Source organism: Psychrobacter sp. CCUG 69069 (assembly GCF_021023115.1).
GTDB lineage: Bacteria > Pseudomonadota > Gammaproteobacteria > Pseudomonadales > Moraxellaceae > Psychrobacter > Psychrobacter namhaensis.
In genome coordinates, this window is sequence record NZ_QQAI01000008.1 from 57672 (window position 1) to 115342 (window position 57671).

Below are 57671 nucleotides of genomic sequence, written 5' to 3' on the forward strand. Positions count from 1 at the left end.
CTACAGGTTATCAACTTTGAGCTAGATAAAGCCTTTATTCCTGAGGTCAATAAGCCGTTGTTAGACCGTGCGGTACAAATTATGGAAGAAGTACCAGATATGGAGCTGATGATTATTGGCCATACTGATAAACTGGCTTCTGACTCTTATAACATGGAGCTATCACGTGAACGTGCCGAATCGGTAAAAGAGTACATGGTGTCACAAGGTGCTGATCCTAGCAAACTGAGCACAAAAGGTCTGGGTGAGACAGATCCAATTGCCGATAACTCTACTCCACAAGGACGTTTCCGTAACCGCCGTATTGAGTTTACCGTTTATGATGACTCTACCGTAACGGGTAACGAAGGTATCTCTGTGACTGCAGGTGATAGTGGTGATATAACCATGACTGATGATGAATTAGATCCAGATTTAAATCCAACTGATGGTAACAATGATGATCTATTACCAGATGGTGATGACGCGACTCAAGGTACTGAGTTAGATCCTACCAACTAATAGTCGATTATTTGTATAAAATAACGAACGAATATCTAATGTTAAAAAACCGCTTCTGATAAAGAGGCGGTTTTTATTTTGGCAACATAAAACATCATGCGCTGGGATTGATAAAAATTGAACACGACTTAAATATTACTATGGCTACTTATAGTGGGTAGGGTCTGACGATTGATCGGGGGCAGCACTAGTATCAGCTGAAGACTGCGTCTCAAAGAAAGTCTGCATGATGTTGTCTTTGGCCTGTTGCCAATAAGCAAACTGCTGACAAGTAGACTCAAGATCACCTTGCCATGTGGGGATGTTACCGCACATCGTTTTAATCCGATCCTGATTAGGGTAAGGCAACTCTTGTGCTGCTTCTGCTGCTTCATGGGCTGCGACGCGATCATTACAGACCAGTGCAATATCACAACCGGCCCCAATAGCCGCTTTTACACGGGCGCTGACATTGCCTGCCGCTTTGGCTCCTGCCATCGATAAGTCATCAGAAAAGAGTACGCCATCAAACTCAAGCTTGTCACGAATGATGTCTTTTAGCCAAATTTTAGAAAACCCTGCAGGCTTATTATCTACTTGCGAAAATATCACGTGCGCTGGCATGAGTGCATCTAGCCATGGCAGCGTCTGGGCAAAAGGCTGCATATCAGTGTTGATAATTTCATCTAAGCTGCGTGTATCAATGGCTTCTGACACATGTGAATCAGGCGCAATCGCACCATGACCGGGGAAGTGCTTACCGGTGGTTGCCATGCCTGCAGCCTTCATACCACGCATAAACTGGGTTGCCAAAGCAGTAATGGCCTGAGGCTCATGATGAAAGCTGCGATCGCCGATGACTTGGCTAATGCCGCCTCTATCGAGCACAGGGGCAAAGCTTAGGTCAATGCCCACAGCCAGTACCTCTGCCGCCATTAGATAGCCGCAGTCATAAGCACAGCTAAGTGCCCGGTTTGGGTCTTGATTAAATAGATCACCAAGCCTGCCCATCGCGGGTAAGGAAGTAAAGCCCTCACGCAGCCGAGCGACGCGGCCGCCTTCTTGGTCGACTCCAATTAATATATCAGGATTGTGATAGCGTATATCATCGCACAGCGTTCGTACTTGCGCGGCATTAGTGACGTTACGCGCAAACAGTATGACACCGCCGACTTGGGCTTGTTTGATCAAGCTCACATCTTCAGGCGTTAAGGCGGTGCTATCGATATCTATCATTAAGACGCCATACATAGCGTACTCCTCACGTATTGGCTGTATTGTGTTATAAGTTAGGTTTGCTTGATAAGAGTGCCGGCAGGATATCTCTCTAGCCTCATATCAAGAGTGCCTTATTATGACAGCTATTATGAATGGCGCATAATCTGACGACGTCGTGGGCTAAAATATGACTGTTACTGTGAGTAAGATAGCGACCTAGGTAGACATAATAAATATGACAGAATGTTTGGTATGTGCCAGCGTAGCGTGTAATATTGCTTATACAGTTTGAGACAGTTCAGTGTTTATACCCATGATATTATTGACTGATTTTTAACAAAATATTGCCACTTATGACTAAAATTTAAAGAATACAATTGAATAAATATTTGATAGATAATGGCAAATAAGAAAACACTCAAAGTATATAAAAAATAGTGTTAATAAGTCGCCATAGATTCGGTCATTTAGCATTTAGCAAAAACACATAATATTATTAACTTCAAATAACTAGGTACATATGATGAAAAAACAACCAGCCCAGTGGTTACTCAGTGCAGCGTCAGTGGGCATCGCCGGTATTATTCTTACCCAAAGCTATGGCACCGCCGTAGCAGAAACCAATACGGAAGGGTTCGTACAGACACCCGAACAAAAAGTCACCACCCGTCAAGTAGCTGCCTTATTAGATCGCAGTCATTACCTCAATCAGCCGTTAGACAGCAAAACTGGTAGTGAGATCTTGTCTATGTATATTGATAGTCTTGATCCAAACCATACCTTGTTTTTGCAGTCAGATGTCGATGAGTTTAAGAAAAAATATGCCGATGATTTTGGCGCTCGGCTCAAACGTGGCGATTTATCTGCAGGCGTAGAAGTCTATGAGCGCTACCGTAAACGCTCAAATGAGTATTTTACAATGGCAAGCAAGATGCTAAAAACGGATCTTGATTTGACTGGCAACGAGACAATCATACTCGACCGTGAAAAACTTAATCATTTTAAGACCAAAAAAGAGCAGCGTGACTATTGGACACGTCAGTTAAAATTTCAATTGATGAGTATTACGCTGGGTCAAGAGGACGAAAAAGCCAAAGAAAAAGTGTTTTTAAGCAATCCAGATATCACGCGTGGGCAGGATTTGGTACGCAACGATCAACGTACGCCAAGTGAGATTTTACAAAACCGTCTATCGCGGCAGCAAGCGCAGTTCGAACGTCTCAAAGATGATGAAATCATGGAGACTATCTTAAATACCGCGATGCTAACGTACGATCCACACAGTAATTATTATGCGCCGATTCAGGCAAATGAATTGCAGATCCAATCTAGTCTACAGTTAGAAGGGATTGGGGTTTCTATTCGTCCTGACCGTAAAAATCCAGATTACACTCGTATCGTCACGCTAGTAGATGGTGGTCCAGCCGCTAAATCTGGTCAGATTAAGCCCAATGATTTGATTATCGGTATCGCAAAAGACGGCGAGACCATGACCGATGTAGTTGGTTGGTCAACGCGTGAGATCGTTAGTATGATTCGCGGTAAACGCGGGACATCAGTGACCATCAAAGTGCGTCAGCCTAATACACCAGACGCCAGTGCCCGTAACGTGACGGTGGTTCGTGATATTATTGAACAAGAAGAATCTGGGGTTTCTCAGCGCGTCATAGAGGTACAGCGTCCTAACATTGATAAAACACCAAAACGCATCGGTGTTCTTGAGATACCAAGTTTTTATTTGAACTATCGCGCCCGCCGAAATGGCGAAGAGTATCGTAGCGTCAGTATCGATACCGAAAACGCGTTGAAGGCGTTGAATAAGGAAAATATTGATGGTTTGGTGGTCGATCTACGTAATAATCCAGGTGGCTCGCTAGATGAGGTTGCCAAAATGCTGGGCTTCTTTATTAAGAGTGGACCGATGGTGCAGATCCGTGACAATCGCGGTAATGTCCAAGTCTACCGTGACAATGACGGCGGCGAGCAACTTTATGATGGCAAGATGGTCGTCATCACTAACTTAGCCTCAGCCTCAGCTAGTGAGATATTTGCCGCTGCTATTCAAGACTACGGTCGTGGATTGGTGGTTGGGAGTACCACCACTGGTAAAGGCTCTGCCCAAATCCAGCTGGATAATTTGGCGCTCGGTTCTGCTACGTTGACGCAACGTAAATTCTACCGTGTCACGGGTGGTAGTACGCAGAATAAGGGCGTGGTGCCAGATGTTGAGTTGGTCAATATCTATGATGACGCAACCTTTGGGGAGCGGGCGCAGAAAAAAGCGCTGCCGTGGGATACTATTAAAACCGCACCTTATAAGCCTGAAGGCAAGTTCACGGCTGATACGCTAGCGACGCTCAATCAACAGTCCAAAATTCGCCAAGAGCAAAACCCCCAGTTTGTTTATTTGTCGACGCTAAATGATATCCGTGATATGGAAGATGAGAAAAAGCCCATCAAACTCGATATCAATAGCCGCCGAGCCAAGATGCAGCTGATTGAAAAGCGTTCATTGGAAGCTGAAAACAAGCGTCTGATCGCCACTGGTGAACGCCCGTATTCGAATTGGAATGTTTATCAAGCAGCGATGGATGCAAAATTTGAAGAGCGCAGTCGTATGAAAGCCGCTGAGCGCCCAGAATTGCCGGAGGACGAAGTCTTCATCAATGAAGCGGCTTATCTCATGCTTAGCGCTGAACCCAAAGCGCTGCTTAGTCCTGAAGAAAAGCTATAGAAAAATGAATGCTATGTGTCCTAGAATCTATATTTAAGGTCCATGTAAGCATATGCTTACATGGATTGACGTTTAGACCTCTTACTAACCCTAGGTCAATCTGCGATTATAACTGTACGGCACGATTGAACGAAACGGTTCATTGATACTAGGGATTGGTATCTTAAAGGTCGCATCTGGGATAGGTGGTTTGCTGATTAGGGATGATAAGGCTGGAAGCCTGTCAGTTATGAGATACCCCGGGATTAGGTATCACGTAACATTAACATGGATGGTTAGTAATAAAAGCCGTATAACGCTTGTCGTTATACGGCTTTGTTATGTCTGTAGAATAGTTATTTATCGCGGCAGGGTGGTTCATAAAGAGGCGTTACTTATGACACGCTCCGTTAACTGGCATTAAAGCGACAAATCACCAGCCCAAAAAAAAGGTCAGCAGGCACAGCCGCTGACCTTTTAGAGTAGGCTATAAGCTCAATAACCGCTTACAGCCTAACGCTTTTTCACTCTCTCTAGAAGAGATTAGTGCTCAACGCCACCAGCGCCATGTACATGGCCGTGGTTTAGTTCGTCTTCAGTTGCCGCACGTACTTCTTGGATTTCAACATCGAACGTTAAACGCTTACCAGCCAATGGATGGTTGGCATCAACAGTAACTTCTTTGTCATTTACATCAGTTACGGTAACAAGCATGACTTGGCCACCGGCTTCTGATTGAAACTGCATGCCAGGCTGGATATCATCAACGCCTTGGAAGTTTTCGCGTGGTACATGCTGTACCGCTTGCTCTTGATACTCGCCGTAGCCATCAGCAGGCTCAACAACGGCATTTACTTTTTCGCCAGCAGATTTACCTTCTAGTTGTTGCTCAAGACCAGGAATGATGTTGCTATGGCCATGCAAGTAAGCCAGTGGTTGACCTTCTGGAGATTGGTCAAGGATGTTGCCTTCGTCGTCTTTTAGAGTGTAATTGAATTTGACGGCGGTGTCTTTTGCGATAGTAGTCATAAGTTATCCTAAATATATCTGTGTAAAAAATTAAATACGGTTGCAATAAACCTAAAAAATCCAATCGGCAAGCCAAATAGCCACGTCATTAGTCAATTATCATCAGTTTATTAAAGTAACTTTAGCAGTTAGCATCTTTAATTGAGATGGCCCATATAAGTTTCAAGGTAAAAACCATAAAAAATGCCATTTAATCTTAATAAATAGTATTTTTATAAAAATAAACGCTGTTTTTGTTGATTTGGTAGTGGTTTATAGCGGCGTCATGCGTGTTTGTGGTTTGCCAGTTGCGTTTTGGGGCTAGGACTTCTACCATAATGATAAAAATAAGGATGAACCATACAATGACTTCACTTGCCAATACGTCAAATAAGCAGCCAATAAGCACCAGTGACATCAATACCAGTGATATCAATAAAAGTGCCAGTATAAGGGCTGATATCCATTATCGATTCGATTTCGAGCGGTTTTTTGAGCACTTGGTTGATGTAACGCTCACCTTTACGGCCACAACGGATGCTCCTCAGCTGTGGTTGCCAGCGTGGATACCGGGCAGTTATTTGATGCGTGAGTTCGCGAGAAACATTACGGCTGTGCATTACCAGATAACAAATGATGATAAACAGCCTGAGACTTATCGCGCGCAGAAAACAGATAAAAACACATGGCAGCTATCACAAGCTCAGGCAGGGCAGACGGTAACGGTGACGTATGAAGTCTACTGCTATGATTTATCCGTGCGTACCGCTTATATCGATCAGCAGCGCCTCTACGGTAACTTTACCTCCTTGGCGTTGGCAGTGAACGATCAAGAGCGCTCGCCGATAAAGGTAAGCTTAATCGTTCCAGATGCATTTTTGGCAGACAAAGATGAGCATCGGGTGCTATTGGCATGTGGTCTAAACTCTACCCAGCTACCTCCAGGTGGGCAACTTTGTGATGTTCAACACAAAGATCTTTTACCCGATGACACTCAAACCAGTTATGGGCTAGAGGCAGACAGTTATCACGAGCTGATTGATTATCCGTTTGAGATTGCCGAACAAGACAGGTTTGATTTTATCGTTCATGATGATAAGCATCAGACGCTACCCCATAGCTTTTACCTCTCAGGTAAGCACAATGCCAATATGGGGAGGCTACAGCAAGATGTGACTCAGATTTGCCAAACTTATTTGAACTGGTTGGGCGATGCGCCATTTGCTGATTATACGTTTATGACGTTTGCCAGTGGTCAGGACTATGGCGGTCTGGAGCACATCAATTCGACCAGTCTGATTACGCCGCGCCGCGACTTACCAACCCATGATGAGCCACAAGTACCAAGCGCCGATTATCAGCGATTTTTGGGGTTATGTAGCCATGAGTACTTTCATTCATGGTGGGTCAAAACCGTCCGTCCCGACGTTATGCTAGCGGTCGATTTGCGCCGCGAGGCTTTCACGCCACTATTATGGGTGTTTGAAGGTTTTACCTCTTATATCGATGACTTTATGTTGCAAGCGTCGGGCGTGATTGATGAGGCAAGTTATCTCAAGCTACTCGCTGAACAAATCAATCGCTACTATCAAACCTCAGGCCGCGTGCACCAAAGTGTCGCCGAGTCGAGCTTTGATGCGTGGATAAAGCTGTATCGCAGTGATGAAAATACAGGCAATGCGGGGATCAGCTACTATAATAAAGGGGCGCTGGTCGCGTTATGTTTGGATTTGACACTGCTACAAAAGAGCGCTGGTCGCTATCGTCTGTTTGATGTGGTCAAAGCTTTTTATGCTCAAGCCAAACAAAATGACAATAAGCGCATCGGGATCAGTAGTGCAGATATGGGGGTGGTGATTGGGCAGTTTATGCCGTTAGCGGATTGGGAGGACTTTGAGAGTCGTTATGTCAATGGCGTCGAAGAGCTACCTATTGAAGCATTGCTCGCGGCAAACGGTATTAAAATGCGGACCAATACCAAAGAGACGGCTGATAAGCATGTGCCTTGGGGGTTACGCTGTACCGAAACACCTGCTGGACTTAAGATCAATCGCGTGCAACGTGATAGCGTGGCTGCCAAAGCTGGACTTTCAGCGCATGATGTCATTATTGCCATTGACGGTATCAAAGCGGACAATAAGCAATTGGCATCATTTAGTAACGCAGAGCGCGACGTTGACTGTTATTTCTTCCGCCGTGACGAACTGATGTGTGTCAGTGTGCGGCCGAAAGCTGCTATTGACCCCCAAGACCACAATATTGCTGAGACAGTATTCCCTCATAAAGTAAGTCTGCATTTATCAAAAAGTGTGGCAAGCTCAGAAGGCGATGATGACCAAGTACAAGCAAGCTGGCAGTCTTGGCTTAATGGCATAGAGCGATATCAGGTTTAAATCCACGAATGTAGACGTAGTGGTTTCAGCCAACGTTTATAACAACCCGTAAAAACAAAAACCCCTACTAAAAACGAAATTTAGTAGGGGAATGAGTGAACAAGACCGAGACTTTTTAGACGTTTCGTATTGTCTAAATGGCATTATAGCGTCTAAGAAGCAGGCTGCTGATTGTCCTCTTCGTTTTTGACTTTGTCATCTGCTGTATCTTTATCCGCCTCAAGCGCTGCAATCCAATGCTGCATCAACTCAATCTCAGCCTGCTGCGTATCGATGATATTTTGTGCCAATTGACGCATCTCCTCATCAGCCCCATATTTGAGCTGTATTTTCGCCATTTCTACGGCGCCAATATGATGTGGTAGCATACCACGTGCAAACGCCATGTCGGGTACAGGGTCAGCGACTCCCAAGACCATATCACCATGTAACGTCTCCATGCTTTGCGCATAAGCTTGCTGCATCGCTTCAGTATTGGGCTTAGGTTTGACAGAATCAGGGTGGCTTGCGAGCCATTTATTTAAAGTATCGATTTCAACTTGCTGTGCATCAACAATATCCTGAGCAAGCTTTAGCATGACCGCATCCGTACCGTATTTCAGCTGAATTTCTGCCATATCTACCGCACCGCGATGGTGTCCGAGCATGCCTTTCGCAAAAGCGGTATCAGGGTCGTTATAACCCATACCGATCATCATCTCCTCATGCATTCTGGTCATTGACCTTGTATAGTCTTTGAGCATATCGGTCATATGAGTATCGTCTGCGTCACTGTCGTTTTCTGTCACGCCCTTATCAGCCATGTTTTCGTGATGAGCATGGGAGGTATCAGTCACTGGCGGCGTTACTTCCTCTATCGGAGCAGGTTGATTGTCCTCTGTTGCTGGCTGACAGGCACTCAATAGTAGCGCCGTAGAAATACTGGTGGCCAACAAAGCAAAACGGTGAGAAGCAATCATGACATATCCCTATTATAAAAAGACCAAATGTTAAGTGAGTGAGGCGTATTATACATAACCAATTAAGTGCTGAATGTTAACAGATAAACCTTACCCATTCGAGACGCTATATTTAACAGGTCGTAATATATTTATATTATGTTAAAAATACTCTATCAATCGCTAAAGTGAGCGGTGAGTTGGTGTGGAATTAATCGAGAATGCCTAATTGCCGACAACGCTCATGGTTTAAATGAAGACGCACAAACTCACCAACTGCTAACTCACCGAGCTCAAAACCTGCCACCGACCAGCGTATTAGACGCAGACAAGGCAATCCCACATGAGCCGTCATGCGTCTGACTTGACGGTTCTTACCTTCATAAATCGTGAGCATCAGCCATGATGTGGGTACGTTTTTACGCTCACGAATAGGCGGCTCGCGTTGCCATAAATCGATAGGTAAGTCTGCCTCCTCTACTACCGTGGCAGTCGCCGGTAGCGTCTTGCCGTCTTTTAAGGTGACGCCAGAGGCCAGCTCATTAAGCTGTGCTGTCGTTGCCACGCCTTCGACTTGTACCAAGTAAGTTTTACCTTGTTTATGCTTGTTTTTGGCAAAATTGGCAGCAGTGGGCGGCTGGGTAATGGCTTTATTTACCCGCCCATCACTTGTCAAAATCAGTAACCCTTCGGATGTGGCATCGAGCCTACCAGCCACTCGCAACGACTTGTCCGTAAAATACTGAGAGAGGGTGGTGTGGTCATTATTGCTGTCATCACGAAACTGACTTTGCACCCCATACGGTTTGTTAAATAAAATAAGGGTAGAGGTCGACATAAAATGGTGGTTCCTACATATAAATTATTGATGAATTAGGGGCGCTTTTATTTGATTGACACAAATTTTTTGCTAAAAATAGGCTTGAAAATGAGAAATTTGAATTACTATATTTTACACATGTGTCCATATAAATGGGGCATCATAAGTAGGATTCTTTAGCTTATTAAATCCATGTTATAATAGTGGTTTTATAGGAATTGATAGTCAAAAACATACTATATACACGTGCTATATATAAAGGAAACTGTCGAACAGACCTTTATTTATTACAATGTTTCATGCTTAGCATCTTTAAGATCGTTCATGTTTACCTAGACTAATATCAGTTGGCAATATTGTTTTGATTTTACCGCTTCTCAAATGAAGCTACTTTTTAAGACAAATCAATACTATACCGCAAGTGCTTTGCTCATCAAAACTGTGCTCAGTTAATAAGCATCTAGAGCCGTATAATCATAAGAGAGTCTTTAGCATAAAAGAGTCTCTAGCATAAAAGAGTACTAAGTGCGCTTGTGATACCTAACATACAACCAAGGAGTGTTATCCATGTCCTATGATAAGGTTATCGTACCAAGAGATGGCGAAAAAGTTACCGTAAACGCTGATTTATCGTTAAATGTGCCCAATCATCCCATCATCCCATTTGTGGAAGGGGATGGGATCGGTGTGGATATTACGCCTGTCATGATAAAGGTAGTCGATGCGGCAGTGGATAAAGCCTATCACGGTAAAAAATCAATCGTTTGGATGGAAACATACCTAGGTGAAAAAGCGGCTAAAATTTATGAGGGTGACTACCTACCAAGCGAGACGCTAGAGATTTTAAAAGACTACGTGATCAGTATCAAAGGGCCGCTAACCACGCCAGTCGGCGGTGGTTTTCGTTCATTAAACGTTGCGGTACGTCAAGAGCTGGACTTATACGTGTGTCAGCGTCCCGTACGCTGGTTTGAAGGCGTGCCAAGCCCCGTTCAGCATCCTGAGCTGACAGACATGGTGATTTTCCGCGAAAATTCAGAAGACATCTACGCTGGTATTGAGTGGCAAGCGGGCAGTGAAGAAGCCAAAAAAGTCATCAACTTCTTAAAAAATGAGATGGGTGTGACCAAAATTCGCTTCGATGATGACTGCGGTATCGGCATCAAGCCAGTATCAAAAGAAGGCTCACAACGTCTAGTGCGTAAAGCCATCCAGCACGCTATCGATAATGATTTGCCAAGTGTGACTTTAGTGCATAAGGGCAATATCATGAAGTTTACCGAAGGCGCGTTTAAGGAGTGGGGCTATGAGATAGCCGCTGAGCGTTTCGGAGCGGAGCTGTTAGATGGCGGCCCTTGGATGACGATGAAAAATCCAAAAACAGGTAGTGATATTGTCATTAAAGACGTGATCGCTGATGCCTTCTTACAGCAAATTTTGATGCGTCCTGCGGATTACTCAGTGGTAGCAACCTTAAACCTAAACGGTGATTATATCTCTGATGCGCTAGCGGCTGAAGTGGGCGGTATTGGTATCGCACCAGGCGCTAACAAAGGGGGTGCCATCGCAGTCTATGAAGCGACACACGGTACTGCCCCTAAGTACGCAGGTCAGAATAAAGTAAATCCAGGCTCGTTAATTTTGTCTGCTGAGATGATGTTACGTGATATGGGTTGGACGGAAGCTGCTGATCTCATTATTAGCGGTATCCAAGGCGCCATCGCTAATAAGACAGTCACTTACGATTTTGAGCGTCTCATGCCAGATGCGATCTTGCTTAGTACCTCTGAATTTGGTAAAGCGATCGTCAAGCACATGAATGCCTAAATAGCTGAGTACTTATGTAGCCTAGTTCTAATGATGAGACTGTAAAGTCAGTTGAAAAGGAGCCGTCTGCCATAAAGTAGACGGTTTTTTTATGGGTGTTTTATCATGATTTAGGGTGTTGTTTATTTTTTGAGATGCAAAAAAACACCCCAAAGATCTTAGATCTAAGGGGCGTTTTCTATGCTTTATTAAGCGGACTCAAAAGCCTTTGGTAAATAGCGTCTTAAGCCCAGCTCCTAAGCTCATTACAACGAGGCTAATGCTTCATTGAATAAGGTGCTTGGACGCATAACTTGCTCAGCCAACTTTTCATCAGCGTAGTAGTAGCCTTTGATATCTACCGATTTGCCTTGAGCCTCATTCAACTCTTTGACGATTGCCGCTTCATTGTCTTCAAGCGTTTGCGCAAGCGGTGTGAATTTTGCTTTTAGATCAGCGTCTTGATCTTGCGCCGCCAGCTCTTTTGCCCAGTACATAGACAGATAGAAATGACTGCCACGGTTATCTAACTCACCAGTTTTGCGTGAGGGCGATTTGTCATTCAGCAACAGTTTTTCTGTCGCCTTATCAAGGGTATCAGCCAGTACTTTAGCTTTAGCATTGTTGTCGTTCTTGGCCAAATGCTCCAAAGACACGGTCAAGGCTAAAAACTCACCCAATGAATCCCAACGTAAGTGGTTTTCTTCTACCAGCTGCTCCACATGCTTTGGTGCAGAACCACCAGCGCCTGTCTCAAACAAACCGCCGCCTTTCATTAGAGGGACCACTGATAGCATTTTAGCGCTGGTGCCTAACTCTAGAATTGGGAACAAGTCAGTTAGGTAGTCGCGTAAGATGTTACCCGTTGCAGAGATGGTATCTAGGCCACGAGCGACACGCTCCAACGTATAACGCATGGCGCGCACCTGAGACATGATTTCAATGTGTAGGCCAGTTGTGTCGTGATCTTTTAAGTAAGTTTTAACTTTTTTGATCAACTCATTCTCATGTGGACGGTACGGATCTAACCAAAAGATGACCGGCGTATCTGATTCGCGAGCGCGGCTAACGGCCAGTTTTACCCAATCTTGGATCGGCAAGTCTTTGGTCTGACACATGCGCCAGATGTCACCCTCTTCAACACGCTGCTCAAGCAATACTTCACCCGTCTCAACGTCGACAATACGAGCGATACCTGCATCGCTAGATTCAAAGGTTTTATCGTGCGAGCCATACTCTTCTGCTTTTTGTGCCATTAAGCCCACGTTAGGCACGGTGCCCATGGTGGTTGGATCAAAGTTACCATGCCATTTGCAGAAGTTAATCATTTCTTGGTAGATACGGGCAAAGGTAGACTCTGGCATGACCGCTTTACAGTCATACATTTTGCCATCCGCGCCCCACATTTTACCGCCTGAGCGGATCATGGCTGGCATAGAGGCATCGACAATCACGTCACTTGGTGAATGGAAGTTGGTGATACCTTTTGAAGAGTCAACCATCGCAAGACGTGGACGATGCTCTTGGCAAGCATGCAAATCTTGTTCAATCTCTTCACGCTTTGATGCTGGAAGAGTAGAGATTTTGTCGTACAGATCCGCCATACCGTTGTTGACGTTGATGCCTAGTTCATCAAAGAAAGCGCCATGTTTTTCAAACGCATCTTTGTAGTAGATTCTGACGGCGTGGCCAAATACGATAGGGTGCGAGACCTTCATCATGGTGGCTTTTACGTGTAGTGAAAACAAGATACCGGCTTCGCGGCAGTCTTCCATTTCTTGCTCATAAAATTCAAGCAGCGATTTTTTGCTCATGAACATAAGATCGATGACTTCTTTGTCTAACAAAGCGATCTCTGGCTTTAAGACTTTGGTAGCCCCATCATCAGTTAACAGCTCCATACGTACGGTACGAGCTTTGTCTAAGGTGATCGACTGCTCGCCATCGTAAAAATCGCCACTGTGCATGTGCGATACGTGGGTGCTTGACCACTGCTTCCACTCGCCCATAGAGTGCGGGTGTTTGCGCGCAAAGTTCTTAACCGCCTTTGGCGCACGGCGGTCTGAGTTACCTTCGCGCAAAACAGGGTTAACCGAACTGCCTAAACTCTTACCATAACGCTGACGAATGGCTTTTTCTTCATCAGTTTTTGGGTCTTCTGGAAAGTTAGGGATGGCGTAGCCTTTGCTTTGTAACTCTTTAATGGCCGCTTTTAGCTGCTGTACTGAGGCACTGATATTAGGCAGTTTAATGATATTGGTGTTTGGATCTTGCGTTAGACGACCCAGCTCAGCTAAGTTGTCAGGTACACGCTGCTCTTCCGTTAAGTACTCAGGGAATTCGGCCAACACGCGCGCGGCGACAGAGATATCACTGGTCTCCACAGAGACGCCTGCTGTTTGTGTAAACGCTTTAACAATAGGCAAAAAGGATAGCGTCGCTAGCGCTGGGGCTTCGTCAGTTTTTGTATAAATAATTTTTGACATGTTAGTAGGGTATTCCTATAGGCTGTGGTGAATAATAAAGCTCAAATATAATGCTAAGTATCGTTAGATCATACTGTGCTATAGCGAACTATATGGTTAGATCAAGTTCATCACATGTAGTCTCTTAAACGTTTGAGGCTACTAAAAGTCTTTCTTTTGCTAACGTGGGTTAACAGTTATTAAAATGGCACTTCAAGACGGCACTTTGACTGTCTGCGTAAAACTGCCTGAAAGTAAGGTGCTGACGGTATATTATAGTCAATCCACTATAATTCCGCTACGATGTCAATCTTGTATCATGAACTAAGTATACTGTTTTCGCTCATATCCTATGTATCTGAATTATATTAAGCTAATAACAACCTTATTCTACCAGTCATCCGCTTCGATATCATCTTTTCCACACAACTACTGTCTTTTCCTTGGCATTTACATCAAGAAAAACAGTAGGACAGTCGCACCATTATAAAAAATAGCCACCTATATTACTGTAGGTGGTTTTTTATGGGAGATAGAAAATTTTTGCAAATTGTGACAGCAAGTTAGCAAAAATTTGCTAGGCTAAGTCACTAGTAGACAGATTAACGATAAATATACAGCGGTTATAGTGACGATGAGTATGAATTTAAAGTACGCGCTGATGAATGACACCAGTTGGCAGGGCCAAACAGACTGGCAAACACCAGACACGCCGTTTATGTCGTTTGCATTTTGGCAAGCATTGATCGACACGGGTGCGATTGGCGAGCAGGCAGGCTGGTTACCGATATTTATTTTGGTATATCGTGCCGAAGACGGCTCGATAGATCACGGTGAAAACAGTGAAAAAAATACGGCGGCAAGTCAAGCTGCGCTAACCATAAGTAAAGCTGCGCCAACCATAACGCATCCTATTGCGGTGCTGCCTGTGTTTATCAAAGGTCACCATCGCGGTGAGTTTGTGTTTGATCATGCGTGGGCAGAAGCCTATGCGCGATATGGTGTCGACTATTATCCTCGGCTGGTCACGAGCGTGCCTTACACACCCATTACTGGTCAGCGTTTTTGGTTGGCAAAAGGCGAGACCTTAACTGAGAATATTGTAAAAACAGCGATCGCGGGCATCGATGATGTTGCCCAGCAAGTGGGGGCGTCGAGCTGGCATGGGCTGTTTGTCACGCCTAAGCTGGCTGCTATTGCGACCACTTCCATGCCAACTGATATTGACATAGAGCAGGTGATAGCCGCCCAAGATAACGAGCTAGAGTCAGCACCTATCGATATGCCGATACTTGAGCGACAGGGCTGTCAGTTTTTATGGCAGAATAAAGCCCTACTCAATGACAGTCAGCCTTTTGCAAACTTCGAGGCGTTTTTGCTGACCCTAAAAGCCAAAAAGCGCAAAACCATTCGTGCTGAGCGTCGCAAGGTCGCTGAGCAAGGTATCACCTGCCAGCGCAAATGCGGTGATGCCATCACCGATGAGGACTGGAACGCTTTTTATCACTGTTATGTGATGACGTATGCCGTGCGTGGGCAGCAGCCTTATCTAACAATAGAGTTTTTTAAGGCCTTGGCAGCGACACTGCCTACGTACCTTATGTTGGCACAAGCGCTCGATGCGAGTGGTGAAATTATTGCCAGTAGTTTGTTCTTGTATGATAACCCTAATAGCGACAGTGGTAGTGATACGGCCACTTTATACGGTCGCTACTGGGGTGCGCTTGGTGAGTACGACAGTTTGCACTTTGAGCTGTGCTATTATCAAGGGCTTGAGTTTGCCATCGAGCAAGGCTTGACGTCTTTTGATCCGGGGACACAAGGGGAGCATAAGCTGGTTCGCGGTTTTATTCCCACCACCACCCACTCTATCCACCGTATTTATGATCCGCGTTTTGTACCAGCGATTCGTGACTTTTGTACCAAAGATCGGTTGTATATGGCGCAATATCGTCAGCAAGCGTTTGCGGCTTTGCCGTTTAATGCGGACAATATGCCAGATTTTAATCACAACTATTAATCCTATTTGTTCTCAATAACTGCCTTCTAGCCATACACTATGACCCACCATCATTTTTCTTGTTCTACCCATCTGTTACCTCCCAATGAGCTAGTGTCATGGCTCAATGCTGAAGGCTCGCTGACTGCCATGCTAGAGGTTAAAGCAGGGCAGCCGCTGCGCGTAAAACGCAGCTTTGAAGGGTATCGCCCCTTGTCGATAACGCAAAAAAAGCAACTGGGGGTACAAGGCGCCATGCTGAATCGTCCTATGTTGGCTTGGGTGCGTGAGGTACAACTATATGGCAATGATGAGCGGCCGTGGGTGCAGGCGCAGAGTATCTTTCCGCTACCGAGTCTGACAGGACGTGCGCGTCGCCTGCAACAGCTCAAGGGCGTACCCATCGGCTATGTGTTGTTTAAGCGCAGTCGTACATTGCCCAATCAACGTTTTATTCAGCTCACTGCTGATGGCTGGCAACGGCAAACGCGTTATGACTGGTACGGCCGCAAGCTGCTGATCAGTGAAGTGTTTTTACCGGCATTTCTATCTGAGCGTGCTTGATCAATGTATGTTTGACAAAAAATTATGGTGAAATTTTGGTCATAAAGCAGATAAAGTTGCTCAGAAAAAATGGGTAAATCACTTATTTTATTGGCTATTTATCTGTGTGATACGGTCATTTAATCTACTCAGCTTAGGGTGAGGTTTTTTTGCGCTCGCTGCACAAATTTTCATGTTACACTTAATCTTTAGCGATGATTTCGATGCAAGCGCGTGTCGTCTTTATTGCCGAAAGGGACAAGTTACTGACAGGCTTACTGCTACTTATTTTTGCTAATAGACACCATTCACAATAATTTAATCACCATAAGACCGAGTATAAAAGTGCCAACCGTACTTTAAGCGACGTTGCACTGTATTCGTTTTATTGTGGACAGGCTATCAGCTTCTTTTCAATGACACTTTTTCAATAACAGTTTTTTATAACAATCACTACCTAGGATATTACTATGTTTAAAGATATTTCTATCAAAGATTTTGATCCGGTACTTGCTGAAGCGATGGCTGCTGAAAGCGTTCGTCAAGAAAACCATATTGAACTGATTGCATCAGAAAACTACTGCTCACAAGCGGTAATGGAAGCGCAAGGCACTGACCTGACCAACAAATATGCAGAAGGCTATCCTGGTAAGCGTTATTACGGTGGTTGTGAGCATGTTGATGTCGTTGAGCAGTTGGCCATTGACCGTGCAAAAGAATTGTTTGGTGCTGAGTATGTTAACGTTCAGCCGCATTCAGGTAGCCAAGCAAACTCTGCGGTATTCTTAGCATTACTAGAAGCAAATGACACGGTACTTGGCATGAGCCTAGATGCTGGCGGTCACTTGACCCATGGTGCGCATATTAATTTCTCAGGCCTGAACTACAATGCCGTACAGTACGGCTTGGTAGAGGGCACTGGTCTTATTGACTATGACGAAGTTGAGCGTTTGGCAAAAGAGCACAAGCCTAAAATGATTATTGCGGGTTTCTCAGCGTATTCACAAGTGGTTGATTGGCAGCGTTTCCGTGAGATCGCTGACGAAGTGGGTGCATACTTGCTGGTCGATATGGCGCATGTGGCGGGTCTTATCGCTGGCGGCGTTTACCCAAGCCCCGTACCGTTCGCTGATGTTGTGACCACGACGACGCACAAAACCCTACGTGGACCACGCTCAGGTATGATCTTATCGCGTGATGAAAAGCTGGCCAAAAAGCTCAATTCAGCCGTATTCCCGGGCAATCAAGGTGGCCCGCTCATGCATGTCATCGCGGCAAAAGCGGTTTGCTTCAAAGAAGCGCTAGAAGACAACTTCAAAACGTACCAGCAGCAAGTGGTGAAAAACGCGCAAGCCATGGCAAAAGTCATCCAAGATCGCGGTTATGAAATCATCTCTGGTGGCACTGAAAACCATCTCATGCTGATCAGTTTGGTGAAGCAAGAAATGACTGGTAAAGAAGCAGATAAATGGCTTGGCGATGCCCACATCACGGTCAACAAAAACGCGGTACCAAATGATCCAAAGTCTCCGTTTGTGACCTCTGGTATTCGTATCGGTACGCCAGCGATTACCACACGCGGCTTCAATGAAGCGCAAGCAGGTGATTTGGCCGGTTGGATCTGTGACGTGCTAGACAGCCGCGGCGATGAAAAAGTGGCTGACGAGGTACGCAGTAAAGTAGAAGCGATTTGTAAAGAGCTGCCCGTTTACGAAAAAAATCAGTAATCTTAAATCTGTACTGATTTAGCATTAAAAAAACCGCTTAGCTTTTGCTAGGCGGTTTTTTACGTTGTGGCTTTAAAAGCTGTGTGGTAAAACCCAAAAAGCCAGTTCACTAAAAGTCAGCGTATTAAACCAGTATTAGCCACCAAGCTGGCTTAAGCCCAACGCTAAGATCAGACCAATGGTAGCACTGATACCCGCCCAATGGTTGCCACGTTTAAAAGCAGTAGGAAACACTTCAGTCGCAAGCGAAGCATGACAGCGCCAGCGGCGAAGCAATCGATAGCGCTAATAACTGACTCACTCACACCCTTGAGCAGTATTTTACCTAAGATGGCGGCCAGCGATAATAAAACAGCCGCACCGATCCAAAGCATGAGCACTTTTTTATTGCTGTTACCGTTTTTGCGCATTTCTTTGGCACCGCCTGCCGCCTCTGGCAGGTTGGACAACAAAATAGAACCAGCTAAAGCTGCCACTTGCATCACATTTCCGCTCAGTAAGGACACGCCTAGTGCTAGGTTTTCAGGCACACCATCAAGAGTAATGGCCGCCAATAACCCGGCGCCACTATCCGAATTGAGCTTTTCATCGATCAGATAGTCAATCCCTGCAAACACCAAAGCGCCCAGTAAAGTGAACGCCCCTGTTATCCAAATACCACTGCCACTCACGGCTGGTTGTACCAACTCAATCACCACTGATATCATCAGCGCGCCACCCGCGATAGCCAGTAAATTACCCTCTAACCAGCTAGGTAAACGGCCATATAGTCCCCAAAGCGCGCCTATGATAAGTGCGCCTGAGACCAAGATAATAACTGCGAAAATTAACATAGTACGTCCCAATATCTTTGACTATAATATTGATAACGCTTACCGGCTTTTATGTCATTATAAATTGCGTAACTAGGACGCAGCGGTTTGTACCCAAATTTTTAACTAAAAAGCCGCGCCAAATAAAAACCCCAATTATTTACAATATAATTGGGGCTTATGTTATTTAACTGAGCTGAGGTAAGGTTGACTATTCTTACATAAAGGGCAGCTTGGTAAATATCTGCAATACTGTGGCGTTGACGATATCAACGAAGAAGGCACCAACCATGGGCACAATTAAAAACGCCTTAGGCGAGGGCAGATAGCGATCTGTGACTGCCTGCATATTGGCAATCGCCGTTGGCGTGGCGCCCATCCCAAAACCGCAATGACCTCCTGATAACACAGCTGCATCATAGTCTTTGCCCATGACTTTAAAGGTGATAAAGTAGACGTAAATGATCATGATGACGGTCTGTACCAATAAGATAACTAGTACAGGACCTGCCAAATCAGTCAGCTGCCATAGCTTTAAGGACAGTAGTGCCATTGCTAAGAACAGGCTCAAAGAGGCGTTACCAAACACATCAATCGAACGATCAAACATATCAAAATTGAACACAATGGTTAAGACGTTACGAATAATGACGCCACCTGCCAGTGCCCACACGAAAGTAGGTAGCTCAAACCATGTGTCTTGGGCGACAATCGTCATCACATCGGCAAAAGCCAATGCTGCTGCAAACAGGGCCAACGTCTCAATGGTAGAGGAGGCGGTGATAAAGCGCATACTATCTGGTCTTTCAAAAATTTCTTTATTGCTGTGCGCTGAGTCTTCGTCATGCTTGGTGCTATAGAGCGATTGGGCTCCCGCCACTTTTTCGATGTCACTGGGATTGGGGTTGGCAAGGGTAGGTTTTAACCCCAGTCTTTGAATCAAACGACGTGCTACAGGACCGCCCACGATACCACCAGCGACCAAACCATAAGTGGCCACTGCGATACCAAGCGTTGTTGCACCGACCACTCCATATTCTTGTTCTAGGGTGATGCCCCATGCACCAGCCGTGCCGTGACCACCGGTCAGAGCGATAGAGCCTGTCACAAGACCAAGTAGGGGGTCAAGTCCCAATGCGCTCGCCATCGCCACACCAACGATGTCTTGCAAAATAATGAACACGGATACGACGATGGTAAAAATCAATAACGGCGTTCCACCCGCTTTTAATCGACTAAAATCAGCGCTTAAACCAATAGAGGCAAAGAACATCAGCATGGTGGCTGTCTGCAATCCTTGGTGAAAGTTAAAGCTATATCCCCAAACGATATTGAGAATATAAACCACAATCGCGGCAACCAAGCCTCCGGCCACAGGTTCTGGGATATTAAAGTCTTCTAAGAACTTAATTCTTTTTACCAAAACGCGCCCAAGCAGCAGCACTAAAGTGGCCAGTATCAGCGTGTAATAGCCGTTTAAGGTAATTTCCATATATTAATCCTTTCTATACAAATAAATGAACCCAAATTCGGGATAAATATGGTTTTATCTCGAATTCAGGTTGGTGTCATGATTAGCGATTAAGCCTCGCCTATTTAACCGCTATCTGTAGGGTTAATCATTGATCGCAGGCGGCATAATAACCCACAGCTGCGGCTTACCAAAATCTCTGTAAGCATCTTCAATAAGGCTTACAAAGACCTTAAAGTCTTCGTGATTGATATTTTTCACCATCGATAAGTTGAGCGTTAGGTGCGTCACTGCGCTGTCCGTTAAGCAGTCCCATGCGCTATCCCAGTTAGGTGAGCAATAATTGGGAAAATCACAGGCGTCAGCTAAGGTCGTTAAGAGTGTGTTTTTAGTCAGTGTCTCGCCCACGGGTATGTTAACAGCCTGTGCCGGAATGCCCGCATCTTGTGCTGTACCGTTTTGGTTAATGTAGTGGATGGCGTGGCTCATATTATTTGACCTCGAGTCGGCGAAAGCTATCGTAGTGATCAACAGTCAGGTAATAGACAGTGGGGGGATGGCCACCTGTGACGATACGTCGCGGCCCGCGGTGCGACATTTCAGGTGTGGGAACGGTGTATTCGCGGTAGTAGCCTTGCGATTGGACTGGCAGCCTGCCTTCGCGATTATAAAACGTCGTGCCATCTTTATGAGGATAAGGAAACGGCCCACCTTGCTGTATCAGGGTGATGGTATGGTCTATCTGGGCATCACCGGTTAAGCCAGCCGTCGCGGTTTGGCTTGTACTATCAGCAGCGTTTTGCGACAAGGCCGTCGATTCAACCCTATCCGCAAACAACGTCGAGTTAAAATCTCCCAAAAAATATACAGCGACGGCGATAATGGCGATGAAACTAAACAGGGTAGAGCCTAAGCTTCTCTTATCGTTGCTACGATGATTTGCATTATCACTGCCGCGATGATTTTTATGATGATTGCCGAGACTGGCGTTTTTGGATGTTTGCAGGGATATATCTGACTCAATGTTGTGATGGATACTCAGTGGAGAGGACGTCACTTTGGTAGCTCGCAATTGGTTTTTAGCGTTACGTTCACTCGTGAAGTAGACACTTTGGCCAACAGTGATAGGCTGTGACAGTCGCACTTTACTGACGTGAAAAAACACGTCTTCACTCTGACTGTCCACCTCGATAAAGCCGTAACCTTTGTTTTGATACCAGTGTTTAATGACACCACTCTGCATGAGCTCATTTTCCTATAGAATGTTGTTGTTATGAGGCAAAAAATGTTTACGCCGCGTATTTGTTAATAATAAAAAAACGCCAGCAATTGAGCTGGCGTTTTTTTGGGGGATTATACTGTAAGTGGGACGGTAGATGACAGGGGGCGCGCTAATAAGTTAGGCGCGTGTCTCACCATGACCATAAACGATCCATTTTTGTGACGTAAGACCTTCGAGACCAACTGGGCCACGGGCATGGATTTTGTCAGTTGAAATACCAATCTCAGCACCAAGTCCATACTCAAAACCATCGGCAAAGCGGCTAGAGGCGTTAATCATGACGCTTGCTGAGTCTACTTCGCGAATGAAGCGCTGTGACTTGGTATAGTTGTCAGTAATGATGACATCAGTATGATGACTGCCGTGGGTATTGATATGTTCAATCGCCTCGTCAATGCCTGACACTACTTTTACCGCTAAGATAGGCGCTAAATATTCTGTGTCCCAGTCCTCAGCAGTGGCGGCAGAGAGATGACCTTTTAGGGCCGCATTGTCGTTTAAGATGGCTTGTGACTGCTCATCAAGGCGCAGTTGCATCGCATCATCAGCGGCTACGATCGCTTCAGCAATCTTTGGCAGGAGCTCATTGGCCACTGATTGATCGACCAATAGCGTCTCCATGGTATTACAAGTACCGTAACGATGAGTTTTGGCGTTGACGCTGACTTTGATGGCAATGTCAGCATCCGCATCACTATCGATAAAGGTATGACAGTTGCCATCTAAATGCTTGATCACGGGTACACGGGCATCACGGCTGATACGCTCAATGAGACCTTTACCACCACGTGGCACGATAACATCGACATAGTCAGTCATGGTGATGAGCTCACCGACAGCGGCTCGATCAGTCGTTTGGAGTACTTGTACACTGTGCTCAGACAGACCGACTTTTTGTAGTCCTTCTAAGATACACTTGGCAATCGCTTGGTTAGATTCAAACGCCTCAGAGCCACCGCGTAGGATAATGGCGTTGCCTGACTTTAGCGCAAGAGAAGCGGCTTCTAGTGTCACGTTAGGGCGCGACTCATAAATCATACCGACCACACCGAGCGGCACCCGCATTTTGCCCAAATGAATCCCTGAAGGCTGAAAAGTCATATCAGTGACTTCACCGATAGGATCGGGTAGGGCGGCGACGTCTTTTAGACCTTGTAGCATACCATCAAAGCGTGCGTCGTTTAATTCAAGACGGTCAAGTAAGGCTGCGTCTAAATCGTTGCTCTGTCCATTATCCATATCGATCTTGTTGGCGGCTAAAATATCTTGCTTCGCACCTTTTAACACATCATGAATCGCCATCAACGCTGAGTTTTTATCGCCAGTATTTGCCGCCGCTAGTGCTCGTGAGGCTGCTCGGGCTTGCTTGCCGACAGATTGCATATATGTGATAACGTCTGTAGTGTTCGATTGACTCATAAATCGTTTTCCTTATGTTAATAAGTGTTTTAAACAGAAAAAAGTGCCCAAAAAGGCGAAAATTTAGCAAAAAAGGCAGTTTGAATGCCCAATATGGCATTATGCTATTTAACATAGAGGAGATTGAGGCGATAGTAAAGACGATTTTGTGAACAGAACCCGCTTTACAGGGCGTTTATGAGTGTTTATGAAGCCCTATTTTACGACTCTTGCCTCATATTCTTTACGAGTTAAGTGTGCTCAACACAGCACTTTATCGTTACGTACCTTTAACAGAACTGCGTTGTAAATACTAAGGTAGCCATCACTGATCGTCAGTATAGTAAGCACTAATACGACAACAGTATGACAAAGCCAACACTAGATGGCTATCAATGATCATACGATTGGTAATAACGGAGAGTTAACATGGCTACGAGAAACAATACACAAAAAAAATGGCTGACAGCTGGGTTGGTCGCAGCGGCATTAACGCTAAGTGCTTGCGACACAAATGATGACGTCCCAATGGAAACGGACACCACCGTTGATGCCCAAACGCCAGTAGAGGGAGAGGCCACTAATACTGCTATTGCAAGTGGCACCGACGATGTCGATGTGGGCATAGGCAGCACCAATGATGGCATAGCAGTAGAGGATAATGGTGATGCCGTAGCGGTGACCGCCAATGATGAAGACGTATTAGATGGTACCGAGGACTCAGAACATATCTCAACCTACTAAATTATTTTTACTGCGGTTTCCGAGAAAACCGTGTGTAGATAAAACCACGCCTAAGACTTTTAAGTGATAAAATATAGCTCAGCGCTGTTGCCACAGTCTGGGCTTTTTTGTGTCAGTTATTACTTTATGTCAGTTACTACACCAACGATTATTCAGTGATCCCTCACTAGCGCACAACAGATTTGCCTTTTTACCGCTGAATAAGAGACAATGTGACATTTTTCTCTTTGTCTTATCAAACATAGCGGACTTACCGCCACGCTATGATTAATGCCTATATTATACTAGGGCTGTTTTTACTTACGTTTTCACTCATATTTATTGGAAGTCTGCTAAACCATGCTTGATACTGAAAAAAATCCGACTCGGCCTATCGCCTTAGATTTACAAGACATCCATAAAAGCTACGGCTCATTGGCAGTGCTCAAGGGGGTGTCACTCACCGCATATGATGGTGATGTGATCTCTATCTTGGGTTCCTCTGGCTCTGGTAAATCGACTTTATTACGTTGTATTAATTTGCTCGAAAAGCCAAATCAAGGTCGTATCATTATTGGTGATGATGAGCTTATCCTAAAGCCTGCCAAGTCAGGCGAACTGCAAGCGGCGGATGTCAAGCAATTAGAAAGTTTGCGCGCGCGCGTGGGTTTTGTTTTTCAAAACTTTAACTTGTGGCCGCATAAAACGATTTTGCAAAACATCATAGAAGGGCCAACGCAAGTTCTAAAAATCAAAAAAGCCCAAGCCATTAGTGATGCTGAAAAGCTGCTTGATAAAGTGGGTCTACTCGATAAAAAAGATGCGTATCCAGCGAATTTGTCAGGCGGTCAGCGTCAGCGCGTGGCCATCGCGCGTGCGCTTGCTATGCAGCCGCAGGTATTGTTGTTTGATGAGCCAACGTCCGCCCTAGATCCTGAACTGGTGAATGAAGTGCTTGCCGTCATGCGTGAGCTGGCAGAAGAGGGGCGTACCATGCTGATCGTCACTCATGAGATGCGCTTTGCCCGTGAGGTATCAAGTAAAGTGGTGTTCTTACATCAAGGTGTGATTGAAGAGATTGGCACCCCCGAGCAGGTCTTTGACAACCCTACTTCTGAGCGTGTGAAAGATTTTATGGCATCGCACCGTTAACACCAGTCCTTGATAAAATCTAGGGTGGTCCCTCTCTTACCACCCTAAAATCACCGCTCTCACGGTATCTAGAATATAAAAATGACGGTTCATTCCTTAGTGTTAACTGTTTCTTACGGTTTAATGACAGTTGGTATGCAAAATGTTTGTTTTTGATATTTTACTCAGGTATTATCAAAAGGTTTATAGGCAGCCCATCATGGCGGCTGCTGGTATCTCTTACTAACTATATTGCTTATCTGGCAGGGACGTCAGAGAACTAAATATCAGAACCCTATATCAAACCCCATCAGAATTTAAGGAACGTATGATGTCGAATTCTCGCCTATTGTGGTCATCGATGACCGTTACCGCAGCGTTGATGCTGAGTGCTTGTAGCCAACCTGCTAATGAAACCACCGATACCAACGCTGATGCTTCTGCAGCAGATACGTCTAGCCAGACCATTCGTATCGCTACGGAGGGCGCTTATCCTCCTTTTAATTACACCAATGCTGATGGTAGCTTGGCAGGTTACGATATTGATGTTGCCAATGCCCTATGTGATCAGATGCAGGCCAAATGTGAAATTGTGGCGCAAGACTGGGACGGCATTATTCCAGGCCTGTTGGCACAAAAGTATGATGCAGTGGTAGCGGGCATGTCGATTACGCCTGAACGTCAAGAAAAGGTCGATTTTACCGAACCTTACTTTGCCAACACCATGGTGTGGCTGACCGACACCAATGGTGATTTTGATCCTATGGCGATTGAAAACGCCACACTGGGTGGTCAACGTTCAACCACTCCTGGCGCTTATCTTCAAGATAATTATGAAGGCAAAAACGGTAACACCGTGCAGTTGTATGACAACTATGACAACGCTTATTTAGATCTAAAATCTGGTCGTAGCGATGCGGTATTGGCAGAAAAAGTCTCTGCCAAATCATGGTTGGCAGACAACCCTGAAGGCTTTGGTATCGTCGGTGATGAAATCGATAACAACGATAATATTGCCATTGCTGTTCGTAAAGGTGACGCACTCAGAGACGACTTTAATAAGGCGCTTAGCGAAATCCGTAGTAATGGTGAGCTGGCACGTCTTGAGCAAGCGAACTTTGGTCAATAATCTTCTGATTGAAAAATGAAGGAATAGCAGACATGACAATATCCATGACATCGTCACTAAAAAGTAAGGCATTAAGAAACAAAGCTCTAAATAACCGATCTCTAAACAGCAAAGCGCTGAAAAATAAGGCACTTTGGCTTGCGCCATTAAGCGCTGCCATGCTTATGTTGGCTGGTTGTAACAATAGCGCAACGCCAGAAGAAGGGGAGGCAGCTGATACTGCAACCGATACTCCAATGAACATAAAAATCGCCACCGAGTCAAGCTACAAGCCGTTCAGCTATACAGATGCTGATGGTAAGTTAATCGGCTATGAAATTGAGCTGGTCGATGCGCTATGTGAGCAAATGCAGGCAGAATGTGAAGTCATCTCCCAAGATTGGGATGGGCTGATTCCAGGACTAAACGCCCAAAAATTCGATGCGATTATTGCGGGTATGTCGATCACACCTGAACGTAAAGAAGTGGTTGAGTTTACCGACCCGTACTTTCATAGCGGTATCGTTCTAATCGGTAAGAAAGGTGATGATATTAGTGTTGCCGATTTGGTAGGGCAGCCTGTAGCGTCACAGCGCTCAACGGTCGCCGCACAGTACTTGCAAGATGAACATGCAAACGCTGATATCAAGCTTTATGACACCCAAGATAACGCGTATTTGGATCTGACCTCAGGTCGTGTGCGGGCGATGATGTCCGATAAAGTGACGGGTATCGACTGGCTAAAAACCGAGGCTGGTCAAGACTATGAAGTAAAAGGTCAAGAAATCAGTACTGACGAAGATGCGATGGGTATTGCGTTTCGTAAAGGCGACCCACTGGTCGCTAAGTTCAATAAAGCCTTGGCTGAGCTCAAAGAAAACGGTACTTATGATCAAATCACGGGCAGCTATTTTGGCACCAGCTCAACGGCCGCTGCTCAAAAAGCCGTGGCAACCACAGACGTAAAAGAAGTATTGGTGGTTGAAGATGCTGACGCCAATGTTGATGCCGATGCGGTCATCGCGGACGAAGAACAAGCGGCCACTAACTAATATCGCTGCTCATCGCTATGATTCACTAAGAGGGGTTCCAGTAAGTTGAGTAATAGCGATGAGTGTTATTTTCACAAGAAACATCAAGGAAGATCATGAACCACTATTCTGACCAATACAAAGCAATCGCGTACACACCCGTTAGCCATGGCGCAAAGGCGCGACGCTGTTCAGTACCCTTGATTGCGATGGCGGCGCTTTTGACTTTGGCAGGTTGTAGTAATGGTCAGAACGAAGCCAATGATACCGTCAGCCAAGAGGCGACGACGGGTGATGTTCTGCGTATTGGTACTGAAGGGGCGTATGCGCCTTTTAACTATACCAATGCTGATGGCACCCTTGGCGGTTTCGATGTGGAGATTGCCAACGCCATTTGTGCCGACATGGAGGTGACTTGTGACATTACCGCGCAAGATTGGGACGGTATTATTCCGGGTCTAAAAGCTGGTAAATACGATGCCATTGTGGCTGCCATGTCAGTGACCCCTGAACGCGAGCAACAAGTCAGCTTTACAGAGCCTTACTTTAGCAATACTTTGGTGTTTTTAGCCAAAAAAGACAGCCCCTTTGATCCGAATGACAGCAGCGATATTAATGCACACTCTATTGCGGCCCAGCGCTCGACCATCTCTTCACAGTGGTTAGAGAACACCTATCCAAAAGCCAATATGAAGCTTTATGACACGCTGAGTAATGCGTTTTTGGACTTGGGTTCGAATCGCGTTGATGCCATGGTATCTGACAAACTGCCGGCTTTGGAATGGCTTGGCACCAGCGCAGGTAGTGACTATGCGCTGAAAGGTGAAGAGATTGATATTAATGACAACTTTGCCATTGCCGTACGTCCAGGTGATGCCCTGCAAGAGAAGATTAATCAATCCTTGGCCAATATAAAAGCGGATGGCACTTATGATGAAATCCATCAAAAGTATTTTGCGGTTCCAAAGCTCGATTCAACAGTGAACACGCAAACGACAGAAAAAACGGCGGAGTAGTTGTGACACATCTCAAATAGTCACTGTTAGAGCGATTGGACTTGCGTTGTTTTAATAAGAAGGATACTGCCTTAATGGTGGTGTCCTTTTTTGTTTTCGATAAAAAACAGTAGGATTTATCGCTATTGACTGCTCCGTTTTCGTCAATCTGACTGATTTACTAGGCTTTTAAGAGAATTACGGTTGATTTAAGCACTGCTTTTACGTGTGAGTATTAACATAGCGGCGAGCGATTATGATAAAATCAGCGCTCATTTCTACTGTGTCAATTTCCGCCGCAACAATCGTGTTGATTTGACGTCACTCTATGACGCAAAGCACCAATATATATTTGGTATAAAATGCGATTGTCAGCAGCGCTCAGCGATTGATGCTGATTCTTTTAACTCATATTTTGCAAATTGCTAATATAAAGAGACTGAGTGGATAATTGTGTTTGATTTACAAGGATTTGGCGCGCTCCTACTGAGCGGCGCTACCGTCACCATCAAGCTTGCGTTGACCAGCTTAGTCATCGGCATGGCTTTGGGGCTACTCGGTGCCACAGCAAAGCTGTCTAATATTTGGCTGCTGCGTAAGATTGCGACTGTGTATACGGCGACCATGCGCGGTATTCCAGAGCTGTTATTGGTGCTGTTTATCTATTATGGCGGCTCTATACTGCTCATGACGATTCTCAAAAAATTCGGCTATAACGAATATGTAGAGATTAGTGCCTTTTGGGGCGGCGTGATGGCGCTGTCTATTGCGTTTGGCGCTTATGCGACTGAAATTTTTCGCATGTCGATCCAAGAGATTCCAATAGGGCAGCATGAGGCGGCACAAGCCATTGGCATGCGTCCTTTGCAGACGTTTTATCGCATCACCTTGCCGCAAGTTTGGCAGATTGCGTTGCCAGGCTTGGGCAATTTGTTTTTGGTGTTGCTAAAAGATACGGCACTGGTATCAGTGGTGGGCCTAAAAGACATCATGTATCAGTCGTCGCGGGCGGCCCAATCAACGCAGCAGCCGTTTACTTTTTATATGGCAGCGGCAATTATTTATTTGGGTTTGACCATGCTGATTACCGGTTTTATGATGTGGCTTGAGTGGCGTGCCAATCCAGCGGCGCGCTATGCTAAAAAGCTGAGCCGTCAGTCAACCCATCGTCAATCGACCATAGGATAGAGGAGAGATACTATGGATTGGAATTGGCAGGTTATTTTTGATAGTCTTCCTGAGTTACTAAACGGCGCTGTTTTGACCGTACAGCTGGTCGTTGTCTCAGGTATCATCGGGCTGTTTTTTGGTTTGATTTTAGCGCAGTTGCGCTTGTCAAAGAACTGGCTGGTACAGGTGTTACCGTTTTCTTATATCTTCTTTTTTCGTGGCACGCCGCTACTGGTACAGATATTTTTGATTTATTATGGTCTGGGGCAGTTTGAAGCCATACGTAATTCCTTCTTATGGGAGCCCGTACTAAGCCAAGCGTACTGGTGTGCCATTATTGCCTTTACGATGAATACCAGTGCTTATTTGGCAGAAATCATTCGTGGCGCTATTCAAACGATTCCCGTTGGGGAGCTGGAAGCGGCTGACGCCATTGGTATGTCAAAGTGGCAGAAGCTCACACGTGTTACCTTACCGCGCGCCTTTGGTATTGTGATTCCAGCGTATAGTAACGAAGTGATCTTTATGCTAAAAGGCAGTGCGCTGGCGTCAACCATCGCATTGATGGATATCACGGGTGTCGCTCGTACGATTAGTGCGCGCACTTATACCTTAATGGAGCTGTTCTTCGCGGCAGGTATTATTTATCTGTTATTGTCATGGGTGATTTTATTTAGCTTTAGATTGTTTGAAAAAAGAATGAATCGCCATGCAAGCTATGTGCCGCCAGATGTGATGACCAACACCGTTCCCTGAGTGTTTGTGACGAAAATAGCGTGAGAAAATAAGGGTAGATAGCACAAGACGTCTGCCTTATCAAAATATCCATAATTTGCTGTGAGCGCCTAGTATGAGCCAATCACCACACATGTCTTTAGCCAATGCGATTGCTGCCAGTGTCAATGAGGATACGAGCGTCACCAATTTTAATGATAGCATGCGAGCCCCCATCGGTAAGGTGGTCTGCGTCGGTCGCAACTATGCTGAACACGCTCGCGAGCTTGGCAATGAAATCCCAAAATCGCCTATCTTGTTTATGAAACCAGCATCGTCCGTGGTCAGTGTGCGCAATGATATTGTCCGTCCTGACCCCGCGAAATATGGCGACACTCACTACGAAGCGGAACTGTGTATTCAGCTGTCAGCGGACCTGTCAGCGGCAACTGTTGAACAAGCGCAGCAAGCGATTGGCGCTGTGACATTAGGACTGGATTTAACCCTACGAGACCTTCAAAGTAAGCTGAAAGAAAAAGGCCATCCATGGGAGCGTGCTAAGTGCTTTGATGGCGCGTGTGTACTGGCTGATTGGCTTGAACCACAAGCGTTTGCTGATTTTAGTCAGGTAAATTATCAGCTCACCATCAATGATGAGCTACGACAGGATGGCGATAGCGCCTTCATGTTGTTTTCGGTTTATGAGTTGCTTGCAGAGATTAGCCACGCTTTTAGCTTGCAAGCAGGTGATGTAATCATGACGGGTACGCCAAGTGGCGTGGGTGTCTTGCAAGCAAATGACCAGTTAAAACTAACACTTGGTGCCCATGAGTGGCAGGTAAAAGTTCGCTAAGTCTTTTATAGCAGCAATAGTATATTTTTTCGACTCAGTGTGCATTCTCAACAACCCTCAAGTGATTGCTTGGGGGTTGTTGCTTTTAGGGGTATCTTAATGGCTATCACCCTCATCAAATCTTGTCATTAGATTGTCATCGAGTTTTCAACATACTGTCATAAACCATCAGTAGACTTAGGCGTAATTCTTACTTTGGCGGACGGAACGTTAAGTCGCGCTCATCGTTTTACGCCAATCCAGCCAACTGCAAGGTGATTGATAATGACACTGTTAAATAAAGGAAAAGAGTTAAATAAAGAACCAGAACTCGCGCACGAAATCGTTGAAGACTCAAACCCGACCAATAACACTGATTTTCAGACCGTTATCAATCGTCGTCTAAACCGTCGTAGCATTCTAAAAGGCGGCACAGGATTGACGGCTGCGGCGTTTTTTGGGGCGCTACCTTTGGTTGGTTGTAGTGACGATGATGACAACGGTAGCAGGCCTATCATAGAAAACGGCAATGATGCGGCTATTCCTGCCCAAGGTGATTTAAAACGCCCTGAAACCTTGAAGTTTACAGCCGTGGCGCACTCAACGGCCGAAACCATGACGGTAGCAGAAGGTTATAAAGCGGAAATGATATTGCCCCTTGGCACACCGCTGATGTCTGGGATTGAAGACTGGAAAGACAATCGTGAGCAGTCGGCTGAGTCCTTTGAATGGCGCATGGGCGACAACCATGATGGTATGTGGTTTTTTGGCAAAGAGGGCAATGCCTATGATGCCAAAGCGGCAGAAAATGGTCTGCTGGTGATGAATCATGAATACGTGAACAGTAGCGATTTAAGTCCGTTTGGTTACTATGTCATTCGAGACAATGATGCCGCGCCTTTGTTTCAAAATCGTCGTCTTGCCAGTGATGTGCGCCGTGAAGTCAACTGTCATGGAGTGGCAGTGGTGGAGATGACCCGCCGAGCGGATGGCATGGGCTATGAGATGGTAGCAAATTCAAAATACAATCGGCGTATCACCAGCAGTACGACAGCGCAACTAGCCGGCCCTGTCGCTGGCTCTGATTTGGTGAAGACTAAGTTTGACCCAACGGGTTTTCAGACTCGCGGCATTAATAATAACTGCGGTGCAGGATTGTCGCCTTGGGGCACGTACCTGACCACAGAAGAAAACTTTTTAGGCGTGTTTGCGCGTGGGCAAGATGCCAGTCAACTAAGTGCTGGGCATAACTATGGTCGCGAGCGTTACGGCGCACCAGAAAATTCTCCCGGCTCAAAATATCTATGGCACACGCCTAATGCTAAAGATGCCACCCTAACAGATGAGTTTTCACGCTGGGATATGACAGCGGTTGGTGTAAACGCTACTGAAGATTATCGGAATGGCTTTAACACCTTTGGGTTTATCACAGAAATTGACCCTTTTGATCAAAACTCTGTGCCACAAAAGCGTACCGCAATGGGACGTTTCGCGCATGAGAACTGTGCGTATGCGCCAGTTGAACAAGGCAAACCCGTGGTCTTTTATATGGGTGATGATGCGCGAGGCGAGTATATCTATAAGTTTGTCTCCAAAGCCATGTGGTCAAATGCGGATATCGGCGGCGGCCTAAAAGCAGGCGACAAATATCTAAATGACGGCACACTATATGTTGCTATTTTTAATGAAGATGGCAGTGGTGCATGGAAGGCCTTGATCCATGGTCAAAATGGCTTGGATACGTCTAACAGCGCGTTGCCTTTTAATGGACAAGATGAGGTGCTGGTCTTTGCTCGTGCCGCAGCGGATGTGGTTGGTGCCACCAAAATGGATCGACCCGAATGGGTATCCGTCAGTCCGATGACAGGCGAGGTGTATGTGACCTTGACCAACAATAAAAATCGCGGCGTCGATGACGACCAACCGCTTTCCGCAGCCAATCCGCGCAGCTATCAAGTGGGTGGCAAAGAGCGTGGCAATGATAATGGTCATATTATCCGCTGGGCAGAAGCGGGCGGCGATCATACGGCGCTGAGTTTTGAGTGGGATATTTATCTGTTTGCCACGCCTTATGATCTGGCCGCAGAAAACTTGTCGCAATTAAATGCCAGTAATGATCTATCGTCTCCTGATGGTCTGTACTTTGATCTACGCGGGGTGTTGTGGATTCAGACGGATGATGGGGCTTATACCGATACCAGCAGCTGTATGTTACTGGCAGCGCTGCCTGGTAACGTCAGCGATGGCACAACCATAACCACGTCGGCGGGGCAACAAACGCGAGTTGGCATGCCAGCCAGTAATGATAATATCAAACGGTTTTTTGTTGGGCCTGAAGGCTGTGAGGTGACTGGGATTACCATGACCCCAGATTTCAAAACGCTCTTTATTAATATCCAACATCCCGGTAACACATGGGGAGCGGTCGTAGGCGGCAGTACGCCGCGCTCAGCAACGGTGATGATTACTAAGGAAGATGGCGATGTGATACTGGCAGAGTCATTTGATACAGCAGATAGTGCGACATAAAAAGTTTATCGGTATCTAAAAGGTATTAAATGGTTAGACAGTAAGAACCTCAAGTGACGGCTTGGGGTTTTTATTTTTCTGAGAACAAACTTATATACAAATCACTCTCTTCTATTTATCAGGTTTAAGAGCTAGTATAGAAAGCTACCCTTTTTCGCTAAATGTGCCAATGTCATGAATGCTATGAGTAGTCCCAACTTGTTTTATAACGACAGTATTCGCTGTGGTAGCACCAATAGCGATGCTCGGACGCGACATGAGCTTGAGGCGCATTTTTCCTCAGATAGCAGTGTCCCATCACACAGTGATGTGTATGAGCAGATCGACCAACTCGAAGCAATCGATGTGGAAGAGTTGGGCAAACTGCTGGCGGATGATGGCAATGAGACAACAACGAAGCCCGTCACATTGGCTGACTTCTTTGAAGGATTGGCGCAGCTTGCGACCATGGGGGTGGTTGAGGTGACTGATATTGTAGAGGCTATCCACCGAGAAGTAATATTGCGTCCTTTAGGACGATTTAATGACAGGCATCTGAATAATTGGCAGCGCGGTATCACTGGGCGTATCTATGGCACGATACGCCACATTATGCTGAAGGTAGGTAACAATCTAGCAGCAGTGCTGCGACTGTATAAAACCGTCATGAGCCAAAAAAACGCTCAGCCATTGCCGGACTCATTAAAAAAACTGGTCAATGTGATCAATGGCGTCATGGGCGACCATCTGGTGAATCATAAAAACGCCCTTGCGATACCGATGGTGCTATATGCCAAAGACGGCAATCCGCAATGCGAGGCTCTATCAGGGCGCGTCATCATTTTATGTCATGGTCTGTGCATGAGTCATTTGAGCTGGCAATCAACAGACGGTCATGGCCTAGGCGATGCCATCGATCGCAGTCAGCCTGCGGCGACAGTTTTATATCTTGATTATAATACGGGTCGACGTATCTCACGTAGTGGTCGTAAGCTCTCGCAAGTGCTGCAAGAATTGGTCGATAATAGCCCCAATATCAGTCAGATAGATTTGGTTGGCCATAGTATGGGCGGCTTGGTCGCGCGTAGTGCGCTGTTTTACGGGGAGCAAGATCACTTGGACTGGGTAAAACGAGTGGGCAATCTCATCACGCTCGGCTCGCCGCATCATGGTGCGATGCTGGAGCGTATTGGCAATCATGTACAGGACATCATCGCCAAGCTGCCGTTTGCAGGCTCACTTGCCAAGCTTGGCGACATGCGTAGTGCGGGTATTATTGATCTGCGGCATGGCAGTACCCGTGATGCTGATTGGAAGGCGCTAGAGGGACGCAGCGTATTGCCACAAGACTTTCGTCATCCTGCACGTTTGCCAAGTGGTATCAAAACCTATTTTGTCGCTAGCGCTTTGGTCGAGACGCATTACGACTCTAAGATGACCAGTCTCTTAGGTGATGGTCTGGTGTCGGTCGCATCTGCACTGGGCGAGGACGATGCTGAGCACGCGTTATTTGTGCCTGAGGGGCATAAAGCGGTGTTTTATGGCGTGAGTCATGTGAACTTAATCCATAGTAGAAGGGTTCGTGAGCAAGTGGTTGCATGGCTACTAGACAATGGACGCAGCGACTACGTGGACAAACCTCGGATATACTCTTACCCTAAAAGTTTGGCGTTAGCGCTATAGATATTTTTTTAACTATATAGAAAATAGTAAAAAAATAAAAATGGTTCAAATAGAGTAGTGAGACATCCTTTAAAACTTCTAAAAACAAAAAACCCCAAGCATCACGCTTAGGGGTTTTAAAGAGAGCTTTCAACTATTTTAAAAAATGAAACGGCTTTAAAGAGCTACTCAGCAAATATCGCTGCCACATCGTCTTTATCAAATTTATACATTTCACCGCAAAAACCGCAATCCATCTCAAACGTGCCGCCTTGCTCTTCGACGATATCCAAAGCTTCCGCTTCGCCAATTTGCTCGATTGCCATCTCACATTTTTCGCGTGAGCAGGTGCAGCCAAATGATAGCTCGACCGGCTCGGGTGCCACCACGTTTTCTTCATGATACAAGCGATACAAAATCTCGTTAGCATCCAGTGTGGTCAGCTCTTCTGACTTGAGGGTGCGTGTCAACACAGACAAACGTGTCCACAAATCATCATCGATACCCGCATCTTGGTTTTGCTCAACTTCATAGTTTTCTTCAGCGGTACGAGGCAGCATTTGTACCAACATGCCACCTGCTTGTAAGCCGTCAGACGCCAAGTTAATCAGCGTTGGAATCTGTGCCGATTGTTTTTGATAATGCGCTAAGCAGTCAGCCAAATTGTCATGGCTACGCTCAACGATACCTTGATACGACTCGCCACCTTCCGGCTGAATATTGATAAACAACACACCTTGTCCCATCGCGCCCAGTTCAGCAAATGCTTCTTTGGCATGCGTCATGTTTTCCCACGCTTGCACTTGCTCATCAGTCTCGCCTTTCCAGCTGGCAAGGGCACGAATGATGCCGTCTTGATCGCACTCAGCCATCGCCCAATTGAGCAAACTGTCGCTGTCTGATGACTGTAATTGAATAGACAGATGACCATTAATTTTCACGGTGCTGATAAGCAAACTTGCGGCTGTTAGCATTTCACCCAACAGGCGTTTGATGGCTTCAGGGTAGGGCTTTTGGGCAATGGTACTTGCATAACTGCGTGATAGGCGCACCACGTCACCGCGCACGGGTGAATCTTCAATAAAGAAGCGTTGGCGTACGTCGTTGTCGCTATGGTTGCCAGCGGTTTGGCGTTCTGTATTTGGGGCTTGAGTATCTTGTGTCATAGGTCATTTGTAGTATTAAGAAGTTGTTAGCTTTATGGGGATTCCTTGTGATTTATCAATTGCCTATAGCAGTTTTCCGAGAGGTATGGCCCCTCATTGCCAGAATGCATGGGATAAGTAGAGGTAAGGGTCGTCCATAAGTGATGTCTTCTTATTACGCCGTCATTAACGCAAATACCCAATAATTTTTAAAATGTCACTCTCCTTAAAAAAAGTTTACCTACACCCCTTAATTTGTTGTACAGTAACATTAAGTTGCATTGTGATAAACAACAGCAACAACCACACGGATGCGTGGCAATAAGGTCGAATAGTCAGGCCTGTGTGTCAAAACACTCGTTCAATATTGTGATAAAAGGATGTATTTCATGAGCTATTTACTCTCCAAGCCGTTGACGCTGGCCGCCTTCATGGCGCTAGGCCTAGTAGGCTGTAATAACAGCAATCAAACTTCGACTGATGCGGCGTCAACAGACGATGCAACGACGACAGAAGCCGCCGCAGACACCAACGGCACCCTGCAAAAAATCAAAGACTCTGGCACCATCGTGGTCGGTCACCGTGACTCCTCTATTCCATTTTCTTATATCGCTGATGATCCCAATCAGCCTATTGGCTATGCGCATGATTTAGAAATGAAAGTGGTCGAGGCGGTGAAGCAAAAGCTAAACATGCCAGATCTCAACGTTCGTTATAACTTGATTACCTCACAAACTCGCATCCCACTGGTACAAAACGGCACAGTAGATTTTGAATGTGGCTCAACCACCAATAACGAAGAGCGACAAAAGCAAGTGGCGTTCTCCAACGGTTTCTTTGAAATTGGGACACGTTTGTTGACCAAAAAAGACTCTGGTATTCAAGACTTCGCTGATCTAAAAGGCAAAACCTTAGTGACGACAGCGGGAACGACCTCAGAGCGTTACATTCGTCAATACAATGACGAAAACAACATGGATATCAATATTATCTCAGCAAAAGACCATGGCGAAAGCTTTCTTATGCTAGAAAATGGCCGCGCCGATGCCTTTATGATGGATGATGTCTTGCTGGCTGGTGAAAAAGCCAAAGCAAAAAATCCTGATGAGTGGGTGATTGTGGGTGAGCCGCAGTCGTTTGAGATTTATGGTTGTATGATGCGTAAAGATGACCCAGAGTTCAAAGCGGTGGTCGATGAAGCACTGACCGATGTCTTTAGTTCAGGCGAGATTAATAGCATTTATGACAAGTGGTTCTTGAACCCGATCCCACCGAAAAACGTCAATCTAAACTTTGAGATGTCTGACAACTTAAAAACCTTGATTGCCAATCCCCATGATAGCGCGCAGCCAAAAGCGGCGCCTGCACAGTAATTACTGTCCTTCAACATAGCTTGCTTGCGCGCTCGGATTGACACACACAGTTAATCTGGCGCGTTGGCTTTTTGGTCGCTGCTCGGAGAGACAAGCATGAATTATAGCTGGAACTGGGGTGTGCTCTTTGAGCATACGGGTATCGGTAACGAGCTTTATATCCATTGGATGATTACGGGTCTTGGCTGGCTGTTACTGATTGGCAGTATTGCCTGGGTTATCGCCATGGTGGTGGGTACTGTCTTTGGTATCATGCGCACCTTGCCCAATAAGACCGCTCGTACAATTGGTACGGCTTATGTGACATTTTTTCGCAATATTCCACTGCTTGTTCAGCTGTTTTTTTGGTTTTACATTGCCCCTGGGTGGCTCACGCCCACGATTCAAGAGTGGTGGTATAAGGATTTATCGCCAAATACCTCAGCCATGCTATCAGCGAGTATTGGTTTGGGTCTATTTACCGCCGCGCGTATCGTCGAACAGGTACGTACCGGTATTGAGTCGTTGCCTGATGGGCAGGTTAATGCCGCTTATGCGCTGGGCTTTAGTATTCCGCAGGTGTATAAAGAAGTGCTGTTACCGCAGGCGTTTCGTATCATTTTGCCCCCACTCAGCTCTGAGCTGACCAACTGTTTTAAAAATGCCTCTGTGGCCTCTTTAGTGGGGGTGATGGAGCTGATTAGCCAAACCAAAACCATCAGTGAATATACCCAAAACAGCATCGAAATTTATACCTATGCGACCATTATCTATTTGGTGTTTAATCTATCCTTGATCGCTATTATGGGTTTGATTGAGCGTAAATTGCGTGTGCCTGGACTGATTGCAGGAGGTCAGAAATGAATATGATGACCGAGTTGGCAACGGCCTATCCGGGTTTGATGGGCGGCATGCTCACCACTTTAAAAGTACTGTTTTTAGCGATTCTTGGTGGTATCAGCTTAGGCACGGTATTGGCATTGATGCGCTTGTCTGGTATTAAAGCGCTTGAAGTTCCAGCGAAGCTATACGTCAATTATTTCCGTTCTGTACCGCTACTATTGGTACTACTGTGGTTTTATTTTGCCGTACCGATGATTTATTTTTGGATAGCAGGTAAGTACCTACAACTTGACGCGGCTTTTGCCTCGTGTGTGGTGGCCTTTATGATGTTTGAGGCCGCTTACTTCTCAGAGGTGGTTCGTGCCGGTATTCAATCGATTGGTAGTGGGCAGGTTAATGCCGCTAAAGCGCTCGGTATGACTTATGGGCAGACCATGCGCTTGGTTATTTTGCCGCAAGCTTTTCGCAAGATGCTGCCACTGATTTTGCAGCAGTGTATTATTTTATTCCAAGATACGACGCTGGTGTTTGCCATTGGTCTGACGGATTTTTTTCGCGCCGCCTATGTCCGCGGTGAGCTAATGGGCTTACTGACGCCTTATATTTTAGGGGCGGGTGCCGTTTATTTTGTCATCAGTTTGAGCGCCTCCATTGGCGTGCAACAGCTACAAAAGCGTTTAAGGTTTTAAGATTAACTTAGTCCGTACTTTAATTTTAAAAATTTTGTTGAACAACGATTATTAATGACGACTATCAAAAATAATGTGGTTAGGAGCCAGTGATGAGCGAAGCTGATACGTATATGAATGCTTTTGGTGGACTGGTCACCAACAGTGGACATGCTAGTGATGAGATGGTCATTGAGATGGACAGTGTCAGCAAATGGTATGGCGACTTTCAAGTGCTAACGGACTGTACCGCCCATGTGCATAAAGGCGATGTGGTCGTCGTTTGTGGGCCATCGGGTAGTGGCAAGTCTACTTTGATTAAGACGGTAAATGGGCTGGAACCTTTTCAAAAAGGTGAGATCATGGTCAATGGGATCTCAGTTGGGGCACCGAAGACCAATTTACCTAAATTGCGCAGCCGCGTGGGTATGGTGTTTCAGCATTTTGAGTTGTTTCCGCATTTGACCATCATTGACAACCTCACGGTTGCACAGATTAAAGTGCTGGGACGCAAAGAGTCTGAGGCCAAGCAAAAAGCCATGGCGTATCTAGATCGCGTCGGTCTGACGGTACAAGCAGCGAAATACCCAGCGGAGTTGTCTGGTGGTCAACAGCAGCGGGTAGCGATTGCTCGCGCGCTTGCGATGGATCCTGTGGCGATGCTGTTTGATGAGCCAACCTCGGCGCTTGATCCTGAGATGATTCAAGAAGTGCTTGATGTGATGGTCGAGCTGACACGTGATGGCATGACCATGATGTGTGTGACGCACGAAATGGGTTTTGCCAGTCAGGTGGCCAATCGTATCATCTTTATGGATGAAGGGCACATCGTCGAAAACTGTAGCAAGGAGGAGTTTTTTGAGGGAGCAAAAAGTGAGCGCGCACAACTGTTTTTGTCTAAGATTTTGAATCATTAGCGTGTAAATTGAACGGTTTTTTATGTGAAAAGTAGCGTCTAGCATTAGGCGCTTTTTTTGCGAATACGTTTATAGATAGTCAGTACACCTGAATGCGTAGGTGAGTGACTATCTGTTTACTGATACAATAGCGGTCAATATTTTGATAATTAAAATAATTCCTCAGTTATATTGGAGCTAATATGAGCGCAGAAAATCTATCGGCAACATCGGCCACATCAACAGAAAATGGTGTCGTCATTATTGGAGCAGGCTTGGCAGGTTGGCATGTCATCGATGCGATCCGTGCGAAAGACGCAGACATTCCGATCACCTTGATCACAGCGGATAGTGGTGATCGTTATCACAAGCCAATGCTGACGATGGCAATTAGCCAAAACAAACGGGCGTCAGATTTGGTGCGAGCGACAGGAAGTGATGCGGCAAAGACCGCCCAAGTGACGTTACTTGCCAATACCCACGTACTCGATATTGATCCTGTGAGTCAAACCGTACAGTGTGCTACTACTGAACAAACAGAGTCTCCTACTGTGGTGAGCTATGAAAAAATGGTGCTGGCGATGGGCGCACATCCTATCTTTCCAAAAAGCCTACCGGAGGATCTGGTCTGGCACGTCAACCATATCGAACGCTTTGGACAGCTCCAAGAAAAGCTAGCGACAGGCAGTCAGCATGTTGCTATTGTCGGTGCTGGCATGGTTGGGACTGAGATTGCAGAAGACTTGCTAAAAGCAGGGCATCGAGTGACGTTGATTGATTTAAATGACGCACCACTATCGCAAATGCTACCCGCCAAAGCGACCGCTCGTATTGCCCAAGCCGTGAAATCACAAGGCATTCAGTTTTTGGGTGGTTATCAGGTGTCTGAAGTCACGCGTAGCAGTGACAGCGGAAATGAGGGCAAGTTGCAAGTCAGCTATGAGCCAATAGGGTCAACTGACAGTTGCACCGATTTGCAATCTGGAACCTTGCTCGTTGATCATGTCATTGCCAGTACGGGTCTGACCGTTGATGATAAGTTGCCGACTGCCGCTGGTGTTGAGTTTGATCGCCGCACTGGGATTGTGGTTGATGCGCCCACATTGCGTACCAATACTGACAATATTTATGCCATTGGCGACTGTATGTCGATCAATGGGGTCGCCTGTCGCTATGTTGCGCCGTTACGGGCACAGGCCGCGACCATCGCTGATGACATCTTGGGGCATGAGCATGGCGGTTATGACCACAAACCGCCGATGATTCGCCTAAAAAACAAAGCCATCTCTGTGATGGCAACGGGCGTACCGCGTTCTGAGGGTAACTGGCAAGTGACGAGCGAAAGCGCCGATGAGCTGGTGATGGAGTTGCTCGACGATAACCATAAAGTTAGCGCCACAGTGACCATCAAAGCGCCACCAACACCTAAAGCATAGAAAGCGGCTTAAAACTGGCAGTCTTATCAGATAAATCTGTAGTAAAGTGATTAATAGTCGCTTGTCACGTCTAAACCAGTCATACCCAAAATGGTGTGGCTGGTTTTTTTATGGCCAATGACGGTCAAGCCTTTGTGCTATCTGCTTTTAAGCTAGGATTTTAAATGACTCATTAAGTGATACACATTGTATTGATATTATTGACAGATTTTCATTTATGGCGGTATAGTAGCTAACGCTGTGTAAGTTCTGTTCAAGGAAGAACGATCTACTGACCAGTATCAATAGCACCTCTACAAGCAAAACGAAAGGACTCGTTATGACGCAAACTCCTGATTTCAACGCTATTCTAAGTAATACTCCCACGATCAATGTAGGTGCACGCTCGGAAAACGCGCCACTGACCCAAAGCTACGATAAAGGTCCTGATGTGCCGCTGATTGAAGCGACCATTGGGGATTTTTTTGACGCCATTGTCTCCAAATATCCTGAGCGCGACGCACTGGTTTCTCGCCATCAAAATATCCGCTGGACATATCAACAGCTACAACAACAGGTCAATCAGTTGGCAAGTGCCATGATTGAGATGGGGCTGGAGATTGGCGATCGCATCGGCATTTGGTCGCATAACAATGCTGAATGGCTATTGATGCAATTAGCGACCGCAAAGGCTGGTGTCATCCTCGTCAATATCAATCCTGCCTATCGTACCTTTGAGCTACAGTATGCGCTAAACAAATTGGGCTGTACGGCATTGGTGCTTATGCGTCACTTTAAAAGCAGTGATTACGCCAGTTTGATTCGTGAGCTATGCCCTGAGATTTATCATAAAGACTATACCCAGCTTGACTTGATTGAGATTCCGACGATTGAGCGTATCATTTGGATCGATGAACCAGACAGCGATGAGGACTTTAGCTTTATGCAAAAATTCTCTGCATGGATGGCTGAGGGTGATGTCAATGATCCGCGCGTCGCTGAGCGTCAGGCCCAGCTAAAAAACACCGATGCTATTAGTGTGCAGTTTACCAGTGGTACGACAGGCGCGCCAAAGGGTGCCACGCTCAGCCATCGCAATATCTTAAACAATGGGTATTTTATAGGCGAAGGAATGCGCCTGACAGAAGAGGATAGATTGTGTATTCCCTTACCGCTCTATCACTGTTTTGGTATGGTGGGAGGTAACCTAGCCATTTTAACCCACGGTGGTTGCGCGGTTTATCCTAATGATGGTTTCGATCCGCTGACAGTGCTGCAAACGGTAGAAGCAGAGAGATGCACCGCTTTACTTGGCGTACCAACGATGTTTATCGCGGAGCTTGATCACCCTGAGTTTGACAATTTTGATTTATCCAGTTTACAAACTGGCGTCATGGGCGGCACGACGTGTCCTATTGAAGTCATGCGCCGTGTTATAGACAAGATGCACATGAGCGGGGTGACTATTGCTTATGGGATGACGGAGACCAGTCCCGCTTCCTGTCAGACCAGCACGCAAACACCTCTGGAAAAAAGAGTGTCTACCGTGGGAATGGTGCTGCCAGCACTTGAGGTTAAAATTGTCGATACTGAAACGGGTGATATCGTCCCGATTGGCGAGACAGGTGAGCTACTCACGCGCGGCTACGCAGTCATGAAAGGCTATTGGGGCAGTCGTTTTAAAACGCGCGCGTCCATTCAGGATGGTTGGATGCATACGGGAGACCTCGCCACGATGGATGAAGATGGCTACATCACCGTGGTTGGACGTAGTAAAGACATGGTCATTCGTGGCGGCGAAAACATCTATCCAGTAGAAGTCGAAAACTATCTGTATCGTCATCCCAAGATTCGGGATGTACAAATTGTGGGCATACCAGATCAGCACTATGGCGAAGTATTGGTCGCGTGGATTATTACAAAAGAGCCTAATAGCTTAAGCGAAGACGAAGTAAGGCAATTTTGTTGTGAGCACATCGCTCATTATAAAGTACCGACCCACTTTCGCTTTGTTGATGAGTATCCCATGACCGTCACTGGTAAGATTCAGAAATATAAAATCGCCGAGCACATGATCAAGGAATTGGCGTTAGAGTGATCTGGCGTGAGAGATTCCATTCAACATGAATGAGGGATTCGCTTGTCTTAACTTAATACCAGTATCGGCACTACCTTATTAAATGATACATATTGTATTGATATTATTGACAGCGTTTCATTTATGACGGTATAGTAGCTAACGCTAGGTAAGACCTGTTCAAGGAAGAGGGTGTGACCACAGGCGACCAATCAGCAACATAAAAAGTAAAACGAAAGGACTCGTTATGACGCAAACTCCTGATTTCGACGCTATTTTAAATAGTATTCCCAAAGTCAACATGGGCGTACGCTCAGCAAATGCCCCGCTGACCCAAAGCTACGATAAAGGTCCTGATGTGCCGCTGATTGAAGCGACCATTGGTGATTTTTTTGATGCGATTGTCTCCAAATATCCTGAGCGCGACGCACTGGTGGTACGCCATCAAAACATCCGCTGGACATATCAACAGCTGCAGGAAAAAGTCAATCAGTTGGCAAGTGCGATGATTGAGATGGGACTTGAGATTGGCGATCGTATCGGCATTTGGTCACACAACAATGCAGAATGGCTATTGATGCAATTAGCAAAGGCTGGTGTCATCCTCGTCAATATCAATCCTGCCTATCGTACCTTTGAGCTACAGTACGCGCTCAACAAATTGGGCTGCTCCGCATTGGTGCTGATGCGTCACTTTAAAAGCAGTGATTACGCCAGTTTGATTCGTGAGCTATGCCCTGAGATTTATCATAAAGACTATACCCAACTTGACTTGATTGAGATTCCGACGATTGAGCGCATCATTTGGATCGATGAACCAGACAGTGATGAAGAGTTTGGTTTTATGCAGAAGTTCTCTGCATGGATGGCTGAGGGTGATGCCAATGATCCGCGCGTCGCTGAGCGTCAGGCCCAGCTAAAAAACACCGATGCCATTAATGTGCAGTTCACCAGTGGTACGACGGGTACGCCAAAAGGGGCCACGCTCAGCCATCGCAATATCTTAAATAACGGCTACTTTATCGGTGAGGCCATGAACCTCACTGAAAAAGACAGACTGTGTATTCCAGTACCGCTCTATCATTGTTTTGGTATGGTCCTTGGCAATCTAGCGATTCTCACGCATGGCGGTTGTATCGTTTATCCTAATGATGGCTTTGAGCCATTGTCTGTCTTACAGGCGGTGGAAGAAGAAAAGTGTACCGGTTTACATGGTGTGCCAACGATGTTTATCGCCGAACTCGACCATCCTGAATTTGAGAATTTTGATTTATCAACCTTGCGCACAGGGATTATGGCAGGCTCCAGTTGTCCGATAGAAGTGATGCGCCGCGTCATTGATAAGATGCACATGAGTGAGGTCACCATTGCTTATGGGATGACGGAGACCAGTCCGGTGTCTTGTCAAACCAACGAACACACGCCACTTGAAAAGCAAGTATCGACCGTAGGGCTGGTACAACCTGCGCTTGAGGTTAAGGTTATCAATACAGAAACGGGCGATATCGTCCCGATCGGCGAGACCGGTGAGTTGCTCACACGTGGCTATTCGGTGATGAAAGGCTATTGGGGCAGCCGCTTTAAAACCCGCGCGTCCATCCAAGATGGCTGGATGCACACCGGTGATCTGGCCACGATGGATGAAGATGGCTATGTCAAAATCGTCGGTCGTAGTAAAGACATGGTCATCCGCGGCGGCGAAAACATCTATCCGGTAGAAATCGAAAACTATCTATATCGTCATCCAAAAATTCGTGACGTACAAATCGTTGGTATACCAGACGCGCGTTATGGCGAAGTACTGGCCGCTTGGATTATTCCAAAAGAGCCTGGCTGCCTGACTGAAGAGGAAGTACGTGAGTTTTGTAGTGAGCATATCGCTCATTATAAAGTGCCGACCTACTATCGCTTCGTGACGGAATACCCAATGACCATCACTGGCAAGATTCAAAAATATAAAATCATCGAGCAAATGACAGAAGAGTTGGGCTTAGAGTAAATTGCCTAGTTAGCTTATAGTGCTAAAGACCATTTAGCATCAGTACTATTGACAATCATTATGATGAGTCGAGACGAAAAGAAAAAAGTGACTCGCATTTATGCAACAAAGAAAAGGGATATCATGAGCGCTATCATAACCAGTAAATTGAGTCCGAACTCAAGCGATTTTCAGCAAAACAGTGCCGCCATGCAAGAGATCGTTGATGATTTGTATGTGCATCTGCGTAAAGTTGCCCAAGGCGGCTCAGAGCGCGCACGAGCCAAGCATTTGGCGCGCGGTAAATTGCTGCCACGTGAGCGGGTCGAGCGTTTGCTGGATGTCGGCACGCCATTTTTAGAAGTGGCTCCGATGGCCGCGCACGACATGTATGGCGAAGATATTCCGGCGGCGGGCGTGATTGCAGGTATCGGCCGTATCAATGGCACGGAGTGTATGATTGTCTGTAATGATGCCACGGTAAAAGGCGGCACATATTATCCAATGACCGTCAAAAAACATCTGCGCGCGCAAGAAATCGCGCAAGAAAATCATTTGCCATGTGTGTATCTAGTCGATTCGGGTGGTGCCAACTTACCCAATCAAGATGACGTGTTCCCTGATAAAGAGCATTTCGGCCGTATCTTTTTTAATCAAGCCAACCTCAGTGCGGCAGGTATTCCGCAGATTGCCGTAGTTATGGGCAGCTGTACAGCTGGCGGCGCGTATGTGCCAGCGATGAGCGATGAATCTATCATTGTTAAAGATCAAGGCACCATCTTTTTAGGTGGTCCGCCACAGGTGAAGAGGTTAGCGCCGAAGACTTGGGCGGCGGTGACGTGCATACGCGGCTATCAGGCGTGGTCGATCATCTAGCGCAAAACGATACCCATGCGTTATCCATCGCCCGTAATATCGTCAGCCATCTAAATCGTCCTGCCAAAAATATTCCCAATCAAATTGTACCCAAGCCGCCACGTTATGATGCCAAAGAGCTATATGGTGTCATTCCAACGGACAAACGCAAGCCGTTTGATATCAAAGAAATCATTGCCCGTATCGTTGATGGCAGTGCATTTGATGAGTTTAAAGCACGTTTTGGCACGACACTGGTTTGCGGCTTCGCTCATATCGAGGGTATGCCCGTCGGTATCATTGCCAATAACGGCATCTTGTTTAGTGAATCAGCACAAAAAGGCACGCATTTTATTGAGCTGTGCTGTAAGCGTAAAATCCCATTGGTGTTTTTGCAAAATATCACGGGCTTTATGGTTGGTCGTAAATACGAAAACGAAGGCATTGCCCGTCATGGTGCCAAGATGGTCATGGCGGTGGCCAATGCAAAAGTACCAAAATTCACGGTCATCGTCGGCGGCTCATTTGGCGCTGGCAACTATGGTATGTGCGGCCGCGCGTATAGCCCGCGTTTCTTATGGATGTGGCCAAACGCCCGTATCTCCGTGATGGGCGGTGAGCAAGCAGCATCGGTCTTGGCAACCGTCAAGCGTGATAATTTTGACCGCAAAGGTGAGGCGTGGAGTGATGAAGACGAAGCGGCCTTTAAAGCGCCGATTCGTGAGATGTACGAAGAGCAAGGTCATCCGTATTATGCCACGGCGCGTCTATGGGATGACGGTGTGATTGATCCTGCTGATACGCGTCAGGTACTAGCCTTAGGACTGAGCGCAGCCTACAACGCACCAATTGAAGAGACGACTTATGGTGTTTTTAGAATGTAGTGAACGCTGAGTCACTAGTTTTACGATTCAACGATGCTTAACAAATATATTCGTGAGTAAAGACAGCGGATAGGGACTGAAAAAAGAGAAGACAATGCAAAAAGAGACAAACAATTATAAAAGCTTGCTGGTAGATATCAAGCAGCATGTCGCGACGGTGACATTGAATCGCCCTGAGATACGCAATGCTTTTAATGATGAGATGATTGCCGAGCTGACAGAAGTTTTTACCACGCTTGGCGCTGATGATAATGTGCGAGTGATCGTTTTAGCGGCTGCTGGCAAGGCGTTTTGTGCTGGCGCTGATCTGAACTGGATGCGTGCCATGGCAGATTTCAGCTATAAGGAAAACCTAGCGGACGCGGATAAATTGGCACAAATGCTCAAGACCATTTATGAGTGTCCCAAGCCAACGGTTGCGGCAATCCAAGGCGACGTCTATGCAGGCGGTATGGGACTAGTCGCTGTCTGCGATGTGGCCATCGCCGTTAAGATTGCTAATTTTTGTCTGAGTGAAGTGCGCTTGGGACTAGCACCTGCGACTATCAGTCCTTACGTTATCCGAGCGCTAGGCGCACGAGCATCGCAGCGTTATTTTTTAAGTGCTGAGGTTTTTGATGCCAAAAAAGCGCGTCAGCTGGGCTTTATCCATGAGCGGGTCAGTGAAGAGGGGCTGGAGGACGAGGTGGCTGCATTCTGTGCCAAAGTCGTCAAAAACAGCCCTGACGCGGTCAAGACCTGCAAGCAGCTATTACACGAAATCGCTGGCGCACCGATCACCGATGAGTTGATTGCCGATACCGTAAAAGGGATCGCTGATATCCGCTCATCAAAGCAAGGTAAGGAGGGCGTGCAAGCCTTTTTGCAAAAGCGCAAGCCTGATTGGCTGACAGTAGATTAACTGACAGCAGACCAGCAATAAAAAATAGACAAGCCGTCAAATAAAAACGATAAGACACAGGGATAGTTATGTTTTCTAAAATTCTAATCGCCAACCGTGGCGAAATTGCTTGCCGAGTGGCCGCGACTGCCAAGCGGTTAGGTGTCAGCACCGTCGCTGTTTATTCTGATGCAGACCGCAGTGCTAAGCATGTGGCTGTCTGTGATGAGGCGATCTATCTGGGCGGCTCTGCGCCAAAAGACAGCTACCTAAAAGGCGATGCTATTATTGCTATCGCCAAACAGACGGGCGCACAGGCCATCCATCCAGGCTACGGGTTTTTAAGTGAGAACGCAGATTTTGCCCAAGCTTGCCAAGAGGCTGGCTTGGTATTTATCGGTCCATCGGCTGATGCTATCCGTGCTATGGGTGGCAAGTCTGAGTCTAAGCGCTTGATGGAGGCCGCTGGTGTGCCACTGATACCGGGCTATCACGGTGACAACCAAGACGCAGAATTTCTGCAGCAGCAGGCAGATCATATTGGCTATCCTGTCTTGATAAAAGCGAGCGCTGGCGGCGGCGGTAAAGGCATGCGTATCGTTGAGCAAAGTAGCGATTTTATTGACCTGCTCGACTCGTGCCGCCGTGAAGCGATCACCAGTTTTGGCAATGATCAAGTTTTGATCGAGAAATATGCGCTAAAACCGCGCCATATCGAAATCCAAGTATTTGGTGATACCCAAGGCAATTATGTGCATCTGTTTGAACGTGATTGCTCCGTGCAGCGTCGCCATCAAAAAGTATTAGAAGAAGCGCCAGCTCCCGGTGTTGATGCTGCCATGCGTGAAGCGATGGGAACCGCTGCGATCGAAGCTGCGCGTGCCGTTGATTACGTGGGTGCAGGCACGGTTGAATTTATTGTTGAGCAGCGCGAAGACTCGATGAATTTTTATTTTATGGAGATGAACACGCGTTTGCAAGTTGAGCATCCGGTCAGTGAGGCCATCACTGGGGTGGACTTGGTCGAGTGGCAGCTTTTGGTCGCCGCAGGTCAGCCACTACCAAAAACGCAAGACGAGCTGGTCATCAATGGCCATGCCATTGAGGCGCGCATCTGTGCTGAAAACCCTGACAATAACTTCTTGCCAGCGACAGGGACGTTGTTTACTTATCAAAAACCTGAGCACAGCACCTTTAATATTAGTGATGTGCGTATCGACGATGGCGTACGAGAGGGCGATGTCATCAGTCCTTTTTATGATTCTATGATTGCCAAGCTTATCGTGCATGCACCCACACGAGAGCAAGCGCTTGCGAGACTTGATCGTGCCTTGGCGCAGACGCGTATTGTGGGTTTGCCAAACAACGTGGCATTTTTGCGTCATATTTTAAATACCGATTCGTTTAGCGGGGCCAATCTGGATACCGCGTTGATAGAGCGCGAGCGCGAGGTGCTTTTTGATCAGCATCCACTTAACCTATCGACGCTGGTGGTGACGGCTATCACGCAGCAGCTTGCCACTGAAGCCACCGCGCAACGCTCTAGTACAGACCCGTTTAGTAAGCCTACCGGTTTCCGTGCTTATAATGATTATACTCGATCATTTAGCTTGGTTTATGATGAGCAGTCCTACCGCGCGCGTATCAGCAATTGGCACAATGCAGATTGTGCTGATAGTAAAAAAGGCAGCGAAAATCTCAGTAGCTTTACACTTGTCATTGAAAAAGAAATCGCGAATACGCAGGACAATAACAATAGTAATGTAGCCGCGCAAACCGAAATGGCTTATGAAGGGCAAGTCAGCTATGCCAGCCGTGATGCGCACAATCATACCTTGTGGTTAGAGGGCGCACGTATCAGTGCTCAAAGCTGGGTGCATCATGAGACGGTTTATGTGTTCACGGATGGTGGACGCGATGAGATTACGCTGATTGATATCATGGCACATGTGGGTGAGGACACGGCAGCGGTTGGCAGTTTGAAGTCGCCAATGCCAGGGCAAGTGGTTGCCTTTAAAGTAGCGATAGGCGACACTGTCAAAAAAGGTGAGCCTCTTGCTGTCATCGAAGCCATGAAAATCGAGCACACCATTACCGCGCCGACTGATAGTGTGGTGGCAGAGCTATTATTTGCCCCAGGTGACTTGGTCGCTGATGGTGATGAGCTATTGCGCATCGATAGTGAAGGCTAGTAGCTGACAGACCTTTATAAAAAGGCGAATAACTAAAAGGATGACAAGCATGAGTCACTCATATCCAGACCACGTCACCATCGTTGATGTCAGCCCGCGTGATGGACTACAAAACGAATCGATGATGGTGCCGACGGCTGTCAAGCAGGCGCTCATTAATGATTTGGTCGCAGCAGGTATCAAAAAATTAGAGGTTACTAGCTTTGTCTCACCAAAGTGGGTACCGCAAATGGGCGATAACAGCGCACTACTAGAAGCACTGGCGCCTACGCGGCAGCCAGACGTTCGCTATTCAGTACTGGTGCCCAATATGCGCGGCTTTGAAAATGCTATTGTGCATCGTCCAGATGAAATCGTCATTTTTGGCTCAGCCAGTGAAGCCTTTAGCCAAAAGAACATCAATTGCAGTATTGATGAGAGTATTGAGCGTTTTGCGCCCGTTGCTGCTGCTGCAAAAGCGCACGGCATCAAAGTACGCGGCGTCATTTCTTGTACGGTCGGTTGTCCTTATGAGGGCGATATTGACCCTAGCCAAGTGGCTTATGTGACCAAACGATTGATAGAGATTGGCTCTGAACAGATTGGTATTGCTGATACCATTGGTGTTGGTACACCGCTCAAGGTACAGCGCGCCCTGCAAGCTGCACTTGAACATGCTGACATCGCGATGCTGTCGGGGCACTTTCATGACACTTATGGTCAGGCATTAAGCAATACCTTGGCTGCCCTACAAATGGGCGTCAGTGAATTTGATACCTCAGTCGCTGGGCTGGGCGGTTGTCCGTATGCCAAAGGGGCCACGGGTAATGTCGCAACCGAAGACGTGGTTTATATGCTACACGGCATGGGTATCAGCACGGGAATAGATTTGGATAAATTGGTCGTGGCAGGCGAGCGTATCAGTAAATTTTTAGGGCGTGCTAACGGCTCAAACGTGGCCCGTGCTCTAATTAATAAACGTCAGTCTTAAAAAACGATTGTAAAAACTAAATATTAAAATACAAGGAATGGTTATGAGTTTACCTGGTTTGAGCTTTCAGCTCGGCGAAGATATCGATGCGCTACGTGATGTGGTGCAGCAGTTTGCGGCAAAAGAAATCGCCCCACGCGCAAGCGAAATCGACAGCAGTGATGAATTCCCCATGGATTTATGGCAAAAGATGGGTGACATCGGCCTGCATGGCATTACCGTTCCTGAAGAGTACGGTGGCTCTAACATGGGCTACGTTGCACACATGGTCGCCATGGAAGAAATCAGCCGCGCGTCAGCCTCGGTGGCGCTGAGCTATGGGGCGCATTCCAATCTGTGTATCAATCAAATCAAACGTAACGGCTCTGAGGCCCAAAAGCAAAAGTATCTGCCAAAGCTCATCAGCGGTGAATTCATCGGTGCGCTTGCGATGAGTGAGACGGGTGCTGGCTCAGATGTCGTCAGTATGAAGCTAAAAGCAGAAGAAAAAAATGGTCATTATGTGCTAAACGGCAGCAAAATGTGGATCACCAATGGACCTGATGCTGATGTGATGGTGGTGTATGCCAAGACCAATCCTGAGATGGGCGCTAAAGGCATGACGGCTTTCATTATCGAAAAAGGCATGGAAGGCTTTGGTACCGCGCAAAAGCTAGATAAGCTTGGCATGCGCGGTAGCCATACGGGTGAGATGACGTTTAACAATGTCGAAGTACCAAGCGAAAATATCTTGGGCGGTCTCAATGAAGGCGTTAAGGTGCTGATGAGTGGCCTAGATTATGAGCGTGCCGTACTGGCCGCAGGTCCTATCGGCATCATGCAAGCGGTGATGGACAATGTCGTGCCTTATATCCATGATCGTAAGCAGTTTGGTCAAGCCATTGGTGAGTTCCAGTTGATACAAGGCAAAGTTGCCGATATGTATACGGTACTGCAAGCAGGACGTAGCTTTCTATACACCGTCGGTAAGAACCTCGACATGCTAGACCAACGCGGAGCCGGTCACAGTCGAGAGGTACGTAAAGACTGTGCCAGTGTCATTCTATGGTGCGCAGAAAAAGCGACTTGGATGGCGGGCGAGGGCATTCAAATATTTGGCGGTAATGGTTATACCAACGAGTATCCACTCGGTCGCTATTGGCGCGATGCCAAGCTGTATGAGATTGGCGCAGGGACCAGCGAGATTCGTCGTATGTTGGTCGGTCGTGAGCTGTTTAACGAAACTAAGTAGTACCAAACTCAAAAAGGCCGACTACCTTTGTGAAACTTGCTAAGCCTACTTGATGTAGTGCTTGCATAGGCAATTCATCCCATTCACTCTGTATCGGTTTTAAATAGAATGGACTATCGTGATAACCAAAAAAGCAGTACACCTAAGATGTACTGCTTTTTTATGCTGATTTCACAAGGTTCATAAAAAGTTACGGCTGTTTGCTGTGGTCGAAATAACGCGCCAAGCCGTTTAATAATAAGTCATCACGCAGGTGCACAGGGCGGTTGACGTGTTGGGCAATAATGGCCGCATCGCCGCCCGTCATAATCATTTCAAAGTTAGGGTGTCGATGACTAATCTCATTGATCGCGCCAACAATCGACAATAATATCCCGCGATGTACCGCATCTTGGGTGGTCACTCCTTGACCGACGCTATCAAAAGACCCGTTAGAGATGGTGATTTGCTTGGTGCCAGAGAACAGGGACTCACGTTGCAGATAAATACTGGGGAAAATATAACCGCCCAAATGCTCGGCATGATCGATCAAATCAATCGTTACGGCTGTACCGCAGCCAATCACACATTGACGTTTTTTCTTATCGACCGCCCCTAGCATTTGTAGCCAGCGATCACAGCCGAGCTGCTGGTCATTGTAGGCGCTATTCATAAGCGGGTGCGCTGCATTGACATGCACAAAATCAAACGGGATATTTAGACGGCTTAAGGTGTCTGAGACCTTAACATTGAGATCGTCACCTAGGACGGATGAAATCCCAATAAAGTCGGGTGCATAACGCTCAAAGCGGTCGGTCAGACCCATCAATAATTCGGCAGGTGCTTGCAGATGTTGCTTGGCATCATGCGCGACTATCTGCCCGATATCATCGGTAAGCCAGTATTTAAGGCGGGTATTTCCAAGATCAAGCCAGAGCATAAAATTCCCTTTATATCCAGTAAGCCTGTGATCAACACACTAAGCTGACACTTGCCTCACGGTGGTTGCTCGTTAAATAAGCGGTTTAAACCTGATGAATAACGTCGATGCGTCCGGTAAAAAGCGCAGAAATCTTACCGTTATCTTGGCGTAATTGCAAACATCCGTTTGTATCGACACCGCAAGCATCGCCCATCACGATTTGTTCTTGATTGTTGTAATCTTGGGTGACGCGTAAGCGTAGATCTGCCAACGCATCCATCGTGGCAAACTGCTTTAAAAAGCTGTCCAAATAATAGGTATGACCGGTTGGCCTCTCCAGCCCTAGATGCTCAAAGCGTGTCATCGCTGCCATCAACGCTTTGCTCATTTGCTGGTACAGCGTTTTTAGGCTTGGTAGTCTCACAGTATGGGCATCGAGTTTTAGCGTCTCACAAATATCCTGCAGGCTAATCGCTTGATAACTCATGCCTTCAGCAGTTTGTGCTGTTAGCTTGGGGGCGGTCTGTACGTTTAAGCCAATGCCCATCACGACGCCCACCAATTTACCCGCTTGTGTCACTGGCTCTATCAAAATGCCAGCCAGTTTGTGAAAGGGCAACGTTTGCTGATGTAAAGCCGCACTATCCACTACTGAGCTATCCAGCCCAGTTTGTTCTGGGTTTTTGGTCTGATTTTGCGGCTGGTAAAAACCCAAGTCATTTGCCCATTTCACTCCAATTGGCGTCAGACCTTGTGCTTGCAACTGCTCATTTAAGGTCTGGATGACGGGCATTTTGGCCAGCTCAACCCCAATAATTAAGGACAATAAACCACTCACTGGCATGTGCACTGGATGATATAACGACAGATAGACATTGCCGCGCGGTGACTGCCATGAGCGCCCGTGTTGTCCACGACCTGAGCTTTGGGTTTCTGCGGTCAATAGATGCATCTTGGCAGGGTTTAGCGTGCCATCTTGCACGTCTGCTATCAGCTCGCTGTTGGTTGATCTGCTACTGGCAAGGTGGCGGTGGTTGAGCTCAGGTAAGTGGTCCAGCACGAATGACTCAGAGTCAGATACCTCGAAATCGGATATGGAATCGGATGTATAGTCAGATAAATGGTCAGGTGGCAGCATAAGTTTCGTCGATGTGGTTAATGTCGCATGGGGAATCTTTGATATACTGAGTAGCCATCATAATAAACCGTCACTATTTGATAGGCGGTCATCACTAAAAAGATCACCACTAAAAAATGGCCACTAGTAAACAGTATAAAACAGACAGCATAAAGGTCAGATTATGTTTTGGCAAATTCAATCGAGCGCCACAAGATCTTTAGCTTAAAATAAAAAAGTCGTGCATAGTCATGTGCTACTGATATGATTTTATGGCTTGCCGTTCGCAAACGTGGTTCGATGATACAGAAGAGTTCTACTAGTAGCGCTGTCAGTAGCGCTGTATCCTTTTTAAGGTCAATCGACTGTAGGTAAGTGGTTTCTAAAATACCAGTATCATAAAAAACAAGCGTGATAAAAGGCTGATTCAATGATGTTATATGTGTGGTTTGTAATTGCAGGGGCATTTGCGGGTGTCAGCGCGGGCTTATTTGGCGTGGGCGGCGGTATGATTATCGTACCAGCACTGGTCTGGATTTTCACTGCTTACGATTTTTCGCCAGAAGTAGTGACGCATTTGGCCATTGGCACCTCCCTTGCGACCATCGTTGTGACCTCGATCAGCTCACTCACTGCTCATAATAAGCGCGGCGGTGTGCGCTGGGAAGTATGGCGAAAAATGGCGCTGGGCTTGGTCATCGGTAGTCTGGTCGGCGCTGGTATCGCGGATATGATTGATGGCAAGGCGTTGCAGGCCATCATCGGTGTTGGCGCGCTTCTGGTCGCTTTAAAGATGCTGTTTTTTTCTAACAAAGAGCAGTTGGGTAAACCCTTACCCTCTACTGGCGTACAGTTTGGTGCGGGTACGGGCATTGGCATGGCATCGTCTATCTTTGGGATTGGCGGTGGTAGTTTGACCGTACCGTTTTTGAACTGGGCAGGACTACCGATGAAACAATCGGTTGGTACGTCTGCGGCGTGTGGTCTACCGATTGCGCTGGCGGGCGCAGCAGGGTTTGCATGGTTTGGCCAAGACGTGGTCAATCTGCCTGAGGGCACGATAGGGTTTGTGCATGTCACAGGATTTTTGTGCATTTCAGTGGCTAGCTTTGCGATGGCAAAAGTCGGTGCCAAGCTCGCCCATGTACTGCCGGCCCTTATGCTTAAGCGTGCATTTGGGGTGCTGTTATTATTTGCAGGGGGACAGTTGTTATTAAGCGCGATTGGAGTGATTTAATTGACTCAGACAAACCCTAAAAACCCATCCTCATTTCAGGTAGAATAGCCGCCTGTTTTTGCTAAGTTTACTGATCCTTCATGCGCCTAAAATCTCTAAAGCTGGCAGGCTTTAAATCCTTTGCCAATCCAACGACTTTTACCTTTCGTCATGGCATTACCGCCATTGTCGGGCCGAACGGCTGCGGCAAATCCAACGTTATTGACGCCATCCGCTGGGTGCTGGGCGAGACCTCTGCCAAGCAGCTACGTGGTGGCGCGATGAGTGATGTGATCTTTGCTGGTACGCAGGACAAGGCTGCCAAAAGTGTCGCCAGTGTCGAGCTGACTTTTGAGCATACCCAAGATGAGCAAACGGGCATTCGCCATGAGTTTAATCTTTATCAAGAGCTGTCCGTCCGCCGTCAGGTAAATCTAGAGGGTCGCTCAGATTACTTTATCAATGGCACGCGATGTCGCCGCCGTGATGTCGTCGATGTGTTTTTGGGTACGGGACTTGGCGCCCGCAGTTATGCCGTCATTGAGCAAGGCATGATTGGACGTATCGTCGAGTCTAGCCCCATGCAGCTGCGTGAGTTTATCGAAGAGGCAGCAGGCGTCTCGCGCTATCAAGCACGCCGTGAAGAAACCCAAAAAAAGCTTGAGAAAACCCAAGAAAATCTGGCCCGTCTGCATGACATGCAAAGCGAATTGGTACGCCAACAAAAGACACTGTCTAAGCAAGCCGCCAGTGCGCAGCGCTATGAAGAGCTGGCCTTAACGCTTGCTGATATTCAGCAGCAGCTCGCCATTCAACAGTTGTATCAAGCCAAACACGCTCAGCAGCAGCAAAAAGCAGCCCACGAGCGTAGCGCGGCCGAGGTCGCCACCTTACAAGCCAGCTATGAGAGTTTAAAAGCCAAGCAAGATAAGCTTGCCGCTCACATCAACCAAGAGCAATGGCTAAAAGACGAGGCGCAAAGTGCGCATTATCAGCAGCAGCTAAGCCATCAACAAGCTGAGCACAAGCTGAGCGATGCAACCTCACAGCTGACAGCCGTTGAGCAGCAATTAGCCAGCCTAGATGAGCAGCGTGAGCAAGCAGTCACTGACATGAATCAGTTAAAGGCGCAGCAAACCAAGCAGCAGAACATACTAAATGAGTTGCGTCCGCAGCTGACTGAGCTGAGCTGCAAACGTGAGTCGCATAAACGCAATGAGCAACCGTTACAACGCGCGTGGCATGAAGCACAAAACCAGCTATCGCGTTTGCAGGATAACGCTCGTACGCTTGAGCAGCAGCAAGCGATTAATGCCCAATCGCAAAAGCGCTATCAGCAAAATTATGATAAATGGCAGCGCCGCCAGCAAAACTGGCAACATCTGTGGCAGCAATTACAACAGTCACTATCGCCTTCTGATAATAACGATGTACCAGAAAATACAGATACGCACGCTTTGTCTCAGACACTAAAGACGCAAGTTGACGCGCTAAATACACAACTACAGCAGATTGAACGGCAACAAGACAGCGTCGATGAGCGGTTGTCGGAATTACAGCCGCAAGCACAGCATCTGCAGCAAAGCCTAATAATGCAGCAGCGCGAGCTGGGTGAGCATGAAAAACGTCATGCGTTATTGGCAGGTGAGTATGAGACCCTGCATCGGATACTGCATCCCAAACCAACCTCAAAATCTCAGCAAAAAGCTTCTGCTTTAACGACTGATTCAAAAAATAACGTGGTCAGCGATTATAATAAATTAGCCGTGACCACATTGCGTGAGCAGATTGAGTTAAGCGCAAAAGGGCGAGAGTACGCACCGCTACTCGATAGCGTATTGGCGCTGTGGTTAGATAGCCACGTGCTGGCCGCCAATCAAAACCCTCCAGCAATTGCAGATAACAGTCATGAAGAGTCGCAAAAAGTATCTAGCTTATGGCAAGCGCTTGCGCCTCATGTCACAGAGGTATTGACGTATCAAACTGGGCAAAATCAAAGTACCAATAAACAAGATACGTCGGCCATAGAGACAGGGCATAGTTTATGGTTATCTGTTGAGCAAAGTGAGGGTAGCGTAGATCCGTTTATCCAGCCTTTGTCCGA

At 46.6% G+C, this 57671-nt stretch carries 43 protein-coding genes and 2 pseudogenes (2 of these 45 cut by a window edge); 32 read left to right on the forward strand and 13 right to left on the reverse strand.

All coding sequences use genetic code 11. From position 1 onward, the window contains the following. Positions 1 to 501 carry the 3' portion of an OmpA family protein gene (locus DVY93_RS07150; RefSeq protein WP_230709987.1) on the forward strand. It extends 1128 nt beyond the left edge of the window, so 501 of the gene's 1629 nt are visible here — the last part of the coding sequence; its start codon lies off the left edge, out of view; its stop codon occupies positions 499 to 501. 144 nt (positions 502 to 645) lie between these two features. On the opposite strand, the gene nagZ is transcribed toward DVY93_RS07150, so the two are convergent. After that, a complete protein-coding gene (nagZ, locus tag DVY93_RS07155) occupies positions 646 to 1731 on the reverse strand; it encodes a beta-N-acetylhexosaminidase (RefSeq protein WP_230709988.1) in 1086 nt (361 codons plus the stop codon). A 490-nt stretch (positions 1732 to 2221) separates the two neighbouring features. Between nagZ and DVY93_RS07160 the strand changes: the two genes are divergently transcribed. Continuing rightward, the gene (locus DVY93_RS07160) at positions 2222 to 4432 is read left to right on the forward strand and encodes a carboxy terminal-processing peptidase (protein ID WP_230709989.1); all 2211 of its coding nucleotides are present in this window, start codon (positions 2222 to 2224) and stop codon (positions 4430 to 4432) included. A 522-nt stretch (positions 4433 to 4954) separates the two neighbouring features. Here the strand turns inward: DVY93_RS07160 and DVY93_RS07165 are convergent. Next, positions 4955 to 5440 (reverse strand): FKBP-type peptidyl-prolyl cis-trans isomerase, encoded by a 486-nt coding sequence (locus DVY93_RS07165; RefSeq protein WP_193006847.1) that lies wholly within the window; start codon positions 5438 to 5440, stop codon positions 4955 to 4957. A 344-nt stretch (positions 5441 to 5784) separates the two neighbouring features. Between DVY93_RS07165 and DVY93_RS07170 the strand changes: the two genes are divergently transcribed. Then, positions 5785 to 7812, forward strand: a complete 2028-nt coding sequence (locus DVY93_RS07170) for a M61 family metallopeptidase (RefSeq protein WP_230709990.1) — start codon at positions 5785 to 5787, stop codon at positions 7810 to 7812. 152 nt (positions 7813 to 7964) lie between these two features. On the opposite strand, the gene copM is transcribed toward DVY93_RS07170, so the two are convergent. Further along, a complete protein-coding gene (copM, locus tag DVY93_RS07175; RefSeq protein ID WP_230709991.1) occupies positions 7965 to 8771 on the reverse strand; it encodes a CopM family metallochaperone in 807 nt (268 codons plus the stop codon). 190 nt (positions 8772 to 8961) lie between these two features. Further along, positions 8962 to 9588 (reverse strand): pseudouridine synthase, encoded by a 627-nt coding sequence (locus tag DVY93_RS07180; RefSeq protein ID WP_230709992.1) that lies wholly within the window; start codon positions 9586 to 9588, stop codon positions 8962 to 8964. Positions 9589 to 10137: 549 nt separating this feature from the next. On the opposite strand from DVY93_RS07180, the gene icd reads away from it, so the two are divergent. After that, positions 10138 to 11397, forward strand: a complete 1260-nt coding sequence (gene icd / locus DVY93_RS07185; RefSeq protein ID WP_230709994.1) for an NADP-dependent isocitrate dehydrogenase — start codon at positions 10138 to 10140, stop codon at positions 11395 to 11397. Positions 11398 to 11642: 245 nt separating this feature from the next. Here icd and DVY93_RS07190 read toward each other — a convergent pair whose 3' ends face one another. Continuing rightward, positions 11643 to 13862, reverse strand: coding sequence for an NADP-dependent isocitrate dehydrogenase (locus DVY93_RS07190; RefSeq protein ID WP_193006842.1), 2220 nt, complete (start codon positions 13860 to 13862; stop codon positions 11643 to 11645). 619 nt (positions 13863 to 14481) lie between these two features. Between DVY93_RS07190 and DVY93_RS07195 the strand changes: the two genes are divergently transcribed. The 3 genes from DVY93_RS07195 (at position 14482) to glyA (ending at position 18110) form a co-directional block, all read left to right on the forward strand. Continuing rightward, the gene (locus DVY93_RS07195; RefSeq protein WP_230709996.1) at positions 14482 to 15861 is read left to right on the forward strand and encodes a GNAT family N-acetyltransferase; all 1380 of its coding nucleotides are present in this window, start codon (positions 14482 to 14484) and stop codon (positions 15859 to 15861) included. Positions 15862 to 15900: 39 nt separating this feature from the next. Next, positions 15901 to 16404 (forward strand): chorismate--pyruvate lyase family protein, encoded by a 504-nt coding sequence (locus DVY93_RS07200; protein WP_230709998.1) that lies wholly within the window; start codon positions 15901 to 15903, stop codon positions 16402 to 16404. Between the two features lie 449 nt (positions 16405 to 16853). Next, positions 16854 to 18110: a serine hydroxymethyltransferase gene (glyA, locus tag DVY93_RS07205; protein ID WP_230710000.1), complete on the forward strand. Its 1257-nt coding sequence runs from the start codon at positions 16854 to 16856 to the stop codon at positions 18108 to 18110. Between the two features lie 170 nt (positions 18111 to 18280). On the opposite strand, the gene DVY93_RS07210 is transcribed toward glyA, so the two are convergent. The 5 genes from DVY93_RS07210 to DVY93_RS07230 form a co-directional block, all read right to left on the reverse strand. Then, positions 18281 to 18943: a ZIP family metal transporter gene (locus DVY93_RS07210; protein ID WP_230710003.1), complete on the reverse strand. Its 663-nt coding sequence runs from the start codon at positions 18941 to 18943 to the stop codon at positions 18281 to 18283. A 196-nt stretch (positions 18944 to 19139) separates the two neighbouring features. Further along, the gene (gene gltS, locus DVY93_RS07215) at positions 19140 to 20414 is read right to left on the reverse strand and encodes a sodium/glutamate symporter (protein WP_193006837.1); all 1275 of its coding nucleotides are present in this window, start codon (positions 20412 to 20414) and stop codon (positions 19140 to 19142) included. Between the two features lie 123 nt (positions 20415 to 20537). Then, positions 20538 to 20882, reverse strand: a complete 345-nt coding sequence (locus DVY93_RS07220) for a barstar family protein (RefSeq protein ID WP_230710005.1) — start codon at positions 20880 to 20882, stop codon at positions 20538 to 20540. Between the two features lies 1 nt (position 20883). After that, the gene (locus DVY93_RS07225) at positions 20884 to 21636 is read right to left on the reverse strand and encodes a ribonuclease domain-containing protein (protein ID WP_193006835.1); all 753 of its coding nucleotides are present in this window, start codon (positions 21634 to 21636) and stop codon (positions 20884 to 20886) included. 156 nt (positions 21637 to 21792) lie between these two features. Beyond that, on the reverse strand, positions 21793 to 23094 hold the full coding sequence (locus tag DVY93_RS07230; RefSeq protein ID WP_230710006.1) for a glutamate-5-semialdehyde dehydrogenase: 1302 nt from the start codon (positions 23092 to 23094) through the stop codon (positions 21793 to 21795). A gap of 408 nt (positions 23095 to 23502) precedes the next feature. On the opposite strand from DVY93_RS07230, the gene DVY93_RS07235 reads away from it, so the two are divergent. The 10 genes from DVY93_RS07235 to DVY93_RS07280 all read left to right on the forward strand — a co-directional run bounded on the left by DVY93_RS07235 (position 23503) and on the right by DVY93_RS07280 (position 34968). Beyond that, entirely contained in the window at positions 23503 to 23817 is a 315-nt protein-coding gene (locus DVY93_RS07235) for a hypothetical protein (protein WP_193006833.1), read from the forward strand. A 339-nt stretch (positions 23818 to 24156) separates the two neighbouring features. Next, a complete protein-coding gene (locus tag DVY93_RS07240) occupies positions 24157 to 24948 on the forward strand; it encodes an ABC transporter ATP-binding protein (protein WP_193006832.1) in 792 nt (263 codons plus the stop codon). Between the two features lie 307 nt (positions 24949 to 25255). Further along, positions 25256 to 26056, forward strand: a complete 801-nt coding sequence (locus tag DVY93_RS07245; protein ID WP_230710007.1) for a transporter substrate-binding domain-containing protein — start codon at positions 25256 to 25258, stop codon at positions 26054 to 26056. A 158-nt stretch (positions 26057 to 26214) separates the two neighbouring features. Then, on the forward strand, positions 26215 to 27087 hold the full coding sequence (locus tag DVY93_RS07250) for a transporter substrate-binding domain-containing protein (RefSeq protein WP_230710028.1): 873 nt from the start codon (positions 26215 to 26217) through the stop codon (positions 27085 to 27087). Positions 27088 to 27275: 188 nt separating this feature from the next. Further along, positions 27276 to 28082, forward strand: coding sequence for an ABC transporter substrate-binding protein (locus DVY93_RS07255; RefSeq protein WP_230710030.1), 807 nt, complete (start codon positions 27276 to 27278; stop codon positions 28080 to 28082). A gap of 432 nt (positions 28083 to 28514) precedes the next feature. Next, positions 28515 to 29249 (forward strand): ABC transporter permease, encoded by a 735-nt coding sequence (locus tag DVY93_RS07260; protein ID WP_193006830.1) that lies wholly within the window; start codon positions 28515 to 28517, stop codon positions 29247 to 29249. A gap of 12 nt (positions 29250 to 29261) precedes the next feature. After that, entirely contained in the window at positions 29262 to 29987 is a 726-nt protein-coding gene (locus DVY93_RS07265; protein ID WP_193006829.1) for an ABC transporter permease, read from the forward strand. Between the two features lie 181 nt (positions 29988 to 30168). Beyond that, the gene (locus tag DVY93_RS07270) at positions 30169 to 30798 is read left to right on the forward strand and encodes a fumarylacetoacetate hydrolase family protein (protein WP_230710031.1); all 630 of its coding nucleotides are present in this window, start codon (positions 30169 to 30171) and stop codon (positions 30796 to 30798) included. Positions 30799 to 31062: 264 nt separating this feature from the next. Continuing rightward, on the forward strand, positions 31063 to 33306 hold the full coding sequence (locus DVY93_RS07275; protein WP_230710008.1) for a PhoX family protein: 2244 nt from the start codon (positions 31063 to 31065) through the stop codon (positions 33304 to 33306). Between the two features lie 183 nt (positions 33307 to 33489). After that, positions 33490 to 34968 (forward strand): alpha/beta fold hydrolase, encoded by a 1479-nt coding sequence (locus tag DVY93_RS07280; protein ID WP_193006826.1) that lies wholly within the window; start codon positions 33490 to 33492, stop codon positions 34966 to 34968. A 164-nt stretch (positions 34969 to 35132) separates the two neighbouring features. Here DVY93_RS07280 and hslO read toward each other — a convergent pair whose 3' ends face one another. Then, complete coding sequence (hslO, locus tag DVY93_RS07285; protein WP_193006825.1) at positions 35133 to 36113, reverse strand: Hsp33 family molecular chaperone HslO; 981 nt, start codon at positions 36111 to 36113, stop codon at positions 35133 to 35135. Between the two features lie 368 nt (positions 36114 to 36481). On the opposite strand from hslO, the gene DVY93_RS07290 reads away from it, so the two are divergent. The 13 genes and pseudogenes from DVY93_RS07290 to DVY93_RS07345 all read left to right on the forward strand — a co-directional run bounded on the left by DVY93_RS07290 (position 36482) and on the right by DVY93_RS07345 (position 52333). After that, on the forward strand, positions 36482 to 37465 hold the full coding sequence (locus DVY93_RS07290) for a glutamate/aspartate ABC transporter substrate-binding protein (RefSeq protein WP_193006824.1): 984 nt from the start codon (positions 36482 to 36484) through the stop codon (positions 37463 to 37465). Between the two features lie 96 nt (positions 37466 to 37561). Continuing rightward, a complete protein-coding gene (locus DVY93_RS07295; RefSeq protein WP_193006823.1) occupies positions 37562 to 38308 on the forward strand; it encodes an amino acid ABC transporter permease in 747 nt (248 codons plus the stop codon). Next, entirely contained in the window at positions 38305 to 38976 is a 672-nt protein-coding gene (locus DVY93_RS07300) for an ABC transporter permease subunit (protein WP_193006822.1), read from the forward strand. The genes DVY93_RS07295 and DVY93_RS07300 overlap by 4 nt, the downstream gene beginning before the upstream one ends. Before the next feature lie 164 nt (positions 38977 to 39140). Beyond that, a complete protein-coding gene (locus DVY93_RS07305; RefSeq protein ID WP_198334272.1) occupies positions 39141 to 39872 on the forward strand; it encodes an amino acid ABC transporter ATP-binding protein in 732 nt (243 codons plus the stop codon). Between the two features lie 182 nt (positions 39873 to 40054). Beyond that, a complete protein-coding gene (locus tag DVY93_RS07310) occupies positions 40055 to 41287 on the forward strand; it encodes an FAD-dependent oxidoreductase (protein ID WP_230710009.1) in 1233 nt (410 codons plus the stop codon). Positions 41288 to 41606: 319 nt separating this feature from the next. Further along, a complete protein-coding gene (locus DVY93_RS07315) occupies positions 41607 to 43364 on the forward strand; it encodes an AMP-binding protein (protein WP_230710010.1) in 1758 nt (585 codons plus the stop codon). A 226-nt stretch (positions 43365 to 43590) separates the two neighbouring features. Beyond that, positions 43591 to 45342, forward strand: a complete 1752-nt coding sequence (locus DVY93_RS07320; RefSeq protein ID WP_230710012.1) for an AMP-binding protein — start codon at positions 43591 to 43593, stop codon at positions 45340 to 45342. A 123-nt stretch (positions 45343 to 45465) separates the two neighbouring features. Then, positions 45466 to 47060: pseudogene (locus tag DVY93_RS07325) on the forward strand (carboxyl transferase domain-containing protein). 94 nt (positions 47061 to 47154) lie between these two features. Beyond that, positions 47155 to 47961, forward strand: a complete 807-nt coding sequence (locus DVY93_RS07330; RefSeq protein ID WP_193006817.1) for an enoyl-CoA hydratase/isomerase family protein — start codon at positions 47155 to 47157, stop codon at positions 47959 to 47961. 68 nt (positions 47962 to 48029) lie between these two features. Then, positions 48030 to 49592: pseudogene (locus DVY93_RS07335) on the forward strand (acetyl-CoA carboxylase biotin carboxylase subunit); the annotation flags it as partial. A 339-nt stretch (positions 49593 to 49931) separates the two neighbouring features. Continuing rightward, a complete protein-coding gene (locus DVY93_RS12515; RefSeq protein WP_442966510.1) occupies positions 49932 to 50132 on the forward strand; it encodes an acetyl-CoA carboxylase biotin carboxyl carrier protein subunit in 201 nt (66 codons plus the stop codon). 49 nt (positions 50133 to 50181) lie between these two features. Next, a complete protein-coding gene (locus DVY93_RS07340; protein WP_193006815.1) occupies positions 50182 to 51102 on the forward strand; it encodes a hydroxymethylglutaryl-CoA lyase in 921 nt (306 codons plus the stop codon). Positions 51103 to 51145: 43 nt separating this feature from the next. Continuing rightward, positions 51146 to 52333, forward strand: coding sequence for an isovaleryl-CoA dehydrogenase (locus DVY93_RS07345; RefSeq protein ID WP_193006814.1), 1188 nt, complete (start codon positions 51146 to 51148; stop codon positions 52331 to 52333). Between the two features lie 190 nt (positions 52334 to 52523). Here DVY93_RS07345 and DVY93_RS07350 read toward each other — a convergent pair whose 3' ends face one another. Both DVY93_RS07350 and DVY93_RS07355 read right to left on the reverse strand, forming a co-directional pair. Next, positions 52524 to 53252, reverse strand: coding sequence for a pantothenate kinase (locus tag DVY93_RS07350; RefSeq protein WP_193006813.1), 729 nt, complete (start codon positions 53250 to 53252; stop codon positions 52524 to 52526). An 85-nt stretch (positions 53253 to 53337) separates the two neighbouring features. Beyond that, on the reverse strand, positions 53338 to 54294 hold the full coding sequence (locus DVY93_RS07355) for a biotin--[acetyl-CoA-carboxylase] ligase (RefSeq protein WP_230710016.1): 957 nt from the start codon (positions 54292 to 54294) through the stop codon (positions 53338 to 53340). Positions 54295 to 54784: 490 nt separating this feature from the next. On the opposite strand from DVY93_RS07355, the gene DVY93_RS07360 reads away from it, so the two are divergent. Both DVY93_RS07360 and DVY93_RS07365 read left to right on the forward strand, forming a co-directional pair. Further along, positions 54785 to 55588, forward strand: coding sequence for a sulfite exporter TauE/SafE family protein (locus tag DVY93_RS07360; RefSeq protein ID WP_193006863.1), 804 nt, complete (start codon positions 54785 to 54787; stop codon positions 55586 to 55588). Positions 55589 to 55668: 80 nt separating this feature from the next. Then, positions 55669 to 57671: the 5' portion of an AAA family ATPase gene (locus DVY93_RS07365; RefSeq protein WP_230710018.1), read on the forward strand. 1945 nt of this gene lie beyond the right edge of the window; the window shows 2003 of its 3948 coding nt (coding positions 1–2003); the start codon lies at positions 55669 to 55671; the stop codon falls past the right edge of the window.

Coding starts and splice junctions, on each gene's coding strand:
- DVY93_RS07235 (WP_193006833.1), top strand. CDS start 23,503: ATGGCTACGAGAAACAATACACAAAAAAAATGGCTGACAGCTGGGTTG.
- hslO (WP_193006825.1), bottom strand. CDS start 36,113: ATGACACAAGATACTCAAGCCCCAAATACAGAACGCCAAACCGCTGGC.
- DVY93_RS07295 (WP_193006823.1), top strand. CDS start 37,562: ATGAATTATAGCTGGAACTGGGGTGTGCTCTTTGAGCATACGGGTATC.
- nagZ (WP_230709988.1), bottom strand. CDS start 1,731: ATGTATGGCGTCTTAATGATAGATATCGATAGCACCGCCTTAACGCCT.
- DVY93_RS07200 (WP_230709998.1), top strand. CDS start 15,901: ATGACCCACCATCATTTTTCTTGTTCTACCCATCTGTTACCTCCCAAT.
- DVY93_RS07265 (WP_193006829.1), top strand. CDS start 29,262: ATGGATTGGAATTGGCAGGTTATTTTTGATAGTCTTCCTGAGTTACTA.
- DVY93_RS07195 (WP_230709996.1), top strand. CDS start 14,482: ATGAATTTAAAGTACGCGCTGATGAATGACACCAGTTGGCAGGGCCAA.
- copM (WP_230709991.1), bottom strand. CDS start 8,771: ATGATTGCTTCTCACCGTTTTGCTTTGTTGGCCACCAGTATTTCTACG.
- DVY93_RS07160 (WP_230709989.1), top strand. CDS start 2,222: ATGAAAAAACAACCAGCCCAGTGGTTACTCAGTGCAGCGTCAGTGGGC.
- DVY93_RS07270 (WP_230710031.1), top strand. CDS start 30,169: ATGCGAGCCCCCATCGGTAAGGTGGTCTGCGTCGGTCGCAACTATGCT.
- gltS (WP_193006837.1), bottom strand. CDS start 20,414: ATGGAAATTACCTTAAACGGCTATTACACGCTGATACTGGCCACTTTA.
- DVY93_RS07330 (WP_193006817.1), top strand. CDS start 47,155: ATGCAAAAAGAGACAAACAATTATAAAAGCTTGCTGGTAGATATCAAG.
- DVY93_RS07360 (WP_193006863.1), top strand. CDS start 54,785: ATGTTATATGTGTGGTTTGTAATTGCAGGGGCATTTGCGGGTGTCAGC.
- DVY93_RS07245 (WP_230710007.1), top strand. CDS start 25,256: ATGATGTCGAATTCTCGCCTATTGTGGTCATCGATGACCGTTACCGCA.
- DVY93_RS07230 (WP_230710006.1), bottom strand. CDS start 23,094: ATGAGTCAATCGAACACTACAGACGTTATCACATATATGCAATCTGTC.
- DVY93_RS07305 (WP_198334272.1), top strand. CDS start 39,141: ATGGTCATTGAGATGGACAGTGTCAGCAAATGGTATGGCGACTTTCAA.
- DVY93_RS07350 (WP_193006813.1), bottom strand. CDS start 53,252: ATGCTCTGGCTTGATCTTGGAAATACCCGCCTTAAATACTGGCTTACC.
- DVY93_RS07300 (WP_193006822.1), top strand. CDS start 38,305: ATGAATATGATGACCGAGTTGGCAACGGCCTATCCGGGTTTGATGGGC.
- DVY93_RS07240 (WP_193006832.1), top strand. CDS start 24,157: ATGCTTGATACTGAAAAAAATCCGACTCGGCCTATCGCCTTAGATTTA.
- DVY93_RS07315 (WP_230710010.1), top strand. CDS start 41,607: ATGACGCAAACTCCTGATTTCAACGCTATTCTAAGTAATACTCCCACG.
- DVY93_RS07210 (WP_230710003.1), bottom strand. CDS start 18,943: ATGTTAATTTTCGCAGTTATTATCTTGGTCTCAGGCGCACTTATCATA.
- DVY93_RS07290 (WP_193006824.1), top strand. CDS start 36,482: ATGAGCTATTTACTCTCCAAGCCGTTGACGCTGGCCGCCTTCATGGCG.
- DVY93_RS12515 (WP_442966510.1), top strand. CDS start 49,932: ATGCCAGGGCAAGTGGTTGCCTTTAAAGTAGCGATAGGCGACACTGTC.
- DVY93_RS07280 (WP_193006826.1), top strand. CDS start 33,490: ATGAGTAGTCCCAACTTGTTTTATAACGACAGTATTCGCTGTGGTAGC.
- DVY93_RS07225 (WP_193006835.1), bottom strand. CDS start 21,636: ATGCAGAGTGGTGTCATTAAACACTGGTATCAAAACAAAGGTTACGGC.
- DVY93_RS07180 (WP_230709992.1), bottom strand. CDS start 9,588: ATGTCGACCTCTACCCTTATTTTATTTAACAAACCGTATGGGGTGCAA.
- DVY93_RS07250 (WP_230710028.1), top strand. CDS start 26,215: ATGCTTATGTTGGCTGGTTGTAACAATAGCGCAACGCCAGAAGAAGGG.
- icd (WP_230709994.1), top strand. CDS start 10,138: ATGTCCTATGATAAGGTTATCGTACCAAGAGATGGCGAAAAAGTTACC.
- DVY93_RS07345 (WP_193006814.1), top strand. CDS start 51,146: ATGAGTTTACCTGGTTTGAGCTTTCAGCTCGGCGAAGATATCGATGCG.
- DVY93_RS07220 (WP_230710005.1), bottom strand. CDS start 20,882: ATGAGCCACGCCATCCACTACATTAACCAAAACGGTACAGCACAAGAT.
- DVY93_RS07310 (WP_230710009.1), top strand. CDS start 40,055: ATGAGCGCAGAAAATCTATCGGCAACATCGGCCACATCAACAGAAAAT.
- DVY93_RS07255 (WP_230710030.1), top strand. CDS start 27,276: ATGGCGGCGCTTTTGACTTTGGCAGGTTGTAGTAATGGTCAGAACGAA.
- DVY93_RS07340 (WP_193006815.1), top strand. CDS start 50,182: ATGAGTCACTCATATCCAGACCACGTCACCATCGTTGATGTCAGCCCG.
- DVY93_RS07320 (WP_230710012.1), top strand. CDS start 43,591: ATGACGCAAACTCCTGATTTCGACGCTATTTTAAATAGTATTCCCAAA.
- DVY93_RS07170 (WP_230709990.1), top strand. CDS start 5,785: ATGACTTCACTTGCCAATACGTCAAATAAGCAGCCAATAAGCACCAGT.
- glyA (WP_230710000.1), top strand. CDS start 16,854: ATGTTTAAAGATATTTCTATCAAAGATTTTGATCCGGTACTTGCTGAA.
- DVY93_RS07275 (WP_230710008.1), top strand. CDS start 31,063: ATGACACTGTTAAATAAAGGAAAAGAGTTAAATAAAGAACCAGAACTC.
- DVY93_RS07165 (WP_193006847.1), bottom strand. CDS start 5,440: ATGACTACTATCGCAAAAGACACCGCCGTCAAATTCAATTACACTCTA.
- DVY93_RS07190 (WP_193006842.1), bottom strand. CDS start 13,862: ATGTCAAAAATTATTTATACAAAAACTGACGAAGCCCCAGCGCTAGCG.